The sequence below is a fragment of the Streptomyces sp. x-19 genome, from assembly GCF_046549115.1.
In the GTDB taxonomy this organism is placed as follows: domain Bacteria; phylum Actinomycetota; class Actinomycetes; order Streptomycetales; family Streptomycetaceae; genus Streptomyces; species Streptomyces albulus_C.
The window spans coordinates 171,550-218,073 of the sequence record NZ_JAJPWK010000014.1 but is presented as its reverse complement, the minus strand read 5'-3'; the positions used below and the strand labels follow the sequence as shown (position 1 = coordinate 218,073).

45 protein-coding genes and 1 tRNA gene (1 of these 46 only partly in view) are annotated in these 46,524 nt (G+C 72.4%); 28 read left to right on the top strand and 18 right to left on the bottom strand.

The genetic code is table 11. The features are described from left to right. The first annotated feature begins 221 nt into the window (after positions 1-221). The 8 genes from ACLJT4_RS27820 (at position 222) to ACLJT4_RS27785 (ending at position 5,862) form a co-directional block, all read left to right on the top strand. Positions 222-416: a hypothetical protein gene (locus tag ACLJT4_RS27820; protein WP_411126261.1), complete on the top strand. Its 195-nt coding sequence runs from the start codon at positions 222-224 to the stop codon at positions 414-416. A gap of 29 nt (positions 417-445) precedes the next feature. After that, positions 446-898 (top strand): hypothetical protein, encoded by a 453-nt coding sequence (locus ACLJT4_RS27815; protein WP_411126259.1) that lies wholly within the window; start codon positions 446-448, stop codon positions 896-898. 10 nt (positions 899-908) lie between these two features. Next, positions 909-1,340, top strand: coding sequence for a DUF6292 family protein (locus ACLJT4_RS27810; protein WP_411126257.1), 432 nt, complete (start codon positions 909-911; stop codon positions 1,338-1,340). An 85-nt stretch (positions 1,341-1,425) separates the two neighbouring features. After that, on the top strand, positions 1,426-2,298 hold the full coding sequence (locus ACLJT4_RS27805; RefSeq protein WP_411126255.1) for a DNA primase: 873 nt from the start codon (positions 1,426-1,428) through the stop codon (positions 2,296-2,298). Next, entirely contained in the window at positions 2,295-2,636 is a 342-nt protein-coding gene (locus ACLJT4_RS27800; protein ID WP_411126253.1) for a hypothetical protein, read from the top strand. The genes ACLJT4_RS27805 and ACLJT4_RS27800 overlap by 4 nt, the downstream gene beginning before the upstream one ends. After that, positions 2,633-4,189, top strand: coding sequence for a YfjI family protein (locus tag ACLJT4_RS27795; protein WP_411126251.1), 1,557 nt, complete (start codon positions 2,633-2,635; stop codon positions 4,187-4,189). Before ACLJT4_RS27800 ends, ACLJT4_RS27795 begins: the two co-directional genes overlap by 4 nt. Before the next feature lie 324 nt (positions 4,190-4,513). Continuing rightward, the gene (locus tag ACLJT4_RS27790; RefSeq protein WP_411126249.1) at positions 4,514-4,711 is read left to right on the top strand and encodes a helix-turn-helix domain-containing protein; all 198 of its coding nucleotides are present in this window, start codon (positions 4,514-4,516) and stop codon (positions 4,709-4,711) included. Next, positions 4,711-5,862, top strand: coding sequence for a tyrosine-type recombinase/integrase (locus tag ACLJT4_RS27785; RefSeq protein WP_411126247.1), 1,152 nt, complete (start codon positions 4,711-4,713; stop codon positions 5,860-5,862). The genes ACLJT4_RS27790 and ACLJT4_RS27785 overlap by 1 nt, the downstream gene beginning before the upstream one ends. Before the next feature lie 63 nt (positions 5,863-5,925). Here the strand turns inward: ACLJT4_RS27785 and ACLJT4_RS27780 are convergent. Beyond that, a tRNA-Val gene (locus tag ACLJT4_RS27780) sits at positions 5,926-6,000 on the bottom strand. Between the two features lie 204 nt (positions 6,001-6,204). Here ACLJT4_RS27780 and ACLJT4_RS27775 point away from each other — a divergent pair. The 4 genes from ACLJT4_RS27775 to ACLJT4_RS27760 all read left to right on the top strand — a co-directional run bounded on the left by ACLJT4_RS27775 (position 6,205) and on the right by ACLJT4_RS27760 (position 9,755). Next, positions 6,205-7,617, top strand: coding sequence for a hypothetical protein (locus ACLJT4_RS27775; RefSeq protein WP_411126245.1), 1,413 nt, complete (start codon positions 6,205-6,207; stop codon positions 7,615-7,617). A 186-nt stretch (positions 7,618-7,803) separates the two neighbouring features. Further along, entirely contained in the window at positions 7,804-8,592 is a 789-nt protein-coding gene (locus ACLJT4_RS27770) for a DUF4383 domain-containing protein (RefSeq protein ID WP_411126243.1), read from the top strand. Positions 8,593-8,779: 187 nt separating this feature from the next. After that, on the top strand, positions 8,780-9,484 hold the full coding sequence (locus tag ACLJT4_RS27765; protein ID WP_016576932.1) for a FadR/GntR family transcriptional regulator: 705 nt from the start codon (positions 8,780-8,782) through the stop codon (positions 9,482-9,484). Positions 9,485-9,542: 58 nt separating this feature from the next. Beyond that, positions 9,543-9,755, top strand: a complete 213-nt coding sequence (locus ACLJT4_RS27760; protein WP_037633544.1) for an FmdB family zinc ribbon protein — start codon at positions 9,543-9,545, stop codon at positions 9,753-9,755. 20 nt (positions 9,756-9,775) lie between these two features. Here the strand turns inward: ACLJT4_RS27760 and ACLJT4_RS27755 are convergent, their stop codons facing one another. The 4 genes from ACLJT4_RS27755 to ACLJT4_RS27740 form a co-directional block, all read right to left on the bottom strand. Then, a complete protein-coding gene (locus tag ACLJT4_RS27755) occupies positions 9,776-10,435 on the bottom strand; it encodes an O-methyltransferase (protein ID WP_411126241.1) in 660 nt (219 codons plus the stop codon). Positions 10,436-10,487: 52 nt separating this feature from the next. Beyond that, a complete protein-coding gene (locus tag ACLJT4_RS27750; protein WP_411126239.1) occupies positions 10,488-11,315 on the bottom strand; it encodes an HAD family hydrolase in 828 nt (275 codons plus the stop codon). Next, a complete protein-coding gene (locus ACLJT4_RS27745) occupies positions 11,315-13,780 on the bottom strand; it encodes a phosphoribosyltransferase (RefSeq protein WP_411126237.1) in 2,466 nt (821 codons plus the stop codon). Before ACLJT4_RS27745 ends, ACLJT4_RS27750 begins: the two co-directional genes overlap by 1 nt. A gap of 113 nt (positions 13,781-13,893) precedes the next feature. Then, positions 13,894-15,066, bottom strand: coding sequence for an HpcH/HpaI aldolase/citrate lyase family protein (locus ACLJT4_RS27740; RefSeq protein WP_411126235.1), 1,173 nt, complete (start codon positions 15,064-15,066; stop codon positions 13,894-13,896). 218 nt (positions 15,067-15,284) lie between these two features. On the opposite strand from ACLJT4_RS27740, the gene ACLJT4_RS27735 reads away from it, so the two are divergent. After that, on the top strand, positions 15,285-16,364 hold the full coding sequence (locus ACLJT4_RS27735; RefSeq protein WP_411126233.1) for a TerD family protein: 1,080 nt from the start codon (positions 15,285-15,287) through the stop codon (positions 16,362-16,364). An 88-nt stretch (positions 16,365-16,452) separates the two neighbouring features. Here the strand turns inward: ACLJT4_RS27735 and ACLJT4_RS27730 are convergent, their stop codons facing one another. The 6 genes from ACLJT4_RS27730 to ACLJT4_RS27705 form a co-directional block, all read right to left on the bottom strand. Beyond that, positions 16,453-17,169, bottom strand: coding sequence for a Tellurium resistance (locus tag ACLJT4_RS27730; RefSeq protein ID WP_411126268.1), 717 nt, complete (start codon positions 17,167-17,169; stop codon positions 16,453-16,455). 119 nt (positions 17,170-17,288) lie between these two features. Next, entirely contained in the window at positions 17,289-18,428 is a 1,140-nt protein-coding gene (locus tag ACLJT4_RS27725; protein ID WP_411126231.1) for a DUF475 domain-containing protein, read from the bottom strand. A 249-nt stretch (positions 18,429-18,677) separates the two neighbouring features. Continuing rightward, positions 18,678-19,253, bottom strand: coding sequence for a TerD family protein (locus ACLJT4_RS27720; RefSeq protein ID WP_411126229.1), 576 nt, complete (start codon positions 19,251-19,253; stop codon positions 18,678-18,680). A 116-nt stretch (positions 19,254-19,369) separates the two neighbouring features. Next, on the bottom strand, positions 19,370-19,945 hold the full coding sequence (locus tag ACLJT4_RS27715) for a TerD family protein (RefSeq protein ID WP_016573708.1): 576 nt from the start codon (positions 19,943-19,945) through the stop codon (positions 19,370-19,372). Positions 19,946-20,126: 181 nt separating this feature from the next. Beyond that, positions 20,127-20,585, bottom strand: coding sequence for a peroxiredoxin (locus ACLJT4_RS27710; protein ID WP_411126227.1), 459 nt, complete (start codon positions 20,583-20,585; stop codon positions 20,127-20,129). A 151-nt stretch (positions 20,586-20,736) separates the two neighbouring features. Further along, positions 20,737-21,159 (bottom strand): DUF3052 domain-containing protein, encoded by a 423-nt coding sequence (locus tag ACLJT4_RS27705; protein ID WP_016573706.1) that lies wholly within the window; start codon positions 21,157-21,159, stop codon positions 20,737-20,739. Positions 21,160-21,676: 517 nt separating this feature from the next. Here ACLJT4_RS27705 and aceE point away from each other — a divergent pair. After that, positions 21,677-24,424, top strand: coding sequence for a pyruvate dehydrogenase (acetyl-transferring), homodimeric type (gene aceE / locus ACLJT4_RS27700; RefSeq protein ID WP_411126225.1), 2,748 nt, complete (start codon positions 21,677-21,679; stop codon positions 24,422-24,424). Between the two features lie 98 nt (positions 24,425-24,522). Here aceE and ACLJT4_RS27695 read toward each other — a convergent pair whose 3' ends face one another. Continuing rightward, positions 24,523-24,954 (bottom strand): peptidase inhibitor family I36 protein, encoded by a 432-nt coding sequence (locus tag ACLJT4_RS27695; protein WP_411126223.1) that lies wholly within the window; start codon positions 24,952-24,954, stop codon positions 24,523-24,525. Between the two features lie 565 nt (positions 24,955-25,519). Next, positions 25,520-27,121: an MFS transporter gene (locus tag ACLJT4_RS27690; RefSeq protein ID WP_411126221.1), complete on the bottom strand. Its 1,602-nt coding sequence runs from the start codon at positions 27,119-27,121 to the stop codon at positions 25,520-25,522. Between the two features lie 115 nt (positions 27,122-27,236). Between ACLJT4_RS27690 and ACLJT4_RS27685 the strand changes: the two genes are divergently transcribed. From ACLJT4_RS27685 to ACLJT4_RS27655, 7 genes are all read left to right on the top strand, one after another. After that, positions 27,237-27,899, top strand: coding sequence for a TetR family transcriptional regulator (locus ACLJT4_RS27685; RefSeq protein ID WP_411126219.1), 663 nt, complete (start codon positions 27,237-27,239; stop codon positions 27,897-27,899). A gap of 221 nt (positions 27,900-28,120) precedes the next feature. Further along, entirely contained in the window at positions 28,121-29,335 is a 1,215-nt protein-coding gene (locus tag ACLJT4_RS27680) for an alpha/beta hydrolase (protein WP_411126217.1), read from the top strand. Between the two features lie 195 nt (positions 29,336-29,530). Next, entirely contained in the window at positions 29,531-30,409 is an 879-nt protein-coding gene (locus tag ACLJT4_RS27675; RefSeq protein WP_411126215.1) for a DUF4429 domain-containing protein, read from the top strand. Positions 30,410-30,550: 141 nt separating this feature from the next. Continuing rightward, complete coding sequence (locus tag ACLJT4_RS27670) at positions 30,551-31,972, top strand: sensor histidine kinase (protein WP_411126213.1); 1,422 nt, start codon at positions 30,551-30,553, stop codon at positions 31,970-31,972. Beyond that, positions 31,969-32,649: a response regulator gene (locus tag ACLJT4_RS27665; protein ID WP_411126211.1), complete on the top strand. Its 681-nt coding sequence runs from the start codon at positions 31,969-31,971 to the stop codon at positions 32,647-32,649. The genes ACLJT4_RS27670 and ACLJT4_RS27665 overlap by 4 nt, the downstream gene beginning before the upstream one ends. Before the next feature lie 213 nt (positions 32,650-32,862). Further along, positions 32,863-34,029, top strand: coding sequence for an alpha/beta hydrolase (locus ACLJT4_RS27660; protein WP_411126209.1), 1,167 nt, complete (start codon positions 32,863-32,865; stop codon positions 34,027-34,029). Positions 34,030-34,153: 124 nt separating this feature from the next. Further along, positions 34,154-35,443 carry an acyltransferase family protein gene (locus ACLJT4_RS27655; protein WP_411126207.1) on the top strand — a complete coding sequence of 430 codons (1,290 nt, stop codon included), beginning with the start codon at positions 34,154-34,156 and terminating at the stop codon, positions 35,441-35,443. Positions 35,444-35,510: 67 nt separating this feature from the next. On the opposite strand, the gene ACLJT4_RS27650 is transcribed toward ACLJT4_RS27655, so the two are convergent. Together ACLJT4_RS27650 and ACLJT4_RS27645 are read right to left on the bottom strand one after the other, a co-directional pair. After that, positions 35,511-36,533: an aldo/keto reductase gene (locus tag ACLJT4_RS27650; RefSeq protein ID WP_411126205.1), complete on the bottom strand. Its 1,023-nt coding sequence runs from the start codon at positions 36,531-36,533 to the stop codon at positions 35,511-35,513. Positions 36,534-36,540: 7 nt separating this feature from the next. Continuing rightward, positions 36,541-37,056, bottom strand: a complete 516-nt coding sequence (locus ACLJT4_RS27645) for a MerR family transcriptional regulator (protein WP_411126203.1) — start codon at positions 37,054-37,056, stop codon at positions 36,541-36,543. Positions 37,057-37,245: 189 nt separating this feature from the next. Here ACLJT4_RS27645 and ACLJT4_RS27640 point away from each other — a divergent pair, with 189 nt between their 5' ends. Then, a complete protein-coding gene (locus ACLJT4_RS27640; RefSeq protein WP_016572347.1) occupies positions 37,246-38,067 on the top strand; it encodes a serine hydrolase domain-containing protein in 822 nt (273 codons plus the stop codon). A gap of 38 nt (positions 38,068-38,105) precedes the next feature. On the opposite strand, the gene ACLJT4_RS27635 is transcribed toward ACLJT4_RS27640, so the two are convergent. Next, positions 38,106-38,777 carry a pirin family protein gene (locus ACLJT4_RS27635; protein ID WP_411126200.1) on the bottom strand — a complete coding sequence of 224 codons (672 nt, stop codon included), beginning with the start codon at positions 38,775-38,777 and terminating at the stop codon, positions 38,106-38,108. Between the two features lie 58 nt (positions 38,778-38,835). On the opposite strand from ACLJT4_RS27635, the gene ACLJT4_RS27630 reads away from it, so the two are divergent. The 5 genes from ACLJT4_RS27630 (at position 38,836) to ACLJT4_RS27610 (ending at position 43,845) form a co-directional block, all read left to right on the top strand. Continuing rightward, positions 38,836-40,020 carry a PucR family transcriptional regulator gene (locus ACLJT4_RS27630; protein WP_016572345.1) on the top strand — a complete coding sequence of 395 codons (1,185 nt, stop codon included), beginning with the start codon at positions 38,836-38,838 and terminating at the stop codon, positions 40,018-40,020. Positions 40,021-40,109: 89 nt separating this feature from the next. Continuing rightward, entirely contained in the window at positions 40,110-41,066 is a 957-nt protein-coding gene (locus tag ACLJT4_RS27625; RefSeq protein ID WP_411126198.1) for an ACP S-malonyltransferase, read from the top strand. Positions 41,067-41,079: 13 nt separating this feature from the next. Continuing rightward, entirely contained in the window at positions 41,080-42,126 is a 1,047-nt protein-coding gene (locus ACLJT4_RS27620; RefSeq protein ID WP_411126196.1) for a ketoacyl-ACP synthase III, read from the top strand. Positions 42,127-42,233: 107 nt separating this feature from the next. Further along, positions 42,234-42,482 (top strand): acyl carrier protein, encoded by a 249-nt coding sequence (locus ACLJT4_RS27615; RefSeq protein ID WP_016572342.1) that lies wholly within the window; start codon positions 42,234-42,236, stop codon positions 42,480-42,482. A gap of 76 nt (positions 42,483-42,558) precedes the next feature. Beyond that, on the top strand, positions 42,559-43,845 hold the full coding sequence (locus ACLJT4_RS27610) for a beta-ketoacyl-[acyl-carrier-protein] synthase family protein (protein WP_411126194.1): 1,287 nt from the start codon (positions 42,559-42,561) through the stop codon (positions 43,843-43,845). Positions 43,846-43,934: 89 nt separating this feature from the next. Here the strand turns inward: ACLJT4_RS27610 and ACLJT4_RS27605 are convergent, their stop codons facing one another. After that, positions 43,935-44,825: an NAD(P)-dependent oxidoreductase gene (locus ACLJT4_RS27605; protein WP_411126192.1), complete on the bottom strand. Its 891-nt coding sequence runs from the start codon at positions 44,823-44,825 to the stop codon at positions 43,935-43,937. 101 nt (positions 44,826-44,926) lie between these two features. Continuing rightward, the gene (locus tag ACLJT4_RS27600) at positions 44,927-45,421 is read right to left on the bottom strand and encodes a DUF3145 domain-containing protein (protein WP_016572339.1); all 495 of its coding nucleotides are present in this window, start codon (positions 45,419-45,421) and stop codon (positions 44,927-44,929) included. Positions 45,422-45,746: 325 nt separating this feature from the next. On the opposite strand from ACLJT4_RS27600, the gene ACLJT4_RS27595 reads away from it, so the two are divergent. Further along, a protein-coding gene (locus ACLJT4_RS27595) for an SGNH/GDSL hydrolase family protein (protein WP_411126189.1) crosses the window boundary here: on the top strand, positions 45,747-46,524 show its 5' portion. It continues 161 nt past the right edge of the window; the window shows 778 of its 939 coding nt (coding positions 1-778); its start codon is at positions 45,747-45,749; the stop codon falls past the right edge of the window.

Here is a 46,524-nt window from a genome sequence, read left to right as displayed (position 1 = left end):
TAAGAGCCCCTCCTGTCTGTCACCTGTCACCCGACCCGGACAAGGGGGCTTCGGCCTGTCAGCGCGGCCTGTTCCCCTTTCTGACCTGCGCGTTACAGGTGACAGACAGGTGACAGGTGACAGACAGATGACAGGCCGGATGACAGGCCCGCACAGCCCCGCCGGCCGCCCACGAACGGGCGGCCGGACTCATCCCTCACACCTTTCCAGGGAGTCGCCCCATGGCCGTCACGGTCTCCGCCGCCGTCCTCTTCGGACTCATCAGCCTCGCCCTCATACGCCTGCGCTACGTCCAACTCGGCTCCGCGACCGCGGTGTTCCTCTTCGGCTTCTTCATCGCCAGCACCGGCGCCAGCAAGCCCATCAACGCCGCCTGCCAAGCCCTCGCCCAGGCCCTCACCCACCTCACCGCCTAACCGCCCGGCGCCGGGCGCAAGGAGGACCCGTGCACCCCCAACACCCCCACCCCACGCTGCCCCCGCAGGACATCCCACCCGGCGTCCAGGAAGTCATCCTCCCCTCAGGGGAACGCGCCCTGGTCTACAGCACCGGCCCCACCACACCGACCCCGCCCGAGGCCCCGGCGGCGCCGGTCGCGCAGCCGATCCCGGCCTGGGCCAAAGCCACCGCGCTGCTCGCGCCGACCGTCGGCGGCGGCATCACCATCACCGCGGTCGGCCTGTCCGCCGCCGCGCCCGGGCTGGTCGCCGTGAGCCACGTCCTGTGGTCCACGGTGGCCGCCCTCGCCGCCGGCGGCGCCGCAGCCGTCGCCGTCATCGGCCGCGTCCGGGCCCGCATCACCGCCGCACAGCGCGAGATGCAGCGCCCGCACATCACCCAGCACATCACCGCCACCGGCTTCCTCGGCCGCGCCAACGGAACCATCAACCACCGCTAAGGAGCATCACGTGAGTGAGCCCACCCCGTACGTCTCGCACGTCCCGTACATCGAGGCGATCGCCGCGGCGCTCGATGCGGCCGGCCTGACCGTCGTCGACTGGAACGCCGAGGACAACGACCCCCGCGACGCCTACATCGAGTTCGCCCGCGAGGTCACCGCTCCCGCCTACGGCGACGACACCGAGGTCAGCCTCCTATGGAGGGAAGACAGGGGCTGGATGGTCGGCTGGGGCGACGCCGACTCCGTCCCGCAAAACGGCCTGGACTGGGTCGTCGACCTCTTCTGCGGCGTGCTGCCCACCCCCGACGAGATGGCCGCTGAGGCCCGCACGGTCGTCGCGAAGATCCCCGGACCGCAGGGCGGCCCGTACGGCCGCTACCGCGACGTCGAGGACGAGGACGGCTTCGACGCCCAGCTCGCCATCTACCACCGCTCGTAGACACGGCTAGGGCGGGCCGCAGCTTTTGGCGAGAGGCAGCCCGCCCTGGTCTCCAGTCCTCAACAGACCTACGGAGGTCTCCAGCATGACTCAACCCACCGACATTCGGCACACCGCCCTGGCCCTGGCCGCCGCCGACGTGCCGGTCCTACCCCTGCGAGGGAAGCGCCCCTTCGGCAACTGCCCAGCCTGCGAGAAAAGCGCCTGCGGGGACCGCCCCCATATGAAAGCCGCTGGCCCCTGCCAGTGCCCCCGGCCGTGCCACGCCTGGGCCGCCGCCACCACCGACCCCACCGTTCTCACCTCTGCAGCTTGGGCGCCGGCATGGCGGGTCGCCGGTGCAATCGCCTACCACCCTGGTGGCGCCGGGCTGACCGTCGTGGACCTCGACAACGCCGACGCCGTCACCTGGGCCCACGAGCACCTGCCCGTCACAAGGACCGTGCCGACGACACGCGGGGAGCACTGGATCTACCGCGGCACCATGCCCTCCGCCAACAACGCGCGGCCTGGTGTGGACATCAAGTCCCGTGCGCAGTACGCCCGCTGGCTCGGGCCCGGAACCGGCACCATGGCCGACCTGCCCACAGCCGTCCGCACGCTGGTCGTCAAGGAAGAGACCACCCCCGCCCGGGGCCGGGTGGTCTCTTCCACCACCGAGCGCGCCTGGGCTCGCAGCGTGGCCACCGGCTGTCGCCACACCGAGAGCTACGTCAACAGCGGCCTGGAACGCGGGCTGGCCCTGGTCCGCAGCTGCACCGAATTCGGGGCCGGGTCGAAGGCGTACGGGGTCGCTTCCTTCGTGGCTGCCCAGCACGCAGGCTGCCCTGGCCCCTGCGGTCTGGACGCCATCGGGCAGGACATCGTGGACGCGGCCATCTCCGTCGGTGTCCCCGAGCCCTACGCCCAACGCGCCGTCACACGCGGCCTGGCCAGCACCGCAGGGAGGGCCGCGTGACCACCACCGACCGCCCCGACTCCGCCGAACCGGCCCCCGCCCGATCCAGCAGTGGGGCGCCGAAGGGCGTCGCCCGCCAGGGCGTCCTTTTAGCTCTTCGCCCTGACCCGCACTCGACCACCCACCGGTCGCCCGAGCAGCTGTTCTTCGGGCTGCACGTCATCGCGCCGCCGCAGTGGAGCGCCGTCACCCGCGCGACCGCGATCTGCCGCTGCGGCACCTACGACCGCGAAGCCCGCGGCCGAGCCGCCGTCCTGCGCCTGGTCGAGGACTGGGACCACCACCGCACCACCACCTGCCCGCTGCTCGCTCCCCAGGAAGGCAGGGCCACCGCATGACCACGCCCGACGCGGGCCCCGACCTGTGGGAAGGGTTCGACCACATCGAGCCCGAGCAGATCACCGGCCCCGCATGGGACGAACCCGTCCCGCTCAAAGCCCGCCCCGCACTCCCCGACTTCCCCATCGATGCCCTGCCCGGATGGCTGGCCGCCATGGTCCGCGGAGTCGCCGAGGAGACGCAGACCCCCGCCGACCTGGCCGGGTCCCTGGCCCTGGCCGTCCTCGCCACCGCCGCCGGCGGCCGGGTGAAGGTCTGCGTGCGCGGCCACTGGCGCGAGCCCGTCAACCTCTACACCGCCGTCGCCCTGGACCCCGGCAACCGCAAGAGCGCGGTGTTCGACCTGATGGTCCGCCCCCTCCTCGCCGCAGAGAAAGCCCTCATCGAACTCTCCGGCCCCGTACGGGCCGAAGCCGAGACCACGCAGCGGCTGGCCAAGGCCGCAGCTGACAAGGCCGCAGCCCGGGCCACGAACGCGGACCCCGAGCAGCGCGACGAGCTCACCGCCGACGCCATCTCCCTGGCACAAGCCGCGGAGGAGGTGAGCGTGCCCGCGGTGCCGCAGCTCGTGGCCGACGACGTGACCCCGGAGAACGTGGGCACGCTGCTGGACCAACAGGGCGGCCGGATCTCCTGCTTGAGCGCCGAGGGCGAGCTGTTCGACATCATCGCCGGCCGCTACACCGGCAAGCCGAACATGGGCATGTTCCTCAAGGGCCACGCGGGCGACATGATCCGCGTCAACCGGCAAGGCCGCGAAGCCCAGCACATCGACGCCCCGGCCGTCACCATCGGCCTGGCCGTCCAGCCGGAAGTCCTCGAAGCCCTCAACCGCATCGACGGAGCCGACGGCCGCGGCCTACTGGCCCGGTTCCTGTACTCCAAGCCCCTCTCCCTGGTGGGCCACCGCAACCTCACCCCCGACCTCCTCGACGAGGAGGTCGCCGCCACCTACGCCAAGCACATCGGCGGCCTCACCCTCGCCCTCGCCGGCTGGACCGACCCCGCCCTTCTCCAACTCACCCCGGAAGCCGACGCGGTACTGCTGGCCTTCCAAAAGGTCACCGAATCCCGCATCGGCCCAGACGGCCCCCTCCGCCCCATCGTGAAGTGGGCATCCAAGCGCGACGGGGCCGTCGCCCGCATCGCAGGACTCCTACACCTGGCCGCTCACCCCGAGGACGGCTGGCACCGGCCCATCGAGGCCGCCACCATGGCCGCCGCCACCGAACTCGGCAACTACTTCACCGCCCACGCTCTCGACGTCTTCACTGTCATGAGCGCCGACCCCGCCCACGACGCGGCCCTCACCGTCCTGACCAAGCTCGGCACCAGCCGCCCCGAACAGTTCACCCAGTTCACCAAGCGCGAGCTGTTCCGGACCCTGCCACGGGCCGACTTCCCCGCCATCAGCGACCTCGACCCCGTCCTGGCACTGCTGGAAGAACACGGCTGGATCCGCCAACTCCCTGCACCCCCACGCACCGGACGCGGCGGCCGACCCCCCTCCCCCCGCTACGAGACCCACCCCCGCATCCCCCGAACCGCCTGACAGAACCCCCACCCCGCTGACACAACTGACAGAACCTCCCCCACAAGCCGCTGAACTGCACAAACGACCGCGATCGCGGCTCTGACAGAACCCAATTAAAACTCGACAGAACCCCCAGCGCCCCCGTCGAGGCCCGCTGACAGAACCCCCTCCCCGGAGGTTCTGTCAGCAATTAATTCAGTTCTGTCAAAGATCACAGAGCCTCGAAACCCACAGGTCAGCGCCCTACCGCGAGGGTTCTGTCAGTTCTGTCAGCGCCTGCGGCCCTTGCCGCGACGAATCTCCACTCACAAGAACACAGAGAGTCGGGCCCTGGAGGCAGCCGTGAGCAAAGCTCCGCTCACCTCGATCGAGTCGCTGATGGTGCCGGAGGTCATGGAGGCGCTGCGCGTCAGCCGCAGCAAGGTCTACGACCTCATCCGCTCCCGTCAGCTCGAAAGCTTCACCATCGGCCGGTCCCGCCGGATCGCTGCCGACTCCCTTCGAGCCTTCATGTCCCAGAGAATCGAGGAGGCCGCCTGATGGCGCGCAAGAGAAACCCGAACGGCGCCGGCAGCATCTGGCAGCGCAAGGACGGCCGTTACGAAGCTCGCGTCTACGTCCCGCAGCCCGACGGCACCCGCAAGCGCAAGACCGTCTACGGCGCCACCTGGGAAGAGTGCGACACCAAGCGTCAGGAACTGGTCCGTCGCGACCGGCAGGGCATCCCGACGCCGACCCGGTCGGCGAAGCTCTCCGAGTGGCTGCCGTACTGGCTGACGGAGCACATCAAGCCTGAGCGGAAGAAGACGACGTACGCGAAGTACGAGACCCACGTGCGTCGCTACCTGATGCCGCAGATCGGCGTGAAGCGGCTGGAGACCTTGGGTGTCGCCGACGTACGCCGCATGCTCGCCGCCGTGCAGCGTGAGGCGTCGGCGGCCACTGCCAAGGAGTCGCATCGCGTCCTGCGATCGGCCCTCGCTGCCGCGTGCCGGGAGGAGCTGGTCAGCCGGAACGTGGCGCAGTTGGTGCCCGCTCCGCGCGTCCAGCCCAGGGAGCTGAAGCCGTGGACGCTGGACGAGACGGTCGCGTTCCTTGAGGCGGCCAGGACCGATCCGCTCTACACGGCTTTCGTGCTGGCTGTGACGCTGGGGCTTCGGCGGGGCGAGGTCCTGGGACTGCGCTGGTGCGACATCGAGCTGGATCGCCGCACTCTTTCGGTCCGGACTCAGATCCAGCGCGTGCAGAAGGAGTTGTACGCGGACTCCACGAAGAACCGTCGGAGCCGGACGATCCCCTTGCCACTGATGTGCATCGCGCCCTTGCGGTGGCAGCGCCTGAGGCAGCAGTCTCAGCGACTCGCCGCCGGAGACGACTGGTCGAACGACGGTGGCTACGTCTTCACGACGCGCACAGGGCGGCCGATCGAGCCCCGGAACCTCAGTCGGTCCTTCGAGCGGATCGGCCAGGCCGCGGGCCTGCCGCGGATCCGCCTACACGACGCTCGGCATGGCTGCGCGTCCCTGTTGTTCGCCGCCGGCGTCGCGCCGCGCGTCGTGATGGAGATCCTGGGTCACTCGCAGATCGCGGTGACCATGAACGTCTACACCCACGTCTCGGAGGATTCGCGGCGGGAGGCGGTGGGGCACATGGACCGGCTCTTGCGGCGCCGGCGGGGGCGTCCGGAGTAGGGACTGCCGTCAAGTTCTACCGTCAACGCCCCCGTGGAGGGATCTCCGCGGGGGCGTTTTCGCTGGTGGGCACAGACGGATTTGAACCGCCGACATCTGCTTTGTAAGAGCAGCGCTCTACCGCTGAGCTATGCGCCCCGGTCGAGCCGACAGACTACCTTGCCGTGGGGCCGGGACCGCAAACCCGTGATCGAGGGGTGGAACCGGGGCGGTGGGGCGTTCGCGGGGCGGGTGGGTGGTCGTGGGGTGGTGGGGTGCGTGTGAACTCACCGGTCGGGATGTTCGTTGGGGTGGGTGGGACAATGGCAGCCGGTCCTGGGGCGATCCGATCGGGAGAGGGATGTGACGGCGACACACATGCAGCCGCAGCCGCGGCCGTCCGGGCGGGGGATCCGCCGTCGCACCCGCGGGGGCCAGGCACGCCGGGCGGCCCGGGACGTGGTGGGGCTGGTCCTGCTGCCGTTGCCGCTGCTGGTGGCGGTGGCGCCGATGGCGTTCGCCGGGGGCGGGACCCGGCGCTGGTTCGGGCGCGGGGAGAACCAGCGGGCCGATGCGCAGGCCGCCAAGGACGCCGCGGCGGCGGCGTTCTACGAGCTCGACAGCACCCACCGGGACCTGCGGATCTCGGTGGAGACGATCACCGCGGTCGACGACTCCCAGCGGGCCCGGCAGGCCGCCGCGGAGTACGAGAGCTTCGGACAGCGGATCGACCAGGTCAGCCAGGGGTACATCACGGCGGTCGACTCCCATGATCTCGACCGCGACGACGTCGACGGTGCCGCGCTGGCGCGGGCCCGGGCCGATCTGACCCGGGCCCGGGAGGAGCTGGAACGGGTCCGCGGGGAGCTGGACTGGTTCGCGCAGAGCCTCACGCCGTTGTTGCAGAACGCCGAGACGCAGCTGGCGCGGGTGGCTCCGGCCGTGGAGCAGGCCCGGCAGGCGCTGCTGGCGGCGAGCAACGCGCTGGACGCGGTGCGGGGGCAGGGCCTGCGGGCGGACGACCTCGCGGCCCGGCTGGCGGCGCTCGGTCCTGAGCTGACCAAGTTGAATCAGGGGGCCGGCCAGCACGGGGTGCCGGCCACCATCCAGCGCGCGGAGGAGGTGCAGCGGCAGGCCGGGGCGGTCCGGTCGGAGGCGGAGCGGTTGCCGGCGACCGCCGCGGAGATCGACAAGCGGCTGGTGTCGCTGCGCACCCGCGCGGAGGCCATCACCACCCGTGCCCAGCAGGTCGCCCCGGTCCTCAGCGAGCTGCGGCGGCGGTACAGCGCGGCCTGTTGGCAGGACCTCCAGAACGTGCCGGAGCAGGCGGTGGAATCGGTCGGGCGGGCGCGGGCCGCGCTCCAGGAGGCCGGGCAGGCCCGCACGGAACAGCGCTGGGCGGACGCCACCAGTCGGTTGGCGACGGTGCGGGCGCTGCTGAACACCACCGACGAGGCGGTGTCGGCGGCCGGGGACCGCCTGCGGCGGCTGGACGCGGTGGCGGCCGACCGGCAGCAGGAGGTCGAGCGGACCCGCTTCGCCGTCCGGGACGCGCAGCGGCTGGCGATGTCCGGGCGCAGCACGCCCGACCCCCGGCACGCCGGGCCGCTGGACGAGGCGGTGGCCCGGTTGGACCGCGCGGTCCAGGGGCTGGAGGGCCGGCATCCCGACTGGTGGCACTTCCTGACCGAGACCGAGGCGGTGCGGGAGACGGCGGCCCGGGTGGTGCAGGAGATCCGGGACGAGCGGGGCGGGACGACGACCAGCGGTCGCTGAGGCGGCGGCGGGGCAGCCGAGGCAGGTGGGGCGGGGCGCCGGGCCGTGCCCTGGCGGGTCCGGGGGACGCCGGTCACGGCGGGTGGTCGGCCCGTCCTCGCAATGGCATGAAAGGCCCACCTGTCGGATGCTGGAGTCCTGAGTGAGTACGGCCCAGGCGGCTCATCTGCGCGAAGGAGGCCGGACATGGCTGCTACCGGTGCACCTGGCCACGTGCTGCACAAGCCCGCGAACCCCCTCCGCCGGTTCAAGCGGCGGCGTACCCAGATCAACGAGCACCTGCCCGTCGACCACCGGCTGAGCCGGGTCTACCGCATCGGCGCGGGCGTGATGGGGCTGGTGCTGGCCGCGTTCGGCGTCCTCGGCCTGACCCACCACATCGGGTTCTTCGACACCGGCGGTGCGACCGCGGCCGGGTTGAACACCAACGGTGCGCTCAGCGTGCTCTCGATCGTCGTCGGTGCGCTGCTCATCGCCGGCATGGTGATCGGCGGGAACTTCGCCTCCACCCTCAACATCGTGCTCGGCGGGCTGTTCCTGCTGAGCGGGTTCGTGAACCTCGGGCTGTTGCAGACCGACGCGAACTTCCTCGCCTTCAAGATCCAGAACGTGCTCTTCAGCTTCGTGGTGGGGCTCTTGCTGCTGGTGTTCGGGATGTACGGACGGGTCAGCGGCGGTCTGTCGCACGACAACCCCTACTGGCGCGCCCGGCACCCGGAGGAGGCCGAACGCTTCGAGCGCGGGGAGCTGCACCCGGTGTCCGGGATGACGGCCGGACGGCAGTCGGCGCGGGTGCGGATGCAGGGCGCCTGGCACGGCGGGCAGGGCTCGCTCGGCCCCGGCACCAGCCGCACCGGCCCGCACCCCCGGCACACCGGTGCGCACTCCGAGGCGGGCCCGGCGGCGGGCGCCGGCGCGGCGGGCGCCGGGAAACCGGGCGGCGCGCCCCCGGCCGGTAGCTCCGAGGAGTTGTGAGGCGGGCCGCTCGTCGACGGACCGCCGGCCGGCCCGGCGGTCCAGGGCGTCCGGGGCGCACCGAGGGGCGGACAGCCGCGCGGTGCGTCCCGACGGTTGCCGGGGCGGACGGCCGACGCGGGGAGCAAGAAGGGGGTAGGAGGAAGAGGGCGGGGAGCCAGGGCGTACGGGGCACCGGGGAGTGACCATGGAGCAGTTGGGGAATTCCGCTTCGCCCGCGGATCACGGGCGACACGGCTCGGCCGTCGAGGCGCTCGCCAAGCGGATCTGCGAGGGCAACTACGGCGAGGGCGACGTCCTCACCGTGCCGGAGCTGATGGCGGAACTGGACGTCAGCCAGACCGTGCTGCGCGAGGCGGTCAAGGTGCTGACCGGCAAGGGGCTGCTCGCCACCCGGCAGAACCACGGCACCTACGTCCGCCCCCGGGAGGAGTGGAACCTCCTCGACTCCGACGTGCTGCGCTGGAAACTGGCGGCCGGCGCCTCGTCCGACTTCTTCGCCGACGTGCTCGAACTGCGCCGGTCCATCGAGCCGGCCGCCTCGGCGCTGGCCGCGGAGCGCCGCACCGACGACGACCTGGAGGCCCTCGGCGCCGCGCTGAGCGCGATGTCCGCGACCGAGGACGACCCGGTGCTGCTCATCCGCGCCGACGCCTCCTTCCACACCGCGATGCTGCTCGCCTCCAACAACCGCTTCTACGCGCAGATGCACCGGGTGATCGTGCCGGTGATCATCCAGCGCGGCCGGGACGTGTACGCCTCCGGCGGCTCCTTCACGCATCCGCACGCCGTGCACGCGGCGGTCGCCGAGGCCGTGCGGGACCGGGACGTGGACGGGGCGTACATGGCGATGCTGGAGCTGCTCGACAAGTCGGCGCGCGAGCACCCGTAGGCCGCTGCCGGTCCCGTCCGGTGGGCCGGGCCGGGCGACCAGGCCCTAATCTGTGGCCATGCCCCGTTACGAATACCGCTGCCGCCCCTGCGGGACCACCTTCGAGCTCGACCGGCCGATGGCCGAGTCGTCCGCGCCGGCCGTCTGCCCGGACGGTCACCAGGACACCGTGAAGCTGCTGTCCGCCGTCGCCGTCGGGGGGACCGCGGCCGCCCCCGGCCCGTCGGGCGGCGGGGGCGGCGGCTGCTGCGGGGGCGGCTGCTGCGGCTGATCGCGGCGCCGGCCCGCGGGCTAGCGCTTGCGGGCCAGCGTCACGCCGTCCGCGACGGCGAGCAGCACCGCGTCCGTGCGCGCGTCCTCCAGGACGTGGTCGTTGAACTCCCGGATGGCCAGGGCCGGTCCGGTCGCCGCGGGGTCGGTGACCTCGCCGTGGTAGAGGACGTTGTCCGCGACGAGCAGGCCGCCGGGCCGCAGGCGCGGCACCAGCTCCTCCCAGTAGGCGATGTAGCCGCCCTTGTCGGCGTCGAGGTAGACCAGGTCGAGGTGCGGTTCGGTGGGCATCGCCCGGAGGGTCTCCAGGGCGGGCGCGATCCGCAGCCGGATCCGGTCCGCGACGCCGGCCTTCGCCCAGGCGTCGCGACCGTAGGCGGTCCACTCCTCGGAGACGTCGCAGGCGGTCAGCGTGCCGTCGGCGGGCAGCGCCCGGGCCATGGCGAGGGTGGCGAAACCGGTGAACGTCCCCACCTCGACCACCTGTCGGGCCCCGATCAGGCGGACCAGGAAGGCCAGCAGTGCCGCCTGCTCCGGGGCCGACAGCATCCCGGCCGCGTCCGGGAAACGCTCTCTGGTGACGTCCGCCAGCTCCTGCAGCGCGGGGTCCAGGGGTGGGTTGTGCGCCAACACGTAGTCGTACAGCTCCGCTGTGAGCGGGGCGCTCTTGGGCTCGGCCACGGGGTCTCCTCCCAGTCGCCGGCAGCCTATTGCCGACGACCGGGCGGCGTCATCAGGCACGCCCCGGGTCGGTGACGCCGGCCAGGAAGGCGCGGGCGATCAACTCGCCGGCGGCCACCCCGCGCTCGCGCAGCGCCGTGACGTGCGGGGCCCGCCAGCCGGTGTCGGCCAGTTCGCCGTGGCCCGGTCGCCAGCCGCGGTCCGCGGCCAGCAGCAGGTCGGTGTCGAGCAGCGAGTCGCCGGCCGCGAGGATGCCGGTGGCGCCGGTGCGGCGGGCCACCTCGGCCACCGCGGCGCTCTTGGTGAGCGGCTGGGGAACGGCGTAGATCTTGCGGCCCTGGAGGGAGATCGTCCAGCCGCGCGGCTCCGCCCACGCGGCGAGGTCCTTCACCCACCTCTCCGGCAGCAGCGACCGCTCCACCACGAGGTAGGCGAAGAGGTCCTCGGCGGTGCGTGCCGTGCGCAGCCAGGCCGGGTCGGCGGTGCGGACCAGGTGGGCGCGGACCTCGTCCAGCGGCGCGCACCGGGCGGCGAGCCGGGCGGCGACAGTGCGCTGCCAGTCCGGGTCGGACTCGCCCCGGACGAGCAGGTGTCCGCCGTTGGCGCAGACCGCGAACTCCGGGGGCGGGCCCGGGAGGTGGATGCGCCGGTACTGCTCGCGGGTGCGGGTGGTGGCCGGCACGAAGGTGGTGCGCTCGGCGACTTCGGTGAGCAGCGCGGCGGCCGTCTCCGTCAGGTAGGACAGCGGCCGGCCCTCGTAGACCTCGACGCAGAGCAGCCGGGGGGCCGCCGCGTCCTCGCCGGTGAGGTACAGCGCGGCAGCCGAGTAGATCAGGGTGCGGTCCAGGTCGCTGGCGACCAGCGGTGCGGGGACGGTCATCAGCAGGCCACCGCCTTGCCGTCGGCACCGGTGGCGCCGCGGGTGAAGCGGGGGTGGATCAACCCGACGCAGGTGTAGGGGAGTTCGTCGACCTCTTCGACGGGCACGCCGCGTTGCTCGGCCAGCAGGCGGACGTGGTCGAGGTCGCTGCCGGCGCCGCGCCGGGCGAGGATCCGCCAGGGGACCCGGCGGAGCAGGACCCGGGTGGTCTCGCCGACACCGGGTTTGACGAGGTTGACGTCGTGGATGCCGTACTCCTCACTGATGCGTTCGACGGCCGCCCAACCCTCCCAGGTCGGGGTGCGGTCGGTGGCCGCCAGCGCCCGGACGTCGGCCGCGACCGCGTCGGCGACCTCGTCGAACCGGGCGGCGACGGTGTCCAGGAACGTCGCCGACAGGTCGCCGTCGGCCAGTTCGCGGTAGAACTTGGCGCCGTGGAAGTCGTCCGGTCCGACCAGGTCGGTGCGGAGCACGGTGCGTGAGATCAGCCCGGAGACCGTGGAGTTGAGGCAGGCCGACGGGATGAGGAAGTCGTCGCGGGTGCCGTAGGTCGTCACGCAGCCGCCGGGGTCGGCGAGGACCGCGATCCGCGGGTCGAAGCCGGGCAGGTCCGGCAGGCCGGCCAGCGTCCCGGCGAGTTCCCGGGTGATGGCGCCCTTGCCCGTCCAGCCGTCCACGAAGACCACGTCCGCCGGGTCGTGGTGGGCGGCGAGCCAGCGCAGGGCGGTGGTGTCGATGCCCCGGCCGCGGACGATGGAGACGGCGTAGTGCGGCAGCTCCAGGCCGTGCGCGTGCGCGGCCCAGCGGCGCATCAGGACGCCGACGGGGGTACCGGCCCGGGCCAGCGAGACCAGGACCGGGCGCGGGCCCCGCTCGGCGAGGACGGTCTCGGTGACCGTCCCGACCGCGCGGGCGATCCGGCCGGCGGAGGTGCGCAGCGCCGCGTGGAACAGCTCCTGGTACTGGACGCTGGGCTGGTACTCGACCGGCAGCGACTCCGCGTAGTGGGCGCCGCCGCGCTGGATCGCCTCCTCGCGCTCCTCGGTCGGCGCCTCCAGCGTGACGTCGGACAGGTCCTGGAGCAGCCAGCCCACCTCGTCGGGGGCGTAGGAGGAGAAGGCGGGGCCGCGCAGCGGGCCGGGCAGCGCGCCGCGCGGGGTGCGGGACGGCACGACGGCCAGCAGCAGCCGGTCGGTGTGGCCGGCGAGCTGGTCCAGGAGGCCGCCGGGGGCGTGGAGTTCGGGGCGGTCGCCGGCCGAGTCGACGACCGCGACGACGGCGTCGAAGCGGCGCTCCGGGTCGCTGCCGGGGGCGACGTTGTACGCGTAGCGCTCTCCGGGGCCGTCGGCCGGGGCGTCGTGGGCGGGGAACGCGAGGCGGGTGCGGATGGCGTAGCCGGGGTCGTCCACGGCGAGCACCGGGGAGCGGGTGGTGGTGGAGAAGCGGACGGTCGCGCCGTGCTCGGCGAGCAGCGCGTCCAGGGCGCCGGCCAGCCGCAGCGGGGCGTACATCAGCTCCTCGTTGCCGAGGACGAGGACGCGGCGGGCGTCGCCGAGCTGCGCCGCGATGCGGGCGGCCATGGCGGGGAGCCGGTCCTCCAGGAGCGCGCGGTGGGCCGGGGTGAAGCCGTGGCGCCCGCCGTCGGGCAGTCCGGCGGGCCAGCCGAGGTCGACGCGCACCGGGCGCGCGGGCGTGGACCGGCCGTCGCCGGGGGGCGCGGGGGGCTCCTCGTGGGCGGCGACCAGTTCCCGACCGCGGTCCAGGACGTCGTCGGGCAGGTGGACGCCGCCGCCGGCCAGGGCGACGAGGTCGACGCGGGCGCCGAGTTCGGCGGCGAACTCCGCCAGCCGCGCGCGGTCCGCGGCGGAGCGCATGTCCACCAGGGCGACGACGACGTACCGCCGTCGCGGGTGGCGGGCGTGCAGCGCGCGGAGGGTGTTGAGGACCGTGCGCCCGGTGGAGAACTCGTCGTCGACGAGGACCAGGGGGCCGTCGCCGGCGAGCAGGGCGCGGTCCTCGGGCAGCAGCAGGTGCGCGGTGGCGTGGCTGTGCTCCTCCTCGAAGCCGGCGGCGTGCGGCACGCCGGGGACCGGGCGGCGGGTGGAGTGCAGGTACGGCGCGAGCGCCAGCCCGTCGGCGACCGAGTGGCCGAGCCCGGTGGCGGTCTCGGCGTAGCCCAGGACGACGGCGCGGGCGGCGTCCTCGTCGCCGAGCAGGGCGCGGACCCGCCGGCCCAGCCCGACGCCGGCGCCGTGCACCACGTCCGGCCGCTGCGGCACGTGCTTGCCGAGCACCTTGGAGACCAGCAGGTGGGCCCGCTTGGGGTTGCGCCGCAGCGCCAGCCCGAGCAGGTCCGGCAGCTCGTCCCCGCCGTGCAGCGTGACGCCGAGCCGTTCGGCGACCCATTCTCCCGTCCACACCACGTGCCGTGTCTCCTGCGTCATCGCGTCCGTGTCGTCGTTCATGCCGTTGCTCTTGCCGTTGGTCGTTCGGTGGTCTTGTCGTTGGTCGTGCAGTGGTCGTGCGGTCGTCTTCGCCGGAGCCGGGCGCGCCGCTCGGTCCGGTGGGGCCGCCGCGCTCAGGCGGCCGGCACGCTCACGGTCAGCAGCTCCACGAAGCCGACGTCCTCGCGGGCCACGCCGAACGCCTCGGCGCGCAGCAGCGTCCGCTCGGCCCAGGCCCGGTGCGGCTTCACCTCGTTCATCTTGTTGGTGTACGAGGAGCGCAGCACCCCGCCGTCGCCACGCTCCGGCCGCAGGATGTCGGTGGCGTCGCAGTACTCCTCGTGGCTGACGACGGACAGGGCGTGCACCGGGGCGACGTGCGAGGGGTGGATGCAGGTCTTGCCGGTCAGGCCGTTGGCGCGGTCCAGCTCGATCTCGCGCAGCAGACCGTCCATGTCGTGCTCGATCAGGGTGGTGCGCAGTTCCTCGGCCTGCCCCAGGAACGGGCTGCGGCGCAGTTGCGGCTTGAACATCCGCTCGTGCAGCCGGAAGTACTCCCACACCGGCCCGGTGACGGTGAAGCCGGTGCCGTCCGCGCGGCCGAGGACGTTGACCACGTCGGCGATGACGGAGGCGACGATCTGCACGTCGTAGGCGGTCATGTCGGGGGCCCGGCGCAGCCCGTAGGCGGAGCAGAAGTCGGTGACGCCGAGCCGCAGGGCGAGGACCCGGTCGCGGTGGTCGTCGACGGTGCGGGCGATGCCGGCGAGGGTCGCGGCACGGCTCTCCAGGTGGAGCAGTTGCGGGGACTCCAGCACCGGCATGGCGAACAGCCGCCGTCCGCAGGCGGTTTCGGCGTCGGCCAGCGCCTCCAGGAAGGGCGCGCCGCGCTCCGCGGTGAACTTGGGAAGTACGAATCCGGACAGTCTGCGCACGGCCGGGCCCAGCCGGCCCACGAGGTCCGGTATCTGGCCGGGTTCCCGGACCCGGATGAAGAGCAGCGGCAGGTCCTCGCCGCCGTCGGCCGCCGCGTCGAGCAGGGCGAACTGCCGGACGAGGTTCCGCTCGCCGGCCGCCACGTCGCCGTCGCCTATGGAGTCCTCCAGGCACAGCACCATGGACGTGACGCCGCGGGCGACCTGCTTGCGGACGTCGGCGGCGAGGTGGGGGCGGGTGGCGGGGCTGTAGAGCGTGGCACCGAGGGCGACCGCGAGCGTGCGGGCCGGGGAGTCGGCGGTGAACTCCACCGGCTCCCTGTGGAACAGCGTCTTGCGGATGTCGGGCGCAAGATGCCCAAAGTGACGCATGCAACTCCCCGTCTAGAAGCGGGACCCGGGCGCCCCCGCCGCATCTCGCTGTCTGGATCCAGCCGGTAATCGTACGTGCGTGGGGGTCCCGAAAGTTCCCGCGGACGCGAAATTCTCGCCACCGTCCCGCCCCCGCGACGTGACCACCGGGTGTCCGGGAAGCGCCGTGCCCGGCCCCCGCGTTGTGGCCGCCACCGGAGGGAAGGCAGGATTGCGGCATGACGCACGCGATGCTGAAAGGGTCGAACGTACCCCTCGACGCCACGGCCGTGAGGGCCGTGTTGCGCTGGACGCCGGGCGCCGGCGTCCCCGACGTCGACGCCTCGGCCCTCCTGGTGGGAGCGGACGGGCGCGTGCGCTCCGACGAGGACTTCGTCTTCTACAACCAGCCGCGACACCCCAGCGGCCTGGTCCGGCACCTGCCCAAGTCCCGGCTGTCCGAGTCCCTGACCGACACCATCGAGGCGGAGCTGACGCCGCTCGACGCGTCGGTGGCCCGGGTGGTGCTGGCCGCCTCCTCGGACGGCGGCCCGTTCGCCGGCGTGACGGACCTGCGGGTGCTGCTGTACGACGCGACGACGGACGGCACGGACCCCCTGGCGGTCTTCGACGTGGTGCCCGAGACGGGCGAGGAGACCGCACTGATCTGCGGGGAGTTGTACCGCCGCGGCGACAGCTGGAAGTTCCGGGCGCTGGGCCAGGGCTACGAGAGCGGGCTGATCGGCCTGGCCACGGAATTCGGCATCTCGGTGGACGAGAACGACCCGCCCACCAGTCGGACGGCCCGCACGGCCCGCGCGGCGCAGGAGGCGTCCACCCCCCACCCGCCGGCCGCCGACGCGCCCTCCCCCGAGGCGTCCAGCGCCCACCCACAGAGCGAGGACCCCACCGCGGCCGTCGAACGCCCCGCCACCCCGCCGGGCCCCACCCCGTCCGGCCCGGTCTCGCCGCCGCCCGGCGCCTGGCCCGAGGAGGCCGGCGGCCCCCGGTCGGATCCGCAGGCGGTCACCCAGCACGTGCCGGACGGTATGCCGGAGCCGTTCTCCGCCGCCCCGCTGCCGCCGGCCCCGACCGGCGGCTACGGCTACCCGGCCAACGTCCCGCCCCCGCCGTCACAGCCCCCCGCCCAGACCGGCGCCCACGGCTACGGCTATCCGGGCCCGCCGCCGCAACAGCCGTCGTACCCGCCGCAGCAGCCGGTCCCGGCGTACGGCTACCCGGCGCAGCCGCCGCAGCCGTTCGTGCCCGACCCGGCGTTCGTCCTGCCGCCCCAGGGGCCGCAGTTCCAGCGCCGCTGACGCACCGGAGACGGCCGGGGCGCCGGGCACGCGCGCGCGTCCCGACGCCCCGGCCGCACCGAACGTCCCCCGAGCCCCTCGGTTCGTCTCAGACCTTCGACTTGTAGCCGCGGCCCCACTGGAGACCCCAGCCGTACATCCGGTCCAACTCGGCCTGGAAGCCGTAGACGTACTTCACCTCGCGGCGCACGGTCAGCCCGTCCTTGCCGTTCTCCAACATGAAGATGGCGCAGGACCGGGCCTGCGGCGCCCGCTCGTCCAGCTTGACCTCGACCCGCGGCCCGCTGCTCGGGTAGAGCGTCACCACCGCGTGCGTGCGGTCGAACGCCGGGGTCCCGTCGTAGATGTAGACGAAGATCAGCAGTCGCTTGATCTCGTCGCGGTGGTCCAGGTTGACGTACAGCGTCTCGCCGGAACCGGAACCGAACCGGTCGTCGCCGCTGAGCTTGACGAACGGCGCGGCGTTGAGGTCACCGAGGAAGTCGCCCAGCGGTTGCACCACGCCCTTGCTGCCGTCCGCGAGCTCGTACATGCAGGCCAGGTCGAGGTCGACGTTGACCACGGCCGGGCCCTGGGCCTGCACGATCTCGGGCCGGAAGAGCTTGCTCGGGTTGCGCAGCAGACTGCCCGAGCGCTGCCCCCGCTCGCCGAAGTCCGAGGTCCTCATCTGCCAGCTCAGGTTGACCCGCAGATGGCCGTTGGCCGCCCCCTGCTTCGTCAGCGAGACGACCGGATTGCGCTTCGTCAGCTCGACGACGTACGACGCGCCACCGCCGTCGAACCTCGGCGCGTTGCCGCGCCACATGTTCCCCAGGAACGACACTGTGCCCACCCCCTCGTTGTGGCTCCTACCGGTGCGGGGCGGCCAGTGGGTGTGTGTCCCGTGGCCGCCCCGCAGAAAAGCGTTCCTCAATCAGAGGTCCGTCACACTCCGGACGTCACTTCCGACTGCGCCGACGACTGGGCCCCCGGCTTGCCCTCGCGCCGGTTGCGCAGCACCGACGAGCCGAAGGACAGCCCGATCAGGACGATGCCGACCAGGCCGGTGATGACCTCGTTGATCTCGTAGCGGATCGTGACGAGCAGGATGACGCCCAGCGCGCCGATGGCGTAGTGCGCACCGTGCTCCAGGTAGACGTAGTCGTCCAGGGTCCCCTTGCGGACCAGGAAGACGGTCAGCGAGCGGATGTACATCGCGCCGATGCCCAGACCCAGGGCCATCTCGAAGATGTCGTTGGTGATGGCGAACGCGCCGATGACACCGTCGAAGGAGAACGAGGCGTCGATGACCTCCAGGTAGAGGAACATGAAGAACGCGGCCTTGCCGGCCAGGCCCACCGCCGCGCCGGTCCCGCCGCCCTTCTTCTCCACCGCGGCCGGCTCGGCGCCGTCCGCGGAGTCCTCGTCCTCGTCCTCCAGTCGGCCTTCGAAGTAGCCGGAGATCCCGCCGACGACGAGGTAGGTGATCAGGCCCGCGATGCCGGAGAGCAGGACCGTGGTGGTCTTGTCCCCGCCGCCGTGCGCGGCGTGCGGCGCCACCGTCATGGCGCTGACCAGCAGGACCACCAGCGCGACGATGATGGAGAGGGTGTCGAGCTTGCCGATCCGGGCGAGCGGCTTCTCGATCCACGACAGCCACTTGTAGTCGCGGTCCTCGAAGATGAAGTCGAGGAAGATCATCAGCAGGAAGATGCCGCCGAAGGCCGCGATGGCCGGGTGGGCGCTGGTGACCAGTTCCTCGTAGTGCGCCTTGTTGTTGACGGCGAGCTGGACCGCCTCGATCGGCCCCATCTTCGCGGTGATCGCGACGATGACCACCGGGAAGACCAGCCGCATGCCGAACACCGCGACGAGGATGCCGACGGTGAGGAAGATCTTCTGCCAGAAGGCGTTCATCTTGCGCAGGATGCCGGCGTTGATGACCGCGTTGTCGAAGGACAGCGAGATCTCCAGGATGGACAGGATCCCGACGATCGCGAGCCCCTGCCACCCCCAGAGGACGCCGGCCAGGCCGAGGCCGAGCACCGTGATGGCGAACGACCAGCCAAAGGTTTTCAGGAGCACTGCCTACCCAATCCTTCGCTGTGTGGGTCCCCCGCGCGCAGTGCGCGGCGCTTTACGAAACGTTGACCCCGAAGTGTAGAGCGACGACTTTCCCGCCGGCGCGCTCGGCCCCTGCCCGTTCACGGAGCCGCAGGTCCGGCCCGCGCGCGACGTTTTCGACGGCGGCGGGGCGGCGGGCGGGCCGCCCGCCGAGCGCGGGCGGCTGGCCCGTCGTCCCCGCACCGCCGACCGAGCGGCGCCGTCGACCGGCTACGAGACGTTGACCCCGAAGTCCAGGGCGATGCCGCGCAGGCCGGACGCGTAGCCCTGGCCCACTGCCCGGAACTTCCATTCGCCGTTGCGGCGGTAGACCTCCCCGAAGATCATCGCGGTTTCGCCGGCGGCGTCCTCGCTGAGGTCGTAGCGGGCGAGTTCGCTGCCGTCGGCCTGGTTGACGATCCGGATGTAGGCGTTGCTGACCTGCCCGAAGCTCTGGCCCCGCAGATCGGCATCGTGGATCGAGACCGGGAAGACGATCGTCTCGACGTGCTCGGGGACCTGGGTGAGGTCGACGAGGATCGTCTCGTCGTCCCCGTCCCCTTCACCGGTGAGGTTGTCACCGGTGTGCTCCACGGAGCCCTCGGGACTCTTGAGGTTGTTGTAGAAGACGAAGTACTCGTCCCCCAGCACCCGGCCCGACGCGCACAGCAGCGCGCTGGCGTCGAGGTCGAATGCGGCTCCGGTCGTGGACCGCGCGTCCCAGCCGAGACCGACCGTGATCTGCGTGAGGTTCGGAGCCGCCTTGGAAAGGGAGACGTTGCCCCCCTTGGCGAGCGTGACGCCCATGGTGTTCGCTTCCTCCCCGGTATCGGTGCGGGGCGCGGCGCACGCCCCGGAAACGCACCCGGCGCCGCACTCCCCGGACGGGGGCGTACGGCGCCGGACGCGGTCGCGCCGTGCGCTCAGACGTTGACGCCGAAGTCCTGCGCGATGCCGCGCAGGCCCGAGGCGTAGCCCTGGCCGATGGCGCGGAACTTCCACTCCGCGCCGTTGCGGTACAGCTCGCCGAAGACCATGGCAGTCTCGGTCGAGGCGTCCTCGCTCAGGTCGTAACGCGCCAGCTCGTTGCCGTCGGCCTGGTTGACCACGCGGATGTAGGCGTTGCGCACCTGGCCGAAGCTCTGCTGGCGGGTCTCGGCGTCGTAGATCGACACCGGGAACACGATCTTGTGGACGTCGGCGGGGACACCGGCGAGGTTCACCTTGATGGCCTCGTCGTCGCCCTCGCCCTCACCGGTGGTGTTGTCACCGGTGTGCTCGACCGAACCGCACGGGCTCTTGAGGTTGTTGAAGAACACGAAGTTCTGGTCGTTGGCGACCTTGCCCTGGTCATTCGTCAGCAGGGCGCTGGCGTCCAGGTCGAAGTCCGTACCGGTGGTGGTACGCGCGTCCCAGCCCAGACCGACGAGAACGGCGGTCAGATTGGGGGCTTCCTTCGTCAGCGAGACGTTGCCGCCCTTGCTGAGGCTGACTCCCACGAGTCCTCCCGTAGATTCGAGGGGTACGTCATGATGTGCGCCCCCATCGTGCATGGCATCGGATCAACGATTTGATCCTAGTGACCGGTTCCCGCCGATTGCAGATAACGCACATGGATCTTGACGGATGTCCGCCCGGGCGCCCCGCACACCACGACGCACCCCGAGGGCCGCGCCGGGCCTAGAGGGCTTCGAGCGCCTTGACGTAGTCGTTCAGGTCCCGGGCGTCGGGCAGGCCGTTGACGATCGTCCAGCGCACCACGCCCTCCTTGTCGATGACGAAGGTGCCGCGGACCGCGCAGCCCTTCTCGTCGTCGAAGACGCCGTACGCGGTGGAGACCTCGCCGTGCGGCCAGAAGTCCGACAGCAGCGGGTACCCCAGGCTCTCCTGGTCGGAGAAGACCCGCAGCGAGAACGGCGAGTCGTTGGAGACGGCCAGCAGCTGCACGTCGTCGTTGACGAACCTCGGCAGCTCGTCGCGGAGCGCGCAGAGCTCGCCGGTGCACACGCCGGTGAAGGCGAACGGGTAGAAGAGCAGGACGACGTTCTTCTCACCGCGGAAGTCGGAGAGCCGCACCAGCTCGCCGTGCTGGTTCCGCAGCGCGAAATCCGGGGCTTCGGTGCCGACCTCGATCGCCATGGGGCTGCTTCCTTCCCGCCTCACTCTGTCCTGGACGCAGACCACCCTACGCGCCGGCCCGCAGGGCCGGCGCACCGCGCCTGAACTGCGCCGAGCCCCTTCCGGAGGGCTCCGGAAGGGGCTCGGCGAGGACGTGAGGTGATGCGGCCGGTCAGCGCTTGGGCGAGATCAGCCGGCTGCCGGTCCAGTCCTTGCCGGCGTTGATGCTCCGGGTCTGCGACAGACCCGAGGTCTGTGCGGCCTCGTTGATGTCGCTCGGCTCGATGTAGCCGTCGCGGCCCGTCTTGGGCGTCAGCAGCCAGATCTGGCCGCCTTCGTCGATCAGACCGATGGCGTCCACCAGCGCGTCCGTGAGATCACCGTCGTCGTCTCGGAACCACAGGACGACGACATCAGCGACATCGTCGTAGTCCTCGTCCTCGAGTTCCTGGCCGATGATGGCCTCGATGCCTTCGCGGAGCTCCTGCTCGACGTCCTCGTCGTAGCCGATCTCCTGGACCACCTGTCCGGGCTCGAACCCCAGCTTGGTCGCAGGGTTGGTCCGCTCCTCCGCGTGGTCCGCGGTCGCGCTCACGGATTGCCTCCTGTCATGTTTCGGAAAGTACTCGGGGACTCCGCGCGTGCGCGGAGCATTGGCCGTAGTCCACACGTGCCGGGCGGATCGCGCAAGTACCCGGCGGTCGAGACCGCCGAAACGGTGACGATCGACGGGCCCAGCGCCGTGGCCCGGCCCCCACCAGGACACCATGAAGTGATACGCACCACAGCATTGTGCCGGGTATATGGGGTAGGCGGGAAGGAATGGCCTCCGCGCAGGGTATCGGAGCGGCGTGACTCCCCCGGCCGGAGCTGCCCGGCCGCACGCCGCGGCCGTTCGAGATGGGCGTATGGTTGCGATTTGGCCGGCCCCAGGACTCGGCCCTTTCCGCGCCCTCTCTCAGCGGGTGGTTACCCATCGGTAGAGGTGACGTATCCCAGTGGCTCGGTACACGATGGAAGACGGCGCGACACAAGGCACAGACAGCTTTCGTCCCCGTGCGCAGCGGCAGTAGCAGGCAGAGCACGATACGAACCCAACACGAAGGAACAGCGTGGCTTCCGGATCCGATCGAAACCCGATCATCATTGGCGGCCTTCCCAGCCAGGTCCCGGACTTCGATCCCGAAGAGACCCAGGAATGGCTCGACTCGCTCGACGCGGCCGTCGACGAGCGAGGCCGGGAACGTGCCCGCTACCTCATGCTCCGCCTGATCGAGCGCGCCCGCGAGCGGCGGGTGGCCGTGCCCGAGATGCGCAGCACGGACTACGTCAACACCATCGCGACCAAGGACGAGCCGTTCTTCCCGGGCAACGAGGAGATCGAGCGCAAGGTCCTCAACGCGACCCGGTGGAACGCCGCCGTGATGGTCTCGCGCGCCCAGCGCCCGGGCATCGGCGTCGGCGGCCACATCGCCACCTTCGCCTCCTCGGCCTCGCTGTACGACGTGGGCTTCAACCACTTCTTCCGCGGCAAGGACGAGGGCGACGGCGGCGACCAGGTCTTCTTCCAGGGCCACGCCTCCCCCGGCATCTACGCCCGCGCCTACCTGCTGGACCGGCTGAGCGAGGGCCAGCTGGACGCCTTCCGCCAGGAGAAGTCCAAGGCCCCCGACGGCCTCTCCAGCTACCCGCACCCGCGGCTGATGCCGGACTTCTGGGAGTTCCCGACCGTCTCGATGGGCCTCGGCCCGCTCGGTGCGATCTACCAGGCCCGGATGAACCGCTACATGGCGGCCCGCGGCATCGCCGACACCTCCAAGTCGCACGTGTGGGCCTTCCTCGGCGACGGCGAGATGGACGAGCCGGAGTCGCTCGGCCAGCTGTCCATCGCCGCCCGCGAGGGCCTGGACAACCTGACCTTCGTCGTCAACTGCAACCTCCAGCGCCTGGACGGCCCGGTCCGCGGCAACGGCAAGGTCATGCAGGAGCTGGAGTCGCAGTTCCGCGGCGCCGGCTGGAACGTGATCAAGCTGGTCTGGGACCGGAGCTGGGACCCGCTGCTGGCGCAGGACCGCGACGGCATCCTGGTCAACAAGCTCAACACCACCCCCGACGGCCAGTTCCAGACCTACGCCACCGAGACCGGTGCGTACATCCGCGAGCACTTCTTCGGTGACGACCACCGACTGCGCGCGATGGTCGAGAACATGACCGACGATCAGATCCTGCACCTGGGCCGTGGTGGTCACGACCACCGCAAGATCTTCGCGGCCTACGCGGCGGCCAAGGCCCACAAGGGCCAGCCGACCGTGATCCTGGCCCAGACCGTCAAGGGCTGGACCCTCGGCCCGAACTTCGAGGGCCGCAACGCCACGCACCAGATGAAGAAGCTGACGGTCGAGGACCTCAAGCGCTTCCGTGACCGGCTGCACCTGCCGATCCCGGACAAGGACCTGGAGGACGGCCTGCCGCCGTACTACCACCCGGGCCCGAAGTCCGAGGAGATCCAGTACATGCACGACCGCCGCCACGGGCTGGGCGGTTACGTGCCGACCCGGGTCGTGCGCGCCAAGCCGCTGGAGCTGCCCGGCGACAAGGCGTACGCCACCGCCAAGAAGGGTTCGGGACAGCAGAAGATCGCCACGACCATGGCGTTCGTCCGCATCCTGAAGGACCTGATGCGGGACAAGGAGATCGGCAAGCGCTTCGTGCCGATCGCGCCAGACGAGTACCGCACCTTCGGCATGGACGCGTTCTTCCCGTCGGCCAAGATCTACAACCCGCTGGGCCAGGTCTACGAGTCGGTGGACCGCGAACTGCTGCTGGCCTACAAGGAGTCGCCGACCGGTCAGATGCTGCACGACGGCATCACCGAGGCCGGCTGCACCGCGTCGCTGATCGCCGCGGGCTCCGCCTACGCCACCCACGGCGAGCCGCTGATCCCGGTCTACGTCTTCTACTCGATGTTCGGCTTCCAGCGGACCGGCGACCAGTTCTGGCAGATGGCCGACCAGCTCTCCCGCGGCTTCGTGCTCGGCGCCACCGCCGGCCGCACCACGCTGACCGGTGAGGGCCTCCAGCACGCCGACGGCCACTCCCATCTGCTGGCCTCGACCAACCCGGCCTGCGTCGCCTACGACCCGGCCTTCGGCTACGAGATCGCGCACATCGTCCGGGACGGTCTGCGCCGGATGTACGGCGAGACCGCCGACGGCAAGCCGGGCGAGGACGTCTTCTACTACCTGACCGTCTACAACGAGCCGATCCTGCACCCGGCCGAGCCGGCGGACGTCGACGTCGAGGGCATCCTCAAGGGTCTGCACCGGATCAAGGCGGGCGAGAAGGGCGAGCACCGGGCCCAGATCCTCGCCTCGGGCGTCGCCGTGCCGTGGGCCGTGGAGGCCCAGCAGATCCTCGCCGACGAGTGGAACGTCAAGGCCGACGTGTGGTCGGCGACCTCCTGGAACGAGCTGCGCCGCGAGGCGGTGGAGGTCGAGGAGCACAACCTGCTCCACCCGGAGGAGGAGCAGCGCGTCCCGTACGTGACGCAGAAGCTCCAGGGCGCCGAGGGCCCGAAGGTCGCCGTCTCGGACTGGATGCGTTCCGTCCCGGACCAGATCGCGCGCTGGGTGCCCGGCACCTACCAGTCGCTGGGCGCCGACGGCTTCGGCTTCGCGGACACCCGCGGTGCCGCCCGCCGCTTCTTCCACATCGACACCCAGTCGATCGTGCTGGGCGTGCTGACCGAGCTGGCCAGGGAGGGCAAGGTCGACCGCTCGCTGCTCAAGCAGGCCATCGACCGCTACCAGTTGCTGGACGTGACGGCCGCCGACGCGGGTGAGGCCGGCGGCGACGCCTGACCTCTCCGCGGCGGTCCGCCGCACCGTCTCCCCCGCGCCCCCCGACCGGCGAAGCACGCCGGTCGGGGGGCGCGGTGCGTCCGCCCGGGACGGACCGCTCAGTGCTCCCACAGCTTGAACGCCCTTACCTGGTACGGCGAACGGGGCACCCAGCTGCCGCCGCCCGGATAGGTGTCGAACTCGCCGGTCTCGGCGCAGACGGCGCTCTGGTAGGTGGTGACCGGACGGCCGGTGCGGTTGGCGAGCGAGGCGGCGGTCGTCCCCTCGGGGAGGGTCACGCAGCTCTCGATGTCGGTGCCGGACAGTTCGTGGGTCTGTCGCCGGCCGCCGAATTCCGGCTTCGACCACAGGCACAACTGGCCGGCCGAGCAGTCGCCGGACGCGGCGGTGCTGCGGCCGCCGCCGGCCGCGTGGGCGACCGGGGCGCCCGCGGACCAGGGCGTGGCGAGCGTCGCGGCCAGCGCGGCGAGGCCGGTGACCAGTGCGGTGCGGCGGACGGTGCGGGACGTGCCGGACGTGTGGTGGCGCATGAAGTCGCTCCCCCGTGTCGGGCCGTGGCGGGGCGCGCGGGTCTCGGCGCGGGCCACGGCGTTGGTGTCCGCGGCGGGCCGGTGCCCGTCGCGGCTTCGGGTTCGAGCGTGCGGCGGAGCGGGCGGCTCCGCCAAGCCCGGCGCGGATGCTCCACCCGGATCAGGGAGGTGGACGACGCCCAGGGCCTGAACGCACCCGTCGGTGCACGGAGTTGACGTGCCGTGTCGGGCGCGGGCGGGGCGCGGAAACCGTTCCTCGCGGGCGCGGCAAGGGGCGCGGGCGGGCCCGTCGGCCAGGAGGAGGGGACCGGGCCGGTCGGTTCCCGGTTCGCGTCATCCGGATGAGGGATGTGGCCCCACGCCGGAGGCCAACTGGGGCTTGGGCGGCGGCGGTTGTCGACGACGGGCGGGGGCGGGACGGGGGTTGACGGCGGCGGGCCGTCGCGGGCCCGGTCGAAGGCGTGGGAACGCGAAGCGGCGCGCGACCGGCCGAGGGGGTGGTTCGGCCGGTCGCGCGCCGCTGGGGCGGACCGGGTGACGCCGCGGAACTCCGTGGCGCCGAGGGTCAGATGTGGCCGACGCCGGCGCCCGCCGAAGCGTTCGCCCCGCGCTTGGTGAAGAGCGCGACGACGGCGGCGAGGACCGCCACGCCGCAGGCGACGGAGAAGGCCAGTCCCATGCCGGAGACGAAGGTGTCGTGGGCGACCGCGACGATCTTCTCGGCGAACGGCTTCGGGGTGCCCTTCGGCACCGGGGCGATGCCCGCCGAGACGGCGTCGGAGACCAGGGACTGCTTCTCGGGCGGCAGCGGCGGGAGGCCGGCCTTCTGCCAGTTGCCCGGGAGGTCGTGGTCGACGCGGGAGGCCATCACGGCGCCGAGCACGGCGGTGCCCAGGCTGCCGCCGACCTGCATCGCGGCCTGCTGCAGACCGCCGGCGACGCCGGAGAGCTCCAGCGGGGCGTTGCCCACGATGACCTCGGTGGCGCCGACCATGACGGGCGCGAGGCCCAGGCCGAGCAGGGCGAACCAGACGGACATCGGGCCGGTGGTGGTGCCGGCGTCCAGCCCGGACATGCCGTACATCGCGACGGCCGTGATGACCATGCCGCCGACCAGCGGGATGCGCGGGCCGAACTTGGTGATCAGCGCGCCCGCGAGCGGCGAGCCGACGATCATCATGCCGGTCAGCGGGAGCAGGTGCAGTCCGCTGTCGACGGGGCTCATGCCGTGGACGTTCTGGAGGTAGAACGTCACGAAGAACAGGCCGCCCATGAAGGCGAAGGCCATCAGCACCATCAGGACCGTGCCGGCGGTCAGCGGCACCGAACGGAACATCCGCAGCGGGATCAGCGGCTCGCGGACCTTGCTCTCCAGGACGGCGAAGAGCGCGAAGAGGACGACCGCGCCGATCAGGAAGCCCCAGGTGGTCATGGAGCCCCAGCCCCATTCGGTGGCCTTGATCAACGGCCAGATGAGGCAGAACATCGCACCGGACAGCAGCACGATGCCGGGGACGTCGAAGGAGCGGGGGGCGTTCTCCGCGCGGTGGTCCTTGAGGATCACCAGGCCGAGGACGAGGGCCAGCACGCCGACCGGCACGTTGATGAAGAAGACGGACTGCCAGTTGACGTGCTCGACGAGCAGTCCGCCGACTATCGGACCGCCGGCGGTCGAGGCGCCGATGACCATGCCCCAGATGCCGAGGGCCATGTTCAGCTTCTCTGCGGGGAAGGTGGCGCGCAGCAGACCCAGCGCGGCGGGCATCAACAGCGCGCCGAACACGCCCTGGAGCACGCGGAAGACGATGACCAGCGTGACCTGGCTGGAGAATCCGATGGCGGCGGAGGCGGCGGCGAAGCCGACGATGCCGATGAGGAACGTCTGTCGGTGCCCGAAGCGGTCGCCGAGCTTGCCGGCCGTGATCAGCGCGACGGCCAGGGCGAGCATGTAGCCGTTGGTGATCCACTGCACGTCGGCGAGCGAGGCGTTGAGGTCCGCCTTGATGGCCGGGTTGGCGATGGCGACGATCGTGCCGTCGAGCGCCACCATCATCACGCCGATGGCGACGGAGAAGAGAGTCAGCCAGGGATGGCCCCGCAACCCCTTGCGAGGCTCCGGTACGGGAAGTTCCGGTGCGACGTCGGCGACCGGGGTCTGAGAGCTCATGTTTCGAGGCTAATGTCAGCAACTGACAGTTGACAAAATAATTCATGAGTCGGTAACTGTCATTTAGCTCACAGGTATCCTGATCAGCGAGAACTCCACGGAAAGGCGGCGCAGGATGGCGGACCCGACGCCGCAGACACCCCCCACCGGGCTGCGCGAACGCAAGAAGCAGCGCACCCGGGACGCCCTGATCCGCGCCGCGCTGGAGCTGTTCACGGAGCGCGGCTACGAGGCGACGACGATCGACGAGATCGCCGAGGCCGTGGACGTCTCCCAGCGCACCTTCTTCCGGTACTTCGCCAACAAGCAGGACGTCGTCTTCGCCGTCCAGGACATGGTCGAGGCCCGCTTCCTCCAGGAGCTGCGCGCGCGACCGGCGGACGAACCGCCGCTGCCGGCCCTGCGCGGCGCCGTGTTGACCGCCTGGGACGACATCGGCGACGCCATCGCGTCGGTGATCCCGGTGGACCTGCACATGCGGGCGTTCCGCATGATCGAGTCGACGCCGGCGCTGGTCGCGGCGCACCTGCGGCGCTCCACCGAGCTGGAGGAGCAGATCGCCGAGCTGATCGCCCGGCGCGAGGGGTTGGACGTGGACGTCGATCCGCGGCCGCGGGTGTTGGTCGCCGCGTTCAGCGGGGTGATGCGGGTGGCCGGGAAGGTGTGGGGCGAGGGGCACGACTGCAGCGTCGCGGGCATCCGGGAGTTGACGCGGTCCTATCTGGACCACATGGGGCCGGCGATCGAGACGGACTGGCGGACGGGCCGGAGCCGCTGAGGCCGTCGCCTCCCTCCGCACACGCCCGCGACCGGCGGTGACGACCTCCGTCCAGTCCGTGACCGGCTCTTTCCGTTCTTTTCCGAATGTGACGGGGTCCGCACGACCGGCTTTCGGATTGCTTTGCGATCTGTCCGATTCCTCACAAATACCCTGCCCGAAACGTGAGATGGCTCACGGGTGTCCGCGGGTGCCCTTCGCGTCTCCTAGGGTGGCCCGCGGTGACTTCTTTCTCGGGCTTCGGCCCCTCCTCCGGTTTTCTGCAGTCCACCGTGTGGCGAGGTTCGCTCGCTCTGCTGGTGGTGTTCGTGATGCTCGCCCTGACGGGATGGACGGCCATCAGAAACACCAAGGAGGACGCCAACCCGCTGGCCACCGCGAGAGCCGCCTGGCGGCACGCCACCTTCCACGGACGGCCGCTGCCCCAGCCCGACGCCGCCCCGGCCACCCTGCGCGCCTTCTTCTCCTCCCTCAGCCAGGCCGAGGGACGGCAGCTCGCGGCCCGCTACCCCCTCGTCGTCGGCAACATGGGCGGCGCCCCCGTCACCCTCCGCTACGACGCCAACCGGATGGCGATCGACGCCGCCCGCAAGGTCGAGAAGCGACGCATGGGCGACCACCGGCTCACCCCGGTCGGCCGCCAGGAGGCGAGCCGGCTGATGCACCGCCTGGCCTCGCTGATGAGCCCCGAGCGCCAGATCCTGGCGTTCGACCCGGCGGGCGACGGCCGGGCCGCGGAGGTCTTCGGCGACCTGCGCACCGCCGACCGGGTCTCCGTCGTGGTGCCCGGCGTCGACACCAACCTGTCCACCTTCGAGCGCACCGCCAAGGCGACGGCCGCCCCCGTGGGCATGGCCGAGTCCCTGTACGCCGCCGAGCGGACCGCCAGTCCCGGCGCCCGTACCGCGGTGATCGCGTGGGCCGACTACACCACGCCGTCCGGACTGGGCGTCGAGGCGGCCACCGGGCAGCTCGCCCAGGCCGGCGCGATCCGGCTGCGCGCCCTGGTGAACGCGCTGCCGTCCGCCGACTCCGTCTCGCTGTTCTGCCACAGCTACGGGTCCGTGGTGTGCGGCCTCGCCGCCCGGGACCTGCCCGACAACGTCACCGACATCGCGGTGGCCGGCAGCCCCGGCATGCGGGCCGGGAGCGTGGCGGGGCTCGGCACGCACGCCCGGGTCTGGGCGATGCGGGACGCCGACGACTGGATCCAGGACGTGCCGTACCTGGAGGTCGGCGGGCTCGGCCACGGTGCCGACCCGGTCGATCCGTCCTTCGGGGCCCGGGTGCTGTCGGCACAGGGCGCGGCCGGCCACGCCGGGTACTTCGCGGCCGGCACCCAGAGCCTGCACAACTTCGCCCTGGTCGGCGTGGGTGACCTCGGGTCGGTGGACTGTGCCGCCACCGATCCCCGCTGCAGCGCGGACCTGGCCTGACGGCCGGCCCGCACTGGCGGTTGCCGCGGGTACGGCCCGGCGCCCGGGGACGGGCCGTGCCCGCGGGAACCGCACCCGCACGAAGTGACGTGAACAGGGCAGGGAGACCACCGATCGACCGGGGTCCCGTGACACGCGCAGCGCTGGCGTCCGGAAGGGGGACGGGCGGGCAACCACCCGCTTACGATGAGCCACATGGGTGATGTGCTGGCCGGTTTTCACGCCGTCTGGGAGTTCGACTCGGACTCCGTACTCATCCGCTTCGAACGGGGGATCCGCAAGCCGAAGCTGTTCCAGGCGCTCGGCGAGCGACGCATTCCGTACGAGGCGCTGAGGACCGTCGAGGTCTCCGCGGGCAGGCGCGGCACGGTGGTGCTGCACGCCGTGCCGCGATGGGGCGCCGATCCGCTGATGGAGGTGGCCGACGGGCAGTTGAAGGAGGACGCCGATCCGTACCGGCTGGTGCTGCCGGCCGAGCGCGAGTTGCTGGCCTCGTACTACGCCGACGCGCTGTCCAGCGCGCTGGGCCCCGCCGCCGAGGAGCCCGCGGACCGGTTCCTGGTGACCGCACCGGACCCGCCGCTGCACTTCAAGGCGTACGACGGCAAGGCGTCGTTCGACGGCCGGGCGGTGGCCTTCCGGTGGTTCTGGACGGGCGCGTCGTCGGCGAAGTGGAAGAGCGGCGACCAGACGTTCGCCGTCGACGCGCTGGCCGGTGTGGTGTGGCGCTCGCCGGAGGTCCTCAACGGCCATCTGCGGCTGCTGGAGCGCGACGCCCCCGAGGCCCGGACGGGCGAGGCCGACCAGGACCCGGCCGCGGTGGTCTTCGGGCTCGGCTACGGCCCGGTCCACGAGTCCCTGCCGTTCGCGGCCGCCGTCCTCCAGGCCGTGCGCAGCGCGGAGAAGGCGCCGGACGCCGCGGAGCGGACACCGGTGCGGCGCCCCGGGAGCACCGGGCGGGCCCCCGCGGACATCGCGGACCGGATCCGGCACCTCGGCGAACTGCACGGGGCGGGGCTGCTGACGGACGACGAATTCAGCACGAAGAAGGCGGAGTTGCTGGCGGAGCTGTAGCGCGGCGCGCCACCGGCTTCCCGGCCGGCGCCCGACGGCACTCCGGCCCGCCGGCCTCGGCGTCATACCGTGGTACGGGGCACAAGCCCGCACCACGGTATGACGCCGAGGTGTGCGCGGTCCGCTTACATTGATCCCGCGATGTCCACACGATCCCTTCCCCCCGAAGACGAACCGACCGGCGACGACGGGCGCCGGCCGGTCCGCGCCGCCGCGCTGCGCGCCGCCCGTCACGTACTGCGGGCCGCGCGCTCGGCACTGCGGGTGCTCGCGACCGAGCTGGGCACGCCGACCCGCCCCGGCACCCCGCTGTTCGACAGCGCGCGCGGACGCTGGGCGCGCCGACTGCCGTACGTGGTGGCGTTCGGGTTCGCGGTGTCGCTGCTGCCGTCGGGGGTCAACGTCCTCGGCAACGACTACGGCGTGGCCGGTGGTCTGGCCGGTGCGCTGGCCACCGCGCAGAGCGTGCCGCTGCTGCTCGCGGTGACCCGGCCGTTGCAGGCGTGGTGGGTGATGTTCGCGGCGAACGTCGTCTGTGCGGTGGTGCTCACCGGCGTCGACGGGGTCGCGGGCCGCCCGTGGCCGTGGCCGCCCACGGTGATCGTCGGCTATCTCGCGCTGATGATGGCGCTGTCGGTGCGCGAGCGCCGGCGCACCCTGATCGCGGTCTGGCTCACGACCGGGGTGACGGGGGTGCTCTTCGACGCGGTGGCGCCCGAGCGCAGCCAGAGCACCTCGGTGTTGATGTTCGTGCTGTCCGGTGTGGTGCTGCTGCTGGGCGGCGCCCTGCGGGAACGGGGCGACGCCCAGCGGAAGTTGCAGGAACAGGAGACCATCAGTGAGGCGGAGCGGGCCCGGCGCACCTTGTTGGAGGAGCGCACCCGGATCGCCCGCGAGCTGCACGATGTGGTGGCCCACCACATGTCGGTGATCACGGTCCAGGCGGACAGCGCGCCGTACCGCATCAGCGGGATACCCCAGGAGGCCCAGGAGGAGTTCGGGGCGATCGCGACGAGCGCCCGCGAGTCGCTGGCCGAGATGCGCCGGCTCCTCGGGGTGCTGCGCAGCGAGGAGACCGAGCGGCAGGACGGCCCGGGCCCGGAGCGGGCCCCGCAGCCGGGCATCGGCCAGCTGGCGAAGCTGGTCGAGGCGACCGTACGGGCCGGTGTGCCGGTGGAGTTGGTGCTGCCCGAGGAGCCGGTGACGCCCGAACCCGCGGTGGACCTGTCGGCGTACCGCATCGTCCAGGAGGCGCTGGCCAATGTGGTGCGGCACGCCCCGGGCGCGCCGACCCGGGTGTCGGTGACGACGACCGGCGACGGCGCGCGGCTGACGGTGCTGGTGGTCAACGAACGCCCCGCCCCGCCGGTGTCCGCTCCGCTGGAGACCAGCGGCACCGGGCACGGTCTGGTGGGGATGCGGGAGCGGGTGCGCCTGGTGGATGGCACGCTGGACACCGGGCCGCTGCCCGGCGGTGGCTTCCGGGTCGCCGCCCAACTCCCGCTCTCCGCACCGATCCCACCGTCCGGCCCCCACCCAGTGAAGGACTCCGACGCCCCATGACGACCCGCGTGATCATCGTCGACGACCAGGCCATGGTGCGGGCGGGGTTCGCCGCGCTGCTCGCCGCGCAAGCCGACATCGACGTGGTGGGTGACGCGGCGGACGGCGTGCAGGGCGTGGAGTTGAGCCGGCGGCTCCACCCCGACGTGGTCCTGATGGACGTCCGGATGCCGGAGATGGACGGGCTGGAGGCGGCCCGTCGCCTGCTCGATCCGCCGGTCGGGGTCGTCCACCGCCCGAAGGTGCTGATGCTGACCACCTTCGACGTCGACGACTACGTCTACGAGGCGTTGCGCGCCGGCGCCTCCGGTTTCCTGCTCAAGGACGCGCCGCCGGCCGACCTGATCTCCGCGGTCCGGGTGGTGGCGGCCGGCGAGGCGTTGCTCGCGCCGTCGGTGACCCGCCGGCTGATCGCCGACTTCGCCCGGCAGCGGCCGGAGCCCCGCGCGGACCGCACCGCACTGCGACTCAACGGCCTCACCCCGCGCGAGACGGAGGTCCTGGAGCTGATCGCCCGCGGGCTGTCCAACCAGGAGATCGCCGACCGGCTGGTCCTCGCCGAGCAGACCGTCAAGACCCACATCGGCCGGGTGCTGGCCAAGTTGGAGCTGCGCGACCGCGCCCAGGCCGTGATCTTCGCCTACGAGTCGGGACTGGTCTCGCCCGGCGAGCGCTGATACCGCCGTCTCGGGTTGTCCCCACCGGCCCTTCGGGTTAGCCCCACCCTCCCCGACGGGACAGCCCCCGGCTCCTCCTCCGCGGGGACGACGGCCGGCCCGGACCCCCTACCCCGGTATCACCAGGGAGTTGGCTCCGCGGTGTGACGCCGCGTCACCCACCGGCTTCCTACCTTTCCCTCTGCCACACCGCTGGAAGAGGGAGAGAACACCATGACCGTGCTGCGGAGCGCCGCCCGGCGCAGCAAGCGGACGCTCGCCGCCGCAGTCCTCGCGCTGACCGTCGTCGCCGGGACCGGCGGCTGGGCGGCCGGCTCCGCGCAGACCGCGGTCACCGGCCCGGCCCCCGGCGCCGCCGCCTGGCGCGCCGACCACGCGCTCGGGATCCCGCTGCCGGACCCGGCGAGCGCCTCCCCCGCCGCGGTCGCACGGTTCTTCGCCGGACTCACCGACGCCCAGCAACGGGCGCTCGTCGCCCGGCACCCGCTCACCGTCGGCAACCTCGACGGGGCGCCGGTCGCCCTGCGGTACGCCGCCAACGCCCGTGCGCTGCGCGCGGAACGGGACCGCGAGCTGGCTCGCGCCAGCGACCCGTCCGGCACCCTCCAGGACCACCAGCAGGCCGCGCGGACGGCCGCGCGCTACGCCGCGCTGCTCGCTCCCGGCCGCCGGATACTCGCCTTCGACCCGCGCGGGCGCGGCCAAGTGGCCGAAGTCCACGGCGACTTGGCGTCCGCGCAGCACGTCGCGGTGATCGTGCCCGGCTCGGACATCGACCTGTCCACCTTCGACCGCACCACCGACCGGTACGGCACGCCGACCGGTATGGCCGCGTCGCTGCGCCGGCAGATGGCCGTCGAGGCGCCGGAGATGCGGACCGCGGTGATCGCCTGGGTCGGGTACACCACCCCGGTCGGCCTCGGCCCGGACGCCGCGACCGGTCGGCTCGCCGAGGCCGGCGCGCCCCGACTGAACCGCTTCCTGGCCGGCCTGGCCGCCACCGGCGCCCCCGCCCCGGCCGTGCTGTGCCACAGCTACGGGTCAGTGGTGTGCGGCCTGGCCGTCCCGCACGCCGGCCCCGGTCGCCTCGCCGACCTGGTGGTCTTCGGTTCGCCCGGGATGCGTCGGGACGATGCCGCGCAGCTGCGCACCACGGCCCGGGTGTGGGCGGCGCGGGACGCCTCCGACTGGATCGGCGAGGTCCCGCACGTCGAACTGCTGGGGCTCGGGCACGGCGCCGACCCCACCGATCCGGCGTTCGGCGCCCGTCGGGTCCCCGCCGAGCGGGCCCAGGGCCACACCGGCTACCTCGCCCCCGGCACCGACTCGCTCCGCAACTTCGCCGCGATCGCCCTGGGGCGCTACGGCGACGTCCACTAGCCGGCCGCGTCGTCCGTCGGGGCGCGACCGGCGTCGCCGTCCCCCGCAGGTGCCGCCCCAAGGCTCCAAGGCCCGAAAGCCCCGAGGCCGCCCCGCCCCGCACCTCCTCGACCAAGGACGCCCCATGACCACCGAGAGCCCCCTTCCCGTCACGAGACCCACCAGCCGCACGGATCGCCCCCGCGCCGCCCTGCCCGCGCTCCGCGCCAGGGCCGGCGCCGCCGTCCGCGCCCTCGACGCCCGTACCCCGGCCCACCGCGACCGGGCCCTGGACGGGCTGCGGGCGCTGGCCCTGCTCTCCGTCCCCACGGGGCACTGGCTGCTCGGCGGCTTCACCCGGGACGCCGACGGCACGCTGCACAACGCCAGCCCGCTGACCACGCTCGGCTTCCTCGCCCCGGCGAGCTGGCTGCTCCAGATGCTCGGCGTGTTCTTCCTGGTCGGCGGGCACGCCTCGGTACTGTCCCTGCGGCGGAGCGCAGCCCGAGGCGGCTCCACCGCAGGGTGGTTGGGCGGCCGGCTCGCCCGGTTGGGCCGCCCGGTGCTGGGCGTGACCGCCGTCTGGGCCGCGCTGGTCCCGCTGCTGCACGGCCTGGGGGTGCCCACCGCGACGCTGCGCACGGGGGCCACGCTGGTCATCCAACCGCTGTGGTTCGTCGGGATCTACGCCGTGGTCACCGCGCTGACGCCGCTCTGCGCCGCGGCCGCCCGCCGGGCGGGCCTGTGGAGCGCGGCGGTGCTGCTGGTGTCGGTCGCCGCCGTGGACGTCCTGCGCTACGGGCCGCTCGCCGCGGCCGTGCCGTCCTGGTTGGGCCTGGTGAACCTGGTGCCCGGCTGGCTGTTCGGCTACCAACTCGGCGTCTGCTGGGGCGAGGGGCGGCTGGGCCGGCCCGCCGCCCGGGTCCTGCTGGTGGGCGGCGCCGCGCTGTTCGCCGCGCTGCTGCTGTTCTTCCACTACCCGGCGAGCATGGTGGGCGTCCCAGGTCAGGACCGGGTCAACTCCCACCCGCCGTCGCTGCTGGTGCTGGCGCTGGCCGCGGCCCAGTCCGGTGCGGCGGTGTTGCTGCGGGACAAGCTCGCGCGAGCGCTGCGCCGGCCCGCCCTGTGGGCGCCGGTGGTCGTGATCAACCTGTCGGCGATGACGATCCTGTGCTGGCACCAGACGGCGATGTTCGCGGCGGCCCTGCCGGCGTCGGCGGCGGGCGCCGTACCGGGCCTGACCGCCGTGCCGGACACGCTCGGCTGGCTCGCGGTGCGGCTGGCGTGGCTGCCGGTCTTCGCCGTCCTGCTCGTCCTGATCGGGTCGGTGACCCGCCGCTTCGAGGCGCCGTGGACGGGGGTCGGCGGGGCCCGGCGGGCTGGCGCGGCGGTGCTGGCCGCGGCCTTCGCGGTGTTCGCCCTGGGATACGCGTAACGGGTGGGGGCGCCGCGGCGGACCGGCAGGGTCCGCGACGGCGCCTCGGGTGCTCCGCCGGCCGGTGCTACTCGCGCCCGGCCGAGGTGAACCGCATGTCGGCGTAGCGGTCGCCCGCCACCTTGCCCGCGATCGGCTCCAGCAGGGCGAGCTGCTCCGCGGTCAGCTCGATCCGGGTCGCGCCGGTGTTCTCCTCGACCCGGCTGCGCTTGCGGGTGCCGGGGATCGGGACGACCGTCAGCCCGCGGGTGGCCGACTGCTGCTGCACCCAGGCCAGCGCGATCTGGCCGAGGGTGGCGCCGTGCGCGTCGGCGACCGTGCGGACCGGCTCCAGCAGCGCGGCGTTGGCGGCCGCGTTGTCGCCGGTGAAGCGGGGCTGCTGGCGGCGGAAGTCGTCGGCGGTCAGTTCCTGGTCGGCGTGGACGAACGAGCCGGTGAGGAAGCCGCGGCCGAGCGGCGAGTAGGGCACGAGGGCCACGCCGAGCTCGGCGGCGGCCGGCACCACGCCCGCCTCGATGTCCCGGCTGAACAGCGACCACTCGGACTGGACCGCGGCGATCGGGTGCACGGCGTGCGCGGCCCGCAGTTCGGCGGCGGTCACCTCGCTCAGGCCCAGGTGCTTGACCTTGCCCTCGGCGACCAGCTCGGCCATGGCGCCGACCGTCTCCTCCAGGGGGACGCGCACGTCGCGGCGGTGCATGTAGTAGAGGTCGATCTGTTCGACGCCCAGGCGCCGCAGGCTGCCCTCGATGGCCTGGCGGACGTAGGGCCGGTCGTTGCGGATGGTGCGCCTGGTGGGGTCCTGCGGGTCGTTGGCCAGCGCGAACTTGGTGGCCAGGACGACCTCGTCGCGGTGCGCCCGGAGGAAGGGGGCGATGAACTCCTCGTTGGCGCCGTCGCCGTAGACGTCGGCGGTGTCGTAGAGCGTGACGCCCAGCTCCAGCGCGCGCTCCAGGGTGGCCCGCGCCTCGCCGGCGTCCTCCGTGGGGCCGTAGGCCCAGCTCATGCCCATGCAGCCGAGGCCCTGGACACCCACCTGCGGGCCGTCGGCGCCGAGCCGGACGGTGTCGATCTTCGTGTCGTTCGCCATGAGAACTTCAGACCCTCTCGGACGCCCGTCGGGCGTCGGCGTAGATACCGATCTTGTAGTCGAGGACGTCGACGGTGCTCTCCAGCTCGGCGATCCGCTGCCGGACGTCCTCGCGGTGCCGGGTGAGCAGCTCCTCGCGCTCGACGAAGGTCCCTTCGCCCTCGCGCACCAGCTCCGCGTACCGGACCATGTCCGCGACCGGCATGCCGGTCAGCCGGAGCTTGCCGACCAGGTCCAGCCAGTCCAGGTCGCGGTTGGTGAAGCGGCGCTGCCCGGTGTGCGTCCGGTCCACGTGCGGCATCAGGCCGATCCGCTCGTACCAGCGCAGGGTGTGGGCGCTGAGTCCGGTGTGCTGGGCCACCTCGCTGATGGTGTACCGGTCGCGACCGGCCGGCCGCGGATAGTCCCCGCGGGCGGTCCCGCAGCCCCGGAGCGTCGCCGGCCGCGGCCTGGGGCACACCGTCTCCGGCAGGCCCGCCACCACCGCGCCGCTGGTCACCGGTTCACTCTGCGTCACCGTCATGCCGCGTCTTCCCCCTCGTCGTTCCCGGGTGCGCCACCGCCCCCGATGCCGTGGCGCACCGGATGTCGTGCCGGGCGCCTCTCGACGTCCTCAACGCTAAAGAGTTGGAGTGCACTCCAAGCAAGCACCGGCGGCGGGCAGTCTTGACCGGAATTTGAAGGCGTTCGGGCACCCCGTAGGCTCGGGCCCATGCAGAGCCTGGGGATGATCGAGAACTGGCCGGTGCCCACCGCGGCCGCCGCCGTCGTACGGGCCGATGGCTCGGTGGTCGGATCGTACGGCCCGCTGGAGCACCGCTTCCCACTGGCGTCGGTCACCAAGCCGCTGGCCGCCTACGCGGCGCTGCTGGCCGTCGAGGAGGGCGCCGTCGAGCTGGACGAGCCGGCCGGCCCCGAGGGCTCCACGGTCCGTCACCTGCTCGCCCACACCTCGGGGCTGGCGTTCGACGAGGCGCGCCAGGTGGCCGCCCCCGGCACCCGCCGGATCTACTCCAACGCCGGTTTCGAGGCGCTCGGCGACCACCTCGCCAAGGCCACCGACATCCCGTTCCCCCAGTATCTGCACGAGGCGGTGCTGGCCCCGCTGGGCATGACCTCCACCGAACTGGCCGGCTCCCCGGCCAAGGACGGCGTCTCCACCGTCGCGGACCTGGTCCGCTTCGCGGCCGAACTCCAGGCACCGCGCCTGCTGGCACCGCAGACCCTCGCGGCGGCGACGCAGGTGGTCTTCCCGGGGCTGACCGGGGTGCTGCCGGGCTACGGCCACCAGAAGCCCAACGACTGGGGCCTGGGCTTCGAGATCCGCGACGGGAAGGCCCCGCACTGGACGGGCGCCGCCTCCTCGCCGCGCACCTTCGGGCACTTCGGGCAGTCCGGGACGTTCCTGTGGGTGGACCCCGTGGCCGGGGCGGCCTGCGTGGCGCTGACCGACCGGAACTTCGGCCCGTGGGCCGTCGAGACCTGGCCGGTCCTGACCGACGCGGTCCTGGCCGAGCTGGCCGGCAGCAGCTGAGGCCGGCCGCGGAGCCGGCACCCGGTCTGACCCGCAGCTCACCCGTAGACCGGCTCCGCCCCCATCTCCCACACCAGGCACTCCGCGCCCTGCGGCGCCACCAGGTCCAGGCCGTGCGCCTCGCTGATCCGCGCCGCGTCCCCGGCCGCCAGCTCCTCGCCCCCGAGCCGCACCTCGCCCCGTACGACGTGGACGTAGACCCGCGCGGCAGCCGGGACGGCGGTCCGCCCGCCCGCCCCGAGGCGGCACACCCGCAGCGTGGCGCCGGCCCGGGCCAGCGGCAGCGGCGTGCCCTCGGCGACGCCCCGCACCACCGCGTACTCCGGCTCGCCACCGGGAGCGAGGGGCGTCAGCCACATCTGCACGAAGCGCAGCGGCGCCGGGCCGTCGTTGCGCTCCACGTGCCGGACCCCGCCGGCGGAGCTGAGCCGCTGGAGGTCGCCGGGGCGTACGGTCGTGGCACGGCCCGTCGAATCGCGGTGGGTCAGCTCGCCCTCGACGACCCAGGTGACGATCTCGGTGTCCCGGTGCGGGTGCTCGTCGAACCCGGCGCCGGGCGCCAGGCGCTCCTCGTTGCAGGCGACCAGCGCGCCGAAGCGCAGGTTGTCCGGGTCGTAGTGGGGACCGAAGGAGAACGCGTGCCGCGACTCGATGCCGGCGGCCTCGTCACCGCCCCGATAGCGCTCCGCGCCCCTGCGCACCTGCATCATCGGGCCACCGTAGCCCCACCGCTCCACCCCCTCATCCCGATAGGGCAGGCTTGGTCCCGTGTCTGAACCCGCATCGCGCGACGCGCACCCGCACTCCGCGACCCTCCGGCGGCTGGAGAACTCCTCCGGCAAGCTGGCGGCCGCAGCGATCTCCCGCATGGACGCCACATTGCCGTGGTACCGCGCGATGCCCCCGGAGAACCGTTCCTGGATCGGCCTGGTGGCACAGGCCGGCATCGCCGCGTTCACCGAGTGGTTCCGCCACCCGGAGACGCCCCAGGCGATCAGCACCGACGTGTTCGGGACGGCGCCGCGCGAACTGACCCGGGCGATCACCCTGCGGCAGACGGTGGAGATGGTCCGCACCACGATCGAGGTCATGGAGACCGCGATCGACGACGTCGCGGCACCGGGCGACGAGTCCGTGCTGCGCGAGGCGCTGCTGGTCTACGCCCGCGAGATCGCCTTCGCCACCGCCCAGGTCTACGCCCAGGCCGCCGAGGCGCGCGGCGCGTGGGACGCCCGCCTGGAGTCCCTGGTGGTCAATGCGGTGCTCTCCGGGGAGGCCGACGAGGGCGCCGTCTCCCGGGCCGCGGCCCTCGGCTGGAACGCACCGGAGCACGTGTGCGTGGTGCTGGGCACCGCCCCGGACGGCGACAGCGAGTTGACCGTCGAGGCGATCCGGCGGGCCGCCCGGCACGCCAAGCTCCAGGTGCTGACCGGCGTGCTGGGCAGCCGGCTGGTGGTGATCGCGGGCGGCTCGGACAATCCGGTCAAGGCCGCCAAGGCACTGATCGGGCCGTTCGCCGCGGGTCCCGTGGTGGCCGGTCCGGTGGTCGCCGACCTGCTCGCCGCGACCCGTTCCGCGCAGGCCGCCGCCGCCGGGCTGCGGGCCTGTGCGGCCTGGCCGGACGCCCCCCGGCCGGTGCTCGCGGACGACCTGCTGCCGGAGCGCGCGATGGCCTCGGACCCGGTCGCCCGCGAGCAGCTGGTGGAGGAGATCTACAGACCGCTGGAGGAGGCCGGTTCGGCGCTTCTGGAAACACTCAGCGTCTATCTGGAGCAGGCGAGCAGCCTGGAGGGCGCGGCGCGGATGCTGTTCGTCCACCCCAACACCGTGCGCTATCGGCTGCGACGTGTGACTGACGTCACCGGCTGGTCGCCGTCCGACGTCCGGTCCGCATTTACGCTGCGTATCGCCCTGATCCTGGGGCGTCTCGCTGACGGTGAGGCTCAACCCTAGACTTTTGTCGAACACCAACAATTCCCCCGATGGTTCTTCGTCCCTGTCCCCACGGGCGGGCGGGACCTCCCACAAGAGAGAGTGTGAGGGTGCTCGTACTCGTCGCTCCCGGCCAAGGCGCTCAGACGCCCGGCTTCCTGATCCCCTGGCTCGACCTCCCCGGGGTCGAGGACCAGCTTCGCGAATGGTCCGCGGCCATCGACCTGGACCTCGTCCACTACGGCACCAAGGCCGACGCCGACGAGATCCGCGACACCGCGGTAGCCCAGCCGCTGCTGGTGGCCTCCGCCCTGGTCTCGGCGCGCCAGCTCTTCCCGCACACCGACGACCTCGTCGCACGGGTCGGCGCGACGGCCGGCCACAGCGTCGGTGAGCTCGCCGCCGCGGCCCTGGCCGGCACCGTCTCCGACGCCGAGGCGATGACGCTGGTGCGCCGCCGCGGACTGGCGATGGCCGAGGCCGCCGCCATCACCGAGACCGGCATGGCCGCGCTGCTGGGCGGTGACGAGGACGTCGTCCTGCCGCACCTGGAGAAGCTCGGCCTGACCCCGGCGAACGTGAACGGCGCCGGGCAGATCGTCGCCGCCGGCACCGCCGAGCAGATCGCCACCCTGGTGGAGAACAAGCCCGAGGGCACCCGCCGGGTCGTACCGCTGAAGGTGGCCGGAGCGTTCCATACTCACCACATGGCACCCGCCGTCTCGGCCCTGGAAGCCGCCGTCACCGCGTTGTCGCCGGCCGACCCGCGCACCCGCTACGTCTCCAACAAGGACGGCCAGGCGGTCACTTCCGGCCAGGAAGTGGTGCAGCGACTGGTCGGCCAGGTGGCCAACCCGGTCCGCTGGGACCGCTGCATGGAGACCTTCCGGCAGCTCGGTGCCACCGCGCTCATCGAGGCCGCTCCCGGCGGCACCCTCACGGGCCTGGCCAAGCGCGCCCTGCCCGGCGTGAAGACGCTCGCCCTGAAGACGCCCGACGACCTGGACGCGGCCCGTGAGCTGATCACCAACGCAGCGGACGCCGCGCCCGCAGCATCGGCCGAATAGGAGTCCGCAGCGCATGACCTCGAAGATCAAGCCTTCCAAGGGCGCCCCGTACGCACGGATCATGGGTGTCGGCGGCTACCGCCCGACCCGTGTCGTGCCGAACGAGGAGATCCTCCAGCACATCGACTCGTCCGACGAGTGGATCCGTTCGCGGTCGGGCATCTCCACGCGCCACTGGGCGGGCCCGGACGAGACCGTCGCGACCATGGCGGTCGAGGCGTCCGGCAAGGCCATCGCGGACGCCGGCATCACGCCCGAGCAGATCGGCGCGGTGGTCGTCTCCACCGTCTCGCACTTCAAGCAGACCCCGGCCATCGCGACGGAGATCGCGCACCTCATCGGTGCGGGCAAGCCGGCCGCGTTCGACATCTCCGCGGGCTGCGCCGGCTTCGGCTACGGGCTGACGCTGGCCAAGGGCATGATCACCGAGGGCTCCGCCGAGTACGTCCTGGTGATCGGCGTCGAGCGGCTCTCGGACCTGACGGACCTCGAAGACCGTGCGACGGCCTTCCTGTTCGGCGACGGCGCCGGCGCGGTCATCGTCGGCCCGGCCAAGGAGCCGGCGATCGGCCCGACGGTGTGGGGCTCGGAGGGCGACAAGTCCGAGACCATCAAGCAGACCCTCTCGTGGGACGTGTACCGCACCACCCCGACCCCCGGGGGCGACGGGCCGGAGCAGCGTCCCGCGCCCGAGGCGGTCCGCTACCCCGCCATCACCCAGGAGGGCCAAGCGGTCTTCCGGTGGGCGGTGTTCGAGATGGCGAAGGTCGCCCAGCAGGCGCTGGACGCGGCCGGGGTCAGCCCGGACGACCTGGACGTCTTCATTCCGCACCAGGCCAACATGCGGATCATCGACTCGATGGTGAAGACTCTGAAGCTGCCGGAGAGCGTCACGGTCGCCCGTGACGTGGAGACCACCGGCAACACCTCGGCCGCCTCGATTCCGCTCGCCATGGAGCGGCTGCTGGCGACCGGTCAGGCCAAGAGCGGGGACACCGCGCTGGTCATCGGCTTCGGGGCGGGTCTCGTGTACGCCGCGACGGTCGTTACTCTCCCCTAGGCAAGATCTGCGCAGCCCGGCACCGAGCACGAGGGGCCGGCCGCTGCGGGACCTCCACCGCTTCACCGTAAAACAAGCAGTTTCCCGCTAATCGAAGGAGCGCCATCATGGCCGCCACTCAGGAAGAGATCGTCAAGGGTCTCGCCGAGATCGTCAACGAGATCGCCGGCATCCCCACCGAGGACGTCCAGGTGGACAAGTCCTTCACCGATGACCTGGACGTCGACTCGCTGTCCATGGTCGAGGTCGTCGTCGCCGCCGAAGAGCGCTTCGACGTGAAGATCCCGGACGACGACGTCAAGAACCTCAAGACCGTCGGTGACGCGACCGACTACATCCTCAAGCACCAGTCCTGATCTGGCGCAGCGCATGTCGCCACCCCGCGGTGGCGCCGTCGATTCAGACACCTCTACCCGTGGAGTAAGAATTCCCGTGAACGCGACCAATCGCACCGTGGTCGTCACCGGTATCGGCGCAACCACACCGCTGGGTGGCGACAGCGCTTCGACCTGGGAGGGCATGCTCGCCGGCCGGTCCGGCGTCAGCCCCCTGGAGCAGGAATGGGCAGCCGACCTGCCGGTCAAGATCGCCGCGCAGGCGGCGGTGGACCCCGGCGAGATCCTGCCCCGCCCGCAGGCCCGCCGACTGGACCGCTCGGCGCAGTTCGCGCTGATCGCGGCCCGTGAGGCGTGGGCGGACGCCGGCTTCACGGTCAAGGCCGGCGAGCCGGACGCGGCCGCCGGGCCGGCCGGTTCGGTCAACCCCGACCGGCTGGGCACCGTCATCGCCTCCGGCATCGGCGGCGTGACCACGCTGCTGGGCCAGTACGACGTCCTCCGTGAGAAGGGCGTCCGCCGGGTCTCGCCGCACACGGTGCCGATGCTGATGCCCAACGGGCCGTCGGCCAACGTCGGTCTGGACGTCAACGCGCGCGCCGGTGTGCACACCCCGGTGAGCGCCTGCGCCTCCGGCTCCGAGGCCATCGGCTACGCCATCGAGATGATTCGCACCGGTCGTGCCGACATCGTCGTCGCGGGCGGTACGGAGGCGGCCATCCACCCGCTGCCGATCGCCGCGTTCGGCAACATGATGGCGATGTCGAAGAACAACGACGACCCGCAGGGCGCCTCCCGTCCGTTCGACAGCGACCGCAACGGCTTCGTCCTCGGCGAGGGCGCCGGCGTCATCGTCCTGGAGTCGGCCGAGCACGCCGCCCGGCGCGGCGCCCGGGTCTATGCCGAGGCGGTCGGCCAGGGCATCTCCGCCGACAGCCACGACATCGTGCAGCCGGAGCCGTCCGGCAACGGCATCGCGCACGCGCTGCAGAACCTGCTCGACAACAGCGACCTCGCCGCGTCCGAGATCGTGCACGTCAACGCGCACGCCACCTCGACCCCGCAGGGCGACCTGGCGGAGCTGAAGGCGCTGCGCAAGGTCTTCGGCGACGACGTGGACCACATGGCGGTCTCCGCCACCAAGTCGATGACCGGCCACCTCCTGGGCGGCGCGGGCGGCGTGGAGACGGTCGCCACCATCCTGGCGCTGTACCACCGGACGGCCCCGCCGACCATCAACGTGGAGAACCTCGACCCCGAGGTCGACGCGGACATCGTCCGCGGCGAGGTCCGGGCCCTGCCGGCCGAGGGCCGGATCGCGGCGCTGAACGACTCGTTCGGCTTCGGCGGCCACAACGTGGTCCTCGCCTTCCGCACGGCCTGAGGCCCCACCAGGCCGCGCCTGACGCAGGCAGTACGCGGGCCCGCCCGGTCACGACGACCGGGCGGGCCCGCGTGCGTCCGGACGGGCCGTCAGTCGTCGAAGCTGGCGAAGTACGCGGCGATGCCGTCCTCGTCGCCGTGCCCCTGGGCCTCGGCGCGGCGGAAGCGCTCCGCGGTCGCGGCCGCCAGGTCCATCCGGACGCCGGAGGACCGCCCGGCCTCGCCGATCAGCCGGGCGTCCTTGCGGGCCGCGGAGACCGTGAAGCTCGGCGCCAGGTCGCCGGAGAGCAGCAGGTCCGACTTCATCCGCAGGTAGGGCATGTCGAGCGAGCCGCCGGCGATCGCCTCCAGGAACTCCCGCGGGTCCACGCCCAGCCCCTTGGCGAGCGCCAGGGTTTCACCGGTACCGCCGATGATGGTGAGCACCCAGCTGTTGACGACCAGCTTGAGCCTGCTGGCGGCACCGCCCGCGGCGTCGTCGCCGACCCACTGGGTGCGGCCGCCGACGATGTCGAAGACCGTGTCGGCGCGTTCGCGCAGCTCGGGTGCGCCGGCGGCGAGGACGATCAACTGGCCCTTCTCCGCGGGTGCCTTGGTGCCCAGTACGGGGGCGTCCACGAGGCGGAGGTCCTGTTCCGCGGCGAGGCGCACCAGCGGTTCCAGGGCGGCGGGCCCGACGGTGCCCATCTGGAGCCAGAGGGTGCCGGGGGCCAGTCGCGGGGCGGCCTGGCGCACGGCGTCGAGGGCGGCGGGCCCGTCGAGCAGCATGGTGAGGACGACGTCGGCGCCGTCCACCGCCTCGCCCGGGGTGTCGGTGACCCGGACCCCGTCGGCGGCCAGCGGCTCGGCCTTGGCGCGGGTGCGGTTCCAGGCGCGGACGTCCAGCCCGGCGCGGGCGAGGTTGCGGGTCATCGCCGCGCCCATGATCCCGGTGCCGAGGACGGCGACCGCGAGGGTGTCAGAAGTGGTGTTGTCGGCCATGGCCGCACGCTAGGACCTGGAGTGCGCTCCAGGTCAACCGTGCGCTGTGTGTCGCGGAACGACACCGGCACGAGGCTCCGTACGGGCGTGTGCGGGGCGCCTCAGACGACCTGGTGGAGCCAGCGGACGGGGGCGCCCTCACCGGCGTAGCGGAAGGGCTCCAGTTCGTCGTCCCAGGGCTTGCCGAGCAGCTTGGCGACCTCGGCGGCGAGTTCGGTCTCGCCGCGGGCGGAGCGGGCGACGGCGGCCCGCAACCGGTCCTCGGGGATGAGGATGTCGCCGTGGATGCCGGTGACGGCGTGGAAGATGCCGAGGTCCGGGGTGGAGCTGTAGCGCTCGCCCTCCGCGCTGGTGCACGGCTCGGCGGTCACCTCGAAGCGCAGCAGGTGCCAGCCGCGCAGCGCGGAGGCCAGCTTGGAGGCGGTGCCGGCCTCGCCCTGCCAGGAGAACTCGGCTCTCCAGGTGCCGGGCGACGCCGGCTGGCGGATCCAGTCGAGGTTGACGCGCACCCCGAGGACGCCCGCCACCGCCCATTCGACGTGCGGACACAGCGCTCGTGGAGCGGAGTGGACGTACAGGACTCCACGTGTCGTCACCGGGACCTCCCGTGCGGATCGAGGTTCGCCTTCCCCAGCGGCCTCGTGCCCGTTCCGGTCGCGGCCGGGACAGCTGTCGACATTCTGCCCCAGTGATCACTTCGGCACCAGCATGCGAGGTGACCTACAGTAAACACCATTAGGCGGAAATTGCCGCAAAAGGGACAGGAAATGACGTGTTGTAATTTGTCTGTGCCGACTGCAGGTGCCACTTCGGGTCACCGCCCGGCAGGCACGGGGCAAAGCTACCGCGCGGTGCAGGACCGGAAGTGACGTACCGTCGGTACCCGAAGAGATATCACTCGCACGCCGGAGGGGACAGGGGATGACGACGAACGATCGACCCGCCCGCCCCCGGCGACCCCGCCCGGCGACCCGTGCCGCCCTCGCCTCGGCGACGGTCTGCGCGCTGCTGGCCACCCTTGCCGCCTGCGGTGACGGCTCCGCCCCGCACGGCCGCGCCGCGGTCAAGCCGAGCGCGAAACCTACGCCCGTCTGGCGGACCGACCCCGCCTCGATCGCCGCCCTCGGCGACTCCATCACCGTCGGCTTCGACGCCTGCACCGTGCTCTCCGACTGCCCCGAGGTCTCCTGGTCCACCGGCACCAGCCCCAAGGTCAAGAGCCTGGCCCGGCGGCTGCTGCCGAAGGACCCGGCCGCGCACAGCTGGAACTACGCCCGGACCGGCGCCCTGATGAGCGACCTGCCGCAGCAGATCACCTCGGCGGCGGCCCGCCGGCCCGAGTTGGTCACCGTCCTGATCGGCGCCAACGACGCCTGCCGCAGCGACGTCCGGGCGATGACCTCCCCCGCCGCCTTCCGCGCCGGGTTCGAACGGTCCATGAAGACCCTGCGGCGCGCCCTGCCGCGCACCCAGGTGTACGTCGCGGCCGTGCCGGACCTGTTGCGGCTGTGGTCCGAGGGGCGCAAGAACCCGCTCGGCAAGCAGGTGTGGAAGCTGGGCATCTGCGGGTCGATGCTGCGCGACCCGGACGACGTGACGAAGCCCGCGCAGGACCGGCGGACGCTGGTCCGGGAGCGGGTGATGGCGTACAACGAGGCGCTGGCGGAGGTCTGCGCCGAGGACCAGCTGTGCCGGTTCG

Excerpts from the sequence above, each read along its gene's own strand:
- ACLJT4_RS27820 (WP_411126261.1), top strand. The coding sequence starts at position 222 with ATGGCCGTCACGGTCTCCGCCGCCGTCCTCTTCGGACTCATCAGCCTC.
- ACLJT4_RS27805 (WP_411126255.1), top strand. The coding sequence starts at position 1,426 with ATGACTCAACCCACCGACATTCGGCACACCGCCCTGGCCCTGGCCGCC.
- ACLJT4_RS27795 (WP_411126251.1), top strand. The coding sequence starts at position 2,633 with ATGACCACGCCCGACGCGGGCCCCGACCTGTGGGAAGGGTTCGACCAC.
- ACLJT4_RS27785 (WP_411126247.1), top strand. The coding sequence starts at position 4,711 with ATGGCGCGCAAGAGAAACCCGAACGGCGCCGGCAGCATCTGGCAGCGC.
- ACLJT4_RS27770 (WP_411126243.1), top strand. The coding sequence starts at position 7,804 with ATGGCTGCTACCGGTGCACCTGGCCACGTGCTGCACAAGCCCGCGAAC.
- ACLJT4_RS27765 (WP_016576932.1), top strand. The coding sequence starts at position 8,780 with ATGGAGCAGTTGGGGAATTCCGCTTCGCCCGCGGATCACGGGCGACAC.
- ACLJT4_RS27760 (WP_037633544.1), top strand. The coding sequence starts at position 9,543 with ATGCCCCGTTACGAATACCGCTGCCGCCCCTGCGGGACCACCTTCGAG.
- ACLJT4_RS27750 (WP_411126239.1), bottom strand. The coding sequence starts at position 11,315 with ATGACCGTCCCCGCACCGCTGGTCGCCAGCGACCTGGACCGCACCCTG.
- ACLJT4_RS27745 (WP_411126237.1), bottom strand. The coding sequence starts at position 13,780 with ATGAACGACGACACGGACGCGATGACGCAGGAGACACGGCACGTGGTG.
- ACLJT4_RS27740 (WP_411126235.1), bottom strand. The coding sequence starts at position 15,066 with ATGCGTCACTTTGGGCATCTTGCGCCCGACATCCGCAAGACGCTGTTC.
- ACLJT4_RS27735 (WP_411126233.1), top strand. The coding sequence starts at position 15,285 with ATGACGCACGCGATGCTGAAAGGGTCGAACGTACCCCTCGACGCCACG.
- ACLJT4_RS27730 (WP_411126268.1), bottom strand. The coding sequence starts at position 17,169 with ATGTGGCGCGGCAACGCGCCGAGGTTCGACGGCGGTGGCGCGTCGTAC.
- ACLJT4_RS27720 (WP_411126229.1), bottom strand. The coding sequence starts at position 19,253 with ATGGGCGTCACGCTCGCCAAGGGGGGCAACGTCTCCCTTTCCAAGGCG.
- ACLJT4_RS27710 (WP_411126227.1), bottom strand. The coding sequence starts at position 20,585 with ATGGCGATCGAGGTCGGCACCGAAGCCCCGGATTTCGCGCTGCGGAAC.
- ACLJT4_RS27695 (WP_411126223.1), bottom strand. The coding sequence starts at position 24,954 with ATGCGCCACCACACGTCCGGCACGTCCCGCACCGTCCGCCGCACCGCA.
- ACLJT4_RS27690 (WP_411126221.1), bottom strand. The coding sequence starts at position 27,121 with ATGAGCTCTCAGACCCCGGTCGCCGACGTCGCACCGGAACTTCCCGTA.
- ACLJT4_RS27685 (WP_411126219.1), top strand. The coding sequence starts at position 27,237 with ATGGCGGACCCGACGCCGCAGACACCCCCCACCGGGCTGCGCGAACGC.
- ACLJT4_RS27675 (WP_411126215.1), top strand. The coding sequence starts at position 29,531 with ATGGGTGATGTGCTGGCCGGTTTTCACGCCGTCTGGGAGTTCGACTCG.
- ACLJT4_RS27670 (WP_411126213.1), top strand. The coding sequence starts at position 30,551 with ATGTCCACACGATCCCTTCCCCCCGAAGACGAACCGACCGGCGACGAC.
- ACLJT4_RS27665 (WP_411126211.1), top strand. The coding sequence starts at position 31,969 with ATGACGACCCGCGTGATCATCGTCGACGACCAGGCCATGGTGCGGGCG.
- ACLJT4_RS27660 (WP_411126209.1), top strand. The coding sequence starts at position 32,863 with ATGACCGTGCTGCGGAGCGCCGCCCGGCGCAGCAAGCGGACGCTCGCC.
- ACLJT4_RS27655 (WP_411126207.1), top strand. The coding sequence starts at position 34,154 with ATGACCACCGAGAGCCCCCTTCCCGTCACGAGACCCACCAGCCGCACG.
- ACLJT4_RS27650 (WP_411126205.1), bottom strand. The coding sequence starts at position 36,533 with ATGGCGAACGACACGAAGATCGACACCGTCCGGCTCGGCGCCGACGGC.
- ACLJT4_RS27645 (WP_411126203.1), bottom strand. The coding sequence starts at position 37,056 with ATGACGGTGACGCAGAGTGAACCGGTGACCAGCGGCGCGGTGGTGGCG.
- ACLJT4_RS27640 (WP_016572347.1), top strand. The coding sequence starts at position 37,246 with ATGCAGAGCCTGGGGATGATCGAGAACTGGCCGGTGCCCACCGCGGCC.
- ACLJT4_RS27635 (WP_411126200.1), bottom strand. The coding sequence starts at position 38,777 with ATGATGCAGGTGCGCAGGGGCGCGGAGCGCTATCGGGGCGGTGACGAG.
- ACLJT4_RS27620 (WP_411126196.1), top strand. The coding sequence starts at position 41,080 with ATGACCTCGAAGATCAAGCCTTCCAAGGGCGCCCCGTACGCACGGATC.
- ACLJT4_RS27615 (WP_016572342.1), top strand. The coding sequence starts at position 42,234 with ATGGCCGCCACTCAGGAAGAGATCGTCAAGGGTCTCGCCGAGATCGTC.
- ACLJT4_RS27605 (WP_411126192.1), bottom strand. The coding sequence starts at position 44,825 with ATGGCCGACAACACCACTTCTGACACCCTCGCGGTCGCCGTCCTCGGC.